The organism is Arthrobacter sp. 10N44_2 (genome assembly GCF_056394385.1).
In genome coordinates this window covers 1-57671 of record NZ_JBFTHT010000023.1, presented here as the reverse complement: position 1 = coordinate 57671, position 57671 = coordinate 1, and the positions used below count along the sequence as shown (strand labels likewise).

Annotated in this window: 50 protein-coding genes (1 of these 50 running past the window's edge); 17 read left to right on the top strand and 33 right to left on the bottom strand. The window is 68.2% G+C overall.

Features of this window, described 5'->3' with window-relative positions; all coding sequences use genetic code 11:
• Positions 1 to 932, bottom strand: partial view of a tRNA pseudouridine(55) synthase TruB gene (gene truB, locus AC1DBX_RS19025; RefSeq protein WP_476932462.1) — the 5' portion only. 67 nt of this gene lie to the left of the window's left edge; 932 of the gene's 999 nt are visible here — the first part of the coding sequence; the start codon lies at positions 930 to 932; the stop codon falls past the left edge of the window.
• 84 nt (positions 933 to 1016) lie between these two features.
• On the opposite strand from truB, the gene AC1DBX_RS19020 reads away from it, so the two are divergent.
• Positions 1017 to 2231 (top strand): pyridoxal phosphate-dependent aminotransferase, encoded by a 1215-nt coding sequence (locus AC1DBX_RS19020; protein ID WP_223914020.1) that lies wholly within the window; start codon positions 1017 to 1019, stop codon positions 2229 to 2231.
• Positions 2232 to 2319: 88 nt separating this feature from the next.
• The gene (locus tag AC1DBX_RS19015) at positions 2320 to 2529 is read left to right on the top strand and encodes a hypothetical protein (protein WP_028278246.1); all 210 of its coding nucleotides are present in this window, start codon (positions 2320 to 2322) and stop codon (positions 2527 to 2529) included.
• On the opposite strand, the gene trxA is transcribed toward AC1DBX_RS19015, so the two are convergent.
• The 6 genes from trxA to AC1DBX_RS18985 form a co-directional block, all read right to left on the bottom strand.
• On the bottom strand, positions 2526 to 2954 hold the full coding sequence (trxA, locus tag AC1DBX_RS19010; RefSeq protein ID WP_476872828.1) for a thioredoxin: 429 nt from the start codon (positions 2952 to 2954) through the stop codon (positions 2526 to 2528). The two genes, AC1DBX_RS19015 and trxA, sit on opposite strands and share 4 nt — an antisense overlap.
• Positions 2955 to 3172: 218 nt before the next feature.
• Positions 3173 to 3682 carry a 30S ribosome-binding factor RbfA gene (gene rbfA / locus AC1DBX_RS19005; RefSeq protein WP_018774499.1) on the bottom strand — a complete coding sequence of 170 codons (510 nt, stop codon included), beginning with the start codon at positions 3680 to 3682 and terminating at the stop codon, positions 3173 to 3175.
• A 291-nt stretch (positions 3683 to 3973) separates the two neighbouring features.
• Positions 3974 to 6886, bottom strand: a complete 2913-nt coding sequence (gene infB, locus AC1DBX_RS19000; RefSeq protein WP_223914021.1) for a translation initiation factor IF-2 — start codon at positions 6884 to 6886, stop codon at positions 3974 to 3976.
• Between the two features lie 152 nt (positions 6887 to 7038).
• Positions 7039 to 7494: a YlxR family protein gene (locus AC1DBX_RS18995; RefSeq protein ID WP_476859050.1), complete on the bottom strand. Its 456-nt coding sequence runs from the start codon at positions 7492 to 7494 to the stop codon at positions 7039 to 7041.
• 157 nt (positions 7495 to 7651) lie between these two features.
• Positions 7652 to 8632, bottom strand: a complete 981-nt coding sequence (nusA, locus tag AC1DBX_RS18990; protein ID WP_018774503.1) for a transcription termination factor NusA — start codon at positions 8630 to 8632, stop codon at positions 7652 to 7654.
• Entirely contained in the window at positions 8632 to 9249 is a 618-nt protein-coding gene (locus AC1DBX_RS18985) for a ribosome maturation factor RimP (RefSeq protein ID WP_028277119.1), read from the bottom strand. Before AC1DBX_RS18985 ends, nusA begins: the two co-directional genes overlap by 1 nt.
• A gap of 105 nt (positions 9250 to 9354) precedes the next feature.
• Between AC1DBX_RS18985 and AC1DBX_RS18980 the strand changes: the two genes are divergently transcribed.
• From AC1DBX_RS18980 to fdhF, 5 genes are all read left to right on the top strand, one after another.
• Positions 9355 to 10599, top strand: coding sequence for a ferritin-like domain-containing protein (locus AC1DBX_RS18980; RefSeq protein ID WP_476932461.1), 1245 nt, complete (start codon positions 9355 to 9357; stop codon positions 10597 to 10599).
• 79 nt (positions 10600 to 10678) lie between these two features.
• Positions 10679 to 11407, top strand: coding sequence for a VIT1/CCC1 transporter family protein (locus tag AC1DBX_RS18975; protein WP_223914023.1), 729 nt, complete (start codon positions 10679 to 10681; stop codon positions 11405 to 11407).
• Positions 11408 to 11483: 76 nt separating this feature from the next.
• The gene (locus AC1DBX_RS18970; RefSeq protein ID WP_476872782.1) at positions 11484 to 12569 is read left to right on the top strand and encodes an aminoglycoside phosphotransferase family protein; all 1086 of its coding nucleotides are present in this window, start codon (positions 11484 to 11486) and stop codon (positions 12567 to 12569) included.
• 84 nt (positions 12570 to 12653) lie between these two features.
• The gene (locus AC1DBX_RS18965) at positions 12654 to 14354 is read left to right on the top strand and encodes an NAD(P)H-dependent oxidoreductase subunit E (RefSeq protein WP_476932460.1); all 1701 of its coding nucleotides are present in this window, start codon (positions 12654 to 12656) and stop codon (positions 14352 to 14354) included.
• Complete coding sequence (gene fdhF, locus AC1DBX_RS18960; protein WP_476932459.1) at positions 14342 to 17017, top strand: formate dehydrogenase subunit alpha; 2676 nt, start codon at positions 14342 to 14344, stop codon at positions 17015 to 17017. The genes AC1DBX_RS18965 and fdhF overlap by 13 nt, the downstream gene beginning before the upstream one ends.
• A 17-nt stretch (positions 17018 to 17034) precedes the next feature.
• Here fdhF and AC1DBX_RS18955 read toward each other — a convergent pair whose 3' ends face one another.
• From AC1DBX_RS18955 to dxr, 11 genes are all read right to left on the bottom strand, one after another.
• The gene (locus AC1DBX_RS18955) at positions 17035 to 18447 is read right to left on the bottom strand and encodes a pyridoxal phosphate-dependent decarboxylase family protein (protein WP_476859055.1); all 1413 of its coding nucleotides are present in this window, start codon (positions 18445 to 18447) and stop codon (positions 17035 to 17037) included.
• A gap of 67 nt (positions 18448 to 18514) precedes the next feature.
• Positions 18515 to 19309, bottom strand: coding sequence for a sulfite exporter TauE/SafE family protein (locus AC1DBX_RS18950; protein WP_028277113.1), 795 nt, complete (start codon positions 19307 to 19309; stop codon positions 18515 to 18517).
• Positions 19310 to 19350: 41 nt separating this feature from the next.
• Positions 19351 to 21162, bottom strand: coding sequence for a proline--tRNA ligase (locus tag AC1DBX_RS18945; RefSeq protein WP_476932458.1), 1812 nt, complete (start codon positions 21160 to 21162; stop codon positions 19351 to 19353).
• Between the two features lie 423 nt (positions 21163 to 21585).
• On the bottom strand, positions 21586 to 22356 hold the full coding sequence (locus tag AC1DBX_RS18940; protein ID WP_476849420.1) for a hypothetical protein: 771 nt from the start codon (positions 22354 to 22356) through the stop codon (positions 21586 to 21588).
• 43 nt (positions 22357 to 22399) lie between these two features.
• A complete protein-coding gene (locus AC1DBX_RS18935) occupies positions 22400 to 23287 on the bottom strand; it encodes a GNAT family N-acetyltransferase (protein WP_223914221.1) in 888 nt (295 codons plus the stop codon).
• Positions 23250 to 24416, bottom strand: coding sequence for a flavodoxin-dependent (E)-4-hydroxy-3-methylbut-2-enyl-diphosphate synthase (ispG, locus tag AC1DBX_RS18930; RefSeq protein WP_476932457.1), 1167 nt, complete (start codon positions 24414 to 24416; stop codon positions 23250 to 23252). Before ispG ends, AC1DBX_RS18935 begins: the two co-directional genes overlap by 38 nt.
• 49 nt (positions 24417 to 24465) lie before the next feature.
• A complete protein-coding gene (locus tag AC1DBX_RS18925) occupies positions 24466 to 24756 on the bottom strand; it encodes a YciI family protein (RefSeq protein ID WP_476856456.1) in 291 nt (96 codons plus the stop codon).
• 58 nt (positions 24757 to 24814) lie between these two features.
• Positions 24815 to 25321, bottom strand: a complete 507-nt coding sequence (locus tag AC1DBX_RS18920; protein WP_476932456.1) for a hypothetical protein — start codon at positions 25319 to 25321, stop codon at positions 24815 to 24817.
• Entirely contained in the window at positions 25318 to 26013 is a 696-nt protein-coding gene (locus AC1DBX_RS18915) for a MarR family transcriptional regulator (RefSeq protein WP_476859060.1), read from the bottom strand. The genes AC1DBX_RS18920 and AC1DBX_RS18915 overlap by 4 nt, the downstream gene beginning before the upstream one ends.
• Positions 26014 to 26132: 119 nt before the next feature.
• Complete coding sequence (locus tag AC1DBX_RS18910) at positions 26133 to 27464, bottom strand: M50 family metallopeptidase (protein ID WP_476932455.1); 1332 nt, start codon at positions 27462 to 27464, stop codon at positions 26133 to 26135.
• Positions 27465 to 27482: 18 nt separating this feature from the next.
• Positions 27483 to 28667: a 1-deoxy-D-xylulose-5-phosphate reductoisomerase gene (gene dxr, locus AC1DBX_RS18905; RefSeq protein ID WP_476932454.1), complete on the bottom strand. Its 1185-nt coding sequence runs from the start codon at positions 28665 to 28667 to the stop codon at positions 27483 to 27485.
• 164 nt (positions 28668 to 28831) lie between these two features.
• On the opposite strand from dxr, the gene AC1DBX_RS18900 reads away from it, so the two are divergent.
• Positions 28832 to 30352 carry a lipase maturation factor family protein gene (locus tag AC1DBX_RS18900; RefSeq protein ID WP_476932453.1) on the top strand — a complete coding sequence of 507 codons (1521 nt, stop codon included), beginning with the start codon at positions 28832 to 28834 and terminating at the stop codon, positions 30350 to 30352.
• A 129-nt stretch (positions 30353 to 30481) separates the two neighbouring features.
• Here AC1DBX_RS18900 and AC1DBX_RS18895 read toward each other — a convergent pair whose 3' ends face one another.
• Genes AC1DBX_RS18895 through AC1DBX_RS18885 form a run of 3 tightly spaced genes read right to left on the bottom strand, consistent with a single transcriptional unit; the run spans position 30482 to position 33607 of the window.
• Positions 30482 to 32014, bottom strand: a complete 1533-nt coding sequence (locus tag AC1DBX_RS18895) for a tripartite tricarboxylate transporter permease (protein WP_476859063.1) — start codon at positions 32012 to 32014, stop codon at positions 30482 to 30484.
• Entirely contained in the window at positions 32007 to 32558 is a 552-nt protein-coding gene (locus tag AC1DBX_RS18890) for a tripartite tricarboxylate transporter TctB family protein (RefSeq protein WP_230009576.1), read from the bottom strand. The genes AC1DBX_RS18895 and AC1DBX_RS18890 overlap by 8 nt, the downstream gene beginning before the upstream one ends.
• 2 nt (positions 32559 to 32560) lie before the next feature.
• Complete coding sequence (locus tag AC1DBX_RS18885) at positions 32561 to 33607, bottom strand: Bug family tripartite tricarboxylate transporter substrate binding protein (RefSeq protein WP_476849412.1); 1047 nt, start codon at positions 33605 to 33607, stop codon at positions 32561 to 32563.
• A gap of 172 nt (positions 33608 to 33779) precedes the next feature.
• Here AC1DBX_RS18885 and AC1DBX_RS18880 point away from each other — a divergent pair, with 172 nt between their 5' ends.
• Both AC1DBX_RS18880 and AC1DBX_RS18875 read left to right on the top strand, forming a co-directional pair.
• Positions 33780 to 35360, top strand: coding sequence for an ATP-binding protein (locus tag AC1DBX_RS18880; protein ID WP_476856463.1), 1581 nt, complete (start codon positions 33780 to 33782; stop codon positions 35358 to 35360).
• Positions 35357 to 36085 (top strand): response regulator, encoded by a 729-nt coding sequence (locus AC1DBX_RS18875; RefSeq protein ID WP_476849410.1) that lies wholly within the window; start codon positions 35357 to 35359, stop codon positions 36083 to 36085. Before AC1DBX_RS18880 ends, AC1DBX_RS18875 begins: the two co-directional genes overlap by 4 nt.
• Before the next feature lie 775 nt (positions 36086 to 36860).
• Here AC1DBX_RS18875 and AC1DBX_RS18870 read toward each other — a convergent pair.
• The 7 genes from AC1DBX_RS18870 to AC1DBX_RS18840 form a co-directional block, all read right to left on the bottom strand.
• The gene (locus AC1DBX_RS18870; protein WP_079551424.1) at positions 36861 to 37703 is read right to left on the bottom strand and encodes an HpcH/HpaI aldolase/citrate lyase family protein; all 843 of its coding nucleotides are present in this window, start codon (positions 37701 to 37703) and stop codon (positions 36861 to 36863) included.
• The gene (locus tag AC1DBX_RS18865; RefSeq protein ID WP_476932452.1) at positions 37700 to 38272 is read right to left on the bottom strand and encodes a MaoC family dehydratase; all 573 of its coding nucleotides are present in this window, start codon (positions 38270 to 38272) and stop codon (positions 37700 to 37702) included. Before AC1DBX_RS18865 ends, AC1DBX_RS18870 begins: the two co-directional genes overlap by 4 nt.
• On the bottom strand, positions 38269 to 39030 hold the full coding sequence (locus AC1DBX_RS18860; protein WP_476859066.1) for a CoA transferase subunit B: 762 nt from the start codon (positions 39028 to 39030) through the stop codon (positions 38269 to 38271). The genes AC1DBX_RS18865 and AC1DBX_RS18860 overlap by 4 nt, the downstream gene beginning before the upstream one ends.
• Before the next feature lie 2 nt (positions 39031 to 39032).
• Entirely contained in the window at positions 39033 to 39833 is an 801-nt protein-coding gene (locus AC1DBX_RS18855) for a CoA transferase subunit A (protein WP_476932451.1), read from the bottom strand.
• A gap of 19 nt (positions 39834 to 39852) precedes the next feature.
• Complete coding sequence (locus tag AC1DBX_RS18850) at positions 39853 to 41016, bottom strand: acyl-CoA dehydrogenase family protein (protein WP_223914042.1); 1164 nt, start codon at positions 41014 to 41016, stop codon at positions 39853 to 39855.
• A gap of 104 nt (positions 41017 to 41120) precedes the next feature.
• The gene (locus AC1DBX_RS18845) at positions 41121 to 43346 is read right to left on the bottom strand and encodes an acetyl/propionyl/methylcrotonyl-CoA carboxylase subunit alpha (protein WP_476932450.1); all 2226 of its coding nucleotides are present in this window, start codon (positions 43344 to 43346) and stop codon (positions 41121 to 41123) included.
• Between the two features lie 7 nt (positions 43347 to 43353).
• Positions 43354 to 44961 (bottom strand): carboxyl transferase domain-containing protein, encoded by a 1608-nt coding sequence (locus AC1DBX_RS18840; protein WP_476887215.1) that lies wholly within the window; start codon positions 44959 to 44961, stop codon positions 43354 to 43356.
• 160 nt (positions 44962 to 45121) lie between these two features.
• On the opposite strand from AC1DBX_RS18840, the gene AC1DBX_RS18835 reads away from it, so the two are divergent.
• Positions 45122 to 45793, top strand: a complete 672-nt coding sequence (locus AC1DBX_RS18835; RefSeq protein WP_476856469.1) for an SACE_7040 family transcriptional regulator — start codon at positions 45122 to 45124, stop codon at positions 45791 to 45793.
• 236 nt (positions 45794 to 46029) lie between these two features.
• On the opposite strand, the gene AC1DBX_RS18830 is transcribed toward AC1DBX_RS18835, so the two are convergent.
• From AC1DBX_RS18830 to pdhA, 3 genes are read right to left on the bottom strand one after another with little or no spacing between them, the layout of a single operon-like run.
• Complete coding sequence (locus AC1DBX_RS18830) at positions 46030 to 47460, bottom strand: dihydrolipoamide acetyltransferase family protein (protein ID WP_476932449.1); 1431 nt, start codon at positions 47458 to 47460, stop codon at positions 46030 to 46032.
• Positions 47457 to 48467: an alpha-ketoacid dehydrogenase subunit beta gene (locus AC1DBX_RS18825; RefSeq protein WP_476849401.1), complete on the bottom strand. Its 1011-nt coding sequence runs from the start codon at positions 48465 to 48467 to the stop codon at positions 47457 to 47459. Before AC1DBX_RS18825 ends, AC1DBX_RS18830 begins: the two co-directional genes overlap by 4 nt.
• Positions 48467 to 49645, bottom strand: coding sequence for a pyruvate dehydrogenase (acetyl-transferring) E1 component subunit alpha (pdhA, locus tag AC1DBX_RS18820; protein ID WP_374706662.1), 1179 nt, complete (start codon positions 49643 to 49645; stop codon positions 48467 to 48469). Before pdhA ends, AC1DBX_RS18825 begins: the two co-directional genes overlap by 1 nt.
• 195 nt (positions 49646 to 49840) lie before the next feature.
• On the opposite strand from pdhA, the gene AC1DBX_RS18815 reads away from it, so the two are divergent.
• Positions 49841 to 50314 carry an Lrp/AsnC family transcriptional regulator gene (locus tag AC1DBX_RS18815; protein WP_026266622.1) on the top strand — a complete coding sequence of 158 codons (474 nt, stop codon included), beginning with the start codon at positions 49841 to 49843 and terminating at the stop codon, positions 50312 to 50314.
• A gap of 135 nt (positions 50315 to 50449) precedes the next feature.
• The gene (locus AC1DBX_RS18810) at positions 50450 to 51163 is read left to right on the top strand and encodes a hypothetical protein (RefSeq protein ID WP_476932448.1); all 714 of its coding nucleotides are present in this window, start codon (positions 50450 to 50452) and stop codon (positions 51161 to 51163) included.
• Between the two features lie 84 nt (positions 51164 to 51247).
• Here AC1DBX_RS18810 and AC1DBX_RS18805 read toward each other — a convergent pair whose 3' ends face one another.
• Both AC1DBX_RS18805 and AC1DBX_RS18800 read right to left on the bottom strand, forming a co-directional pair.
• Positions 51248 to 52864, bottom strand: a complete 1617-nt coding sequence (locus tag AC1DBX_RS18805) for a solute symporter family protein (RefSeq protein WP_476856473.1) — start codon at positions 52862 to 52864, stop codon at positions 51248 to 51250.
• Positions 52861 to 53241: a DUF485 domain-containing protein gene (locus AC1DBX_RS18800; protein WP_476856474.1), complete on the bottom strand. Its 381-nt coding sequence runs from the start codon at positions 53239 to 53241 to the stop codon at positions 52861 to 52863. The genes AC1DBX_RS18805 and AC1DBX_RS18800 overlap by 4 nt, the downstream gene beginning before the upstream one ends.
• Positions 53242 to 53501: 260 nt before the next feature.
• On the opposite strand from AC1DBX_RS18800, the gene AC1DBX_RS18795 reads away from it, so the two are divergent.
• The 4 genes from AC1DBX_RS18795 to AC1DBX_RS18780 all read left to right on the top strand — a co-directional run bounded on the left by AC1DBX_RS18795 (position 53502) and on the right by AC1DBX_RS18780 (position 57491).
• On the top strand, positions 53502 to 54719 hold the full coding sequence (locus AC1DBX_RS18795) for a sensor histidine kinase (protein ID WP_476932447.1): 1218 nt from the start codon (positions 53502 to 53504) through the stop codon (positions 54717 to 54719).
• A 90-nt stretch (positions 54720 to 54809) separates the two neighbouring features.
• A complete protein-coding gene (locus tag AC1DBX_RS18790) occupies positions 54810 to 55529 on the top strand; it encodes a LytR/AlgR family response regulator transcription factor (protein WP_476932446.1) in 720 nt (239 codons plus the stop codon).
• Positions 55526 to 55933, top strand: coding sequence for a DUF485 domain-containing protein (locus AC1DBX_RS18785; protein ID WP_476849397.1), 408 nt, complete (start codon positions 55526 to 55528; stop codon positions 55931 to 55933). The genes AC1DBX_RS18790 and AC1DBX_RS18785 overlap by 4 nt, the downstream gene beginning before the upstream one ends.
• Before the next feature lie 91 nt (positions 55934 to 56024).
• A complete protein-coding gene (locus AC1DBX_RS18780; protein WP_476849396.1) occupies positions 56025 to 57491 on the top strand; it encodes a sodium/solute symporter in 1467 nt (488 codons plus the stop codon).
• The last annotated feature ends 180 nt before the right edge of the window (positions 57492 to 57671 follow it).

Sequence of the window (57671 nt, the reverse complement as noted above, 5' to 3'; positions counted from 1 at the left end):
TTGCCGGGCTTTTCATTGCCGGGCTTTTCGCTATCCGGCGCGAAGACGAGCACTGGTTTGGCGTAGCTTCCCGCATCGGCCAGGAGGGCCACGAGCGAACCGTCCGGCGCGAACGCCGCTGCCGGTTTGTCCGCGGTCGCTGCCTCCGGTGTGCCTGCCGCTGCTCCGGCTCCGATCCTGCGGCCGAAGGAAATCTCAGTGGTTTCCGCCTCGCTGAGTTCACGGTTCGGCATCAGCGCCCGGGCGGCGTCCGAGATTTCCAGTACGTCCAGCGTCTCGGCCAATTGTTCGAGCGTATGTGCCTGATCAAGGGTGTATGGACCCACTTGAGTCCTCCGCAGTGCAGTCAGGTGGCCGCCGACGCCGAGAGCATCGCCGAGGTCGCGGGCCAGGGCACGGATGTAGGTACCGGAGGAGCACTCCACGGTGACGTCCACGTCGAGGGACTCGCCGTCGTGGACGGGACGGGTCTCGTGGATCTCAAAGCGGTGGATCGTCACCGGCCGGGCTGCGAGCTTGACCTCTTCACCGGACCGGACCCGGGCGTAGGCGCGTTCGCCGTTGACCTTGATGGCGCTGACGCTGCTGGGAACCTGCTCGATTTCCCCGATCAGTGCCGCGACGCCGGCGCGGACGGCGTCTACGGTGACCCCGGCGGCGCTGCGGGTGGCGGTGACCTCGCCTTCGGCGTCGTCCGTCACGGTGGATTCACCGAGCCTGATGGTGGCGGTGTAGGTCTTGGACGTGCCCACGATGTAGGTCAGCAGCCGGGTGGCCTTGTTGATGCCCACCACCAGAACGCCGGTGGCCATCGGATCCAGTGTCCCGGCGTGGCCGACCTTTCGGGTACCGGCAATCCGCCGCATCCGTCCAACCACATCGTGGCTGGTCCAACCTTGCGGCTTGTCTACTATCACCAGTCCAGAAAGCACGCCTCCCAGTATATGCGGGCCAGCCCCGCCCCGACGCCCACAGTCCCGCCGCCACCGCGAACGCCGGGCGTTAGGATGGCAGACATGCCCGAGCTTGCCGCACATGTCCGCGACGTCCCGATTAACCAGATCCGCGAGATCACCGAAGCCGCCTGGGGAACGCCCGGTGCGATCGTGCTGAGTATCGGGGAGCCGGGCTTCGCAGTCCCCCGCCATGTCCTCGAGGCCGGCATGGCGTGCTTGGACCGGGACGAGACCAACTACACACCTAACGCCGGGATCCCCGCGCTGCGGGAGGCCTTCGCCGCCCGCTTCCGTGAACACAATGCGACGCCGGTCGGCGCGGAGCGCGTGTACGTGGTCGACGGCGCCCAGCAGGGCCTGCATTTCGCCATGAGCCTGTTGCTCTCCCCCGGGGATGAGATCCTCATCCCCAATCCCGGCTACCCCACCTTCGCGATGACGAGCAGCCTGCTGCACGCCGTTCCGGTCCGCTACCCGCTGTACCCGGAGCACGATTTCCAGCCACGGATCGAGGACATCGAGGCGCTCATCACGCCCCGAACCAAGGTGCTGATCCTGAATTCCCCGTCCAACCCGCTCGGCGCTGTCCTGGGCGAGGACCTGACCCGCCGGCTCGTGGAGCTGGCGAGGCGGCACGATCTGTGGGTCATCTCCGACGAATGCTACGAGGCGTTCACCTACGATGTCCCGCACGTCAGCCCGGCCCGCTTCGACAGTGACGTCCCGGGCGAAGCACGCGTTTTCACCTCGCTCACGCTCTCCAAAACCTACGGGCTGACGGGACTGCGGATCGGTGCGCTGATCTGCCCGCCGGGGCTGGAACAGAAGATGAACAACGTGATGGAGTCGATCGTGTCGTGCGTGGCCTCGCCGTCGCAGTACGCCGCGCTGGCAGCGCTGACCGGTCCGCAGGACTACGTCAGCCACGCCCATGCCCACTACCGGGCCAACCGCGACGCGGCCTCGGCGGTGCTGCGCGCCCACGGCATCCCCTACCTCGCGGCCCAAGGCGCGTTCTATTTGTGGGCGGACGTCTCGCATGCCAGTGGCGGGGATGTCCGGTCATGGACGCGCCGCTTCCTGGCGGACTCCGGGGTGGCCTTCGCCCCCGGCACGGCGTTCGGCTCGATCGGCGAGGGCTGGATCCGGATCGCGCTCTGCGGCAGCCAGGCCGATTTGGTGGAGGGCCTCGGGCGCATCCCTGCACGCGAGCCGGCTGCGGGCACCGACAGGTCCACCGGCCCTATCGCCGGGCCGGCCGGCGCCCTAGCCTGAGCTCACGGCGCTTCCAGGCTGGCCCACTGTCCTGGCGTCGGACCTGGCCCGACAGGGCGCCGTGGATTTCCAGCCGAGGGAGTACATCGTGTGGTGGCAAGACCTGCTGTGGGGTTTCTGGAATGGGCTGACGGCATGGATCGTCCTGATCGCCCATGTATTCGGGTTCTGGAGTGAATTCCCGTTCTATAACTCCGCCCGCGCGGGGAACTGGTACGACTTCGGCTACCTCCTGGGCATGGGATCTCCCGTGCTGGGCGGCGGGCTGGGAGCCCGAGGACGCTCAAGACGCCGCTAGGCGGACAGTGCGGCGTCGAGCCAGCTGCGAAGGGCGGCCGACGGCGGCGCACCGGCCTGGCGCGTTGCCACCGCGCCGTTCTTGATGACGAGCAGCGTCGGGATGGCCTGGATATCGAATCTCCGGGACAATCCCGGGGAGCTGTCGACGTCGACCTTCACCAGCTTGAACTTTCCAGCCCGCTCCACGGCCAGCTTGTCCAGCACCGGGCTGACCATCCGGCACGGCCCACACCACGCCGCCCAGAAATCGACGAGAACCGGAACGGTGGATTGCTCCGCGACAACCGGGAAGTCGGCGTCGGACGCCGCCACGATCCAGGCAAGGTCCCGGCCGCAGTTGCCGCAGCGCGGGTGCCCGGCAGCGGCCGCGGGAATCCGGTTGGTCTTCCCGCAGTGCGGGCATTTGGTCAGGCTGGACTCCACGGCACTCCGCCACCTTTGCGCATAACTGCGGTCCTTGATGCTTCTATATTCGTCAACCGTGGCCCGGCCGTCCACCTCCACGCCGCTCCCGGACAGACTCGAGGCGGTTTTCACCCGGATCCCGGGTCACCGGCAACGGCAGCTGGATCTTTGCGAACGGATACGACAACAGGGGCCGGATCCGTTACCGGTTCCGGCCCCTGCTGTTGAAGGCATTCCTACTTGTTGCGGTCCTCATCGATTGCGTCGTTGTCGATGAGGTCCAGGTCCTCTTCGTCAAAGTCGTCCTCGTCGAGCTCCACGTCCTGCGGAGTGTCACTCTTGTAAGGATCGGCGTCGCCGGCGTGCTTGGCACTTTCGGCAAGCGCGGCCACCTCGGCGTCGCGCTTCTTCGCCGCCCGGAGCAGCTCCTCAAGGTTCGAGGCGTTGACGGGGATCTGGTCAGCCACGAACTCGAGCGTCGGAGTCAGCCGCACGGTGATGTTCCGCCCGACTTCCTGCCGCAGCACTCCCTTGGCCTTCTCCAGCCCCTTGGCGGCATCGGCCTGGGCCACTTCGTCACCGAACACGGTGTAGTAAACAGTTGCGTGCTGCAGGTCGTTGGTCACCCGCGAGTCGGTCACGGTGACGCCTTCCAGGCGGGGATCCTTCACCCTCCGGCCCAGCGCCTCAGCAACGACAACCTTAATCCGCTGCGCCAACTTGGCAGCCCGTGCGGGATCAGCCATTTCCACTCCTAAAATTTGGATGTACGACGGCGCTGTAACGGCTGCCGTACACCAGTTGGGTTTTCATGCCACGCGCCTAAGGCGAGTCTACGACGGACTCCCGTTGGATTCTTCCGGCGGCCCTTTTGAGCCGTGGAGGGGGCCCGGGAGTGGCATCGGGCCTGCCGGAGCTGGGTGGCCGACGTCGTAAGACGTCGGCCACCCAGCGTAGGGGCGGGGCCCCCTCTACGGCGGAAAAGTGCAGGGCCGCCGGAAAATCCAACGGCCCCGCACCTGTACTGCTAAACCAACTTAGACGCGCGGCTTCTCGCGCATCTCGAAGGTCTCGATGATGTCACCTTCGGTGATGTCGTTGAACGAGCCAAGACCGATACCACACTCGAAGTCCGTGCGGACCTCGGTTGCGTCGTCCTTGAAGCGCTTGAGCGTCTCAACGGTGAGGTTGTCACCGATGATCTTGCCGTCGCGGCTGATGCGGGCCTTGGCGTTGCGCCGGATAACACCGGAGCGGACGATCGAGCCTGCAATGTTGCCGAACTTGGAGGAACGGAACACTTCGCGGACCTCGGCGGTGCCAAGCTGGACCTCTTCGTACTCCGGCTTGAGCATGCCCTTGAGGGCTGCCTCGATGTCATCGATTGCTGCGTAGATGACGGAGTAGAAGCGCATGTCCACGCCTTCGCGGTCTGCCAGTTCGGCAACACGCTCGGCGGGCTTGACGTTGAAGCCGATGATGACGGCGCTGTCGACCGTTGCCAGGTTGACGTCGTTCTGCGTGATCGCACCGACACCGCGGTGGATGACGCGGAGCTGGACACCCTCGCCGACGTCGATCTTGAGCAGCGCGTCTTCGAGGGCTTCCACGGCACCGGACACGTCACCCTTGAGGATGAGGTTGAGGGTGTCGATCTTGCCATCGGCGACAGCCTGGTCGAAGTCTTCCAGGCTGATGCGCTTGCGGCGCTTGGCCAGGGCGGCGTTGCGGTCGGCGGCTTCACGCTTCTCGGCGATCTGGCGGGCGGTACGCTCGTCAGCGGTCACGAAGAAGGTGTCACCGGCGCGCGGGACGTTGGACAGACCCAGCACCTGCACGGGGCGGGACGGGCCAGCCTCGGTCAGGGCGCTGCCGTCGTCGTCGAACATCGCACGGACGCGGCCGTGGGCCGTGCCTGCCACGATGGTGTCGCCGACGTGCAGGGTACCGGACTGAACCAGGACGGTGGCCACGGAACCGCGGCCCTTGTCCAGGTTGGCTTCAATCGCGATACCGCGGGCGTCCTTGTTCGGGTTGGCGCGCATGTCCAGGGCAGCGTCTGCGGTGAGCAGAACGGCGCCGAGGAGCTCGTCGATGTTCAGGTTCTGGCGGGCAGAGACCTCCACGAACATGGTGTCGCCACCGTATTCTTCCGGAACCAGGCCGTACTCGGTCAGCTGGCCGCGGACCTTGTCCGGGTTGGCGCCTTCCTTGTCGATCTTGTTCACGGCCACGACGATCGGCACGTTGGCCGCCTGGGCGTGGTTGAGGGCTTCAACGGTCTGCGGCATGACGCCGTCGTCCGCTGCGACCACCAGGATGGCGATGTCGGTGACCTTCGCACCACGGGCACGCATGGCGGTGAACGCCTCGTGGCCCGGAGTATCGATGAAGGTGATTTTGCGATCGATGCCTTCGTGGGCGTGGGTGACCTGGTAGGCACCGATGTGCTGCGTGATACCGCCGTGCTCGCCCGCCATAACGTCGGACTTGCGGATGGCATCGAGCAGTCGGGTCTTACCGTGGTCAACGTGACCCATGACGGTGACAACCGGAGGACGTGCCTCGAGGTCTTCATCGCCTTCGGCTTCCAGTTCGGCGTCGAAGTCGATGTCGAAGGTGGAGAGCAGCTCGCGCTCCTCGTCCTCCGGGGACACAACCTGGAGCTTGTAGCCAAGCTCCTCGCCGAGCAGGGCGAAGGTCTCTTCATCCAGCGACTGCGTGGCCGTGGCCATTTCGCCGAGGTGGAAGAGGACCGTCACCAGTGCTGCCGGGTTTGCCTCGATCTTGTCGGCAAAGTCCGTGATGGACGAGCCACGGCGAAGCCGGACTACGGTGTTGCCGTCGCCGCGGGGTACGCTCACGCCACCCAGCGACGGAGCGCTCATCTGCTCCAGTTCCTGACGCTTGGCACGCTTCGACTTGCGCTGCTTGCCACGGCCTGCGCCGCCCTTACCGAAGGCGCCCTGGGTGCCGCCGCGACCGCGACCGCCCTTACCAAAGCCACCACCGGCCGGAGCGCCGCCACCGGCACCGGGAGCACCGGTACCCGGAGCGCCACCCGGACGGCCCGGACCACGGCCTCCGCCGCCGGGACGGCCGGCACCAGCGGGTGCGGGACGTTCGGTGCGGTTAGGCATCATGCCGGGAGTCGGGCGGTTGCCGCCGGCTCCTGCCGGACGACCGGCGCCGGGAGCGCCGGCCGGACGCGGGGCGCCGGGGCGGGGGCCGCCTGCGCCTGCTGCCGGACGGGGACCACCCGGACGGGGGCCGCCAGCGCCTGCTGCGGGGCGCGGACCACCGGGGCGTTCACCCTCGGTGCGGCTTCCGCCCGGACGGGGCATTCCCTGGGAAGGAGCGAACGGGTTGTTGCCCGGACGCGAGGGACGTTCGTTGTCGCCGCCGCGGCCGCGGGGCATGCCCTGGGACGTGGCGAACGGGTTGTTGCCGGGACGGGGACCGCCCGGACGCGGTGCAGAACCACCCTGGCGTGCCGGAGCAGCCGGGGTTTCGGCCTTAGGGGCCGGACGCGCGCCGGGCTTGACGCCCGTCGACGGAGCGGCCGGGGCCTGGGCAGCGGGGGCTGCCGGAGCCTGGGCGGCGGGGGCTGCCGGAGCGGCGGGCGCGGCGGCAGGTGCCGCAGCGGCCGGAGCCGGAGCTTCAGCCTTGGGTGCTGCAGCCGCCGGCGCTGCGGGCGCAGCGGGGCCGGGTGCAGGCGCCGGACGGGTCGCTGCCGGGCTGGCAGATGCCTGGGGGGCGGACGCCGGAGCTTCGGACTTCGAAGCTGCGGGGGCGTCGGGGTAAGCGTTGCGCAGTTTCCGCACAACGGGAGCCTCGATTGTTGACGAGGCGGAGCGAACGAATTCGCCCAGTTCCTGCAGTTTGGTTACTGCATCTTTGGAAGTAATACCGAGCTCTTTAGCAAGCTCATGTACGCGGACCTTGGCCACATTTCTCCTGTCTCGGTCCGCACCGAGCCAGGCACGAACCGTCTACTTCTTACTGCGGGCCTCCGCCGCGAATGCAGCTGAAAGGCCCATTGCAGAGCGCAACAAAGTTGTCATCGTTGCGCACTCATCGCTGGGAACTCATCGGGTTTCCATCAGTTTTCTGACCCGCTTTCAGGTTGGACGGTTGTTGCTGCGGCCACCGGGGTGCCCACGGCTTCCGTGCCGGCAGTGATCCGGCGTTCAACATCGGCCGTACCGGCTGCGCCGTTGAGGGCGCGGCCGAACGCTCGACGTTTGACCGCCAGTGCCAGGCACTTTTCGCTGGGGTGCAGCCATGCTCCCCGGCCAGCCATCCGGCGTCGTTCATCCACTACGACGGCGGACGAACCACCGGCGCCGGCGACGAGCCGGAGTAACTCCGACCGCGACCCTTTTTGTCGGCATCCGATACAGGTGCGCTGCGGCTGATTCCCGAGGTGTTGCACATGTGCCACGTTCGAGTATCTTCCTGCCAGTACAGCTGCTTGGTGAATCACCGCGTCCCGGGAATCCGGGAAAAACCCAGACGCGCCAAAGACACACGGATACCGGCCGTTAGGCGCGGTCATGTCTATTCTAGCCCCTCCGGCGCCCGGGTCCCGAACCCAGGCATGCCGGTCAGCTTGGAAATCACGGCTAACCCGTGAGAGCGCACACAGGCCGCGGGCCGCGATGGCGGCCCGCAGCCCGTGTTCGTGCGCGTGTTCGTGCGCTTGCGCGTTTGCGCTATTTGCCGGTGTTGACGGCGGCGTCGGAGACGATGTCGATTCGCCATCCCGTGAGCTTGGCGGCGAGACGGGCGTTCTGGCCCTCTTTGCCGATGGCGAGGGAGAGCTGGTAGTCGGGAACGACCACCCGGGCCGAACGCGTCGCCTCGTCGGTGATTGTGACCGAATTCACGCGCGACGGCGAGAGGGCGCTGGCGATGAAGGTCGCAGGATCGTCGTTGTAGTCAACGATGTCGATCTTCTCGTCGTTCAGTTCAGTCATGACCGCCCGGACACGCGAACCCATTTCACCGATGCAGGCGCCCTTGGCGTTCACGCCGGGGGTGTTTGCCTTCACGGCGATCTTGGTGCGGTGGCCGGCTTCGCGGGCAAGCGCCACGATCTCGACCGAACGGTCCGCGATCTCGGGAACTTCGAGTTCGAAGAGCTTCCGGACGAGCCCGGGGTGGGAGCGCGACAGCGTGATGGACGGGCCCTTGGTGCCGCGGTGGACGTCGATCACGAAAGCGCGCAGCCGGTTGCCGTGGATGTACTTCTCGCCGGGAACCTGCTCGGGCGGCGGCAGCAGTGCCTCCACCGTGCCCAGGTTCACCTGGATCATGTGCGGGTTGTTGCCCTGCTGGATGGTGCCGGCGACAAGCTCACCTTCACGGCCCTTGAACTGGCCCAGCACGTTGTCGTCCTCAGCGTCCCGGAGGCGCTGCAGGATGATCTGCCGTGCGGTGCTCGCCGCGATGCGTCCGAAGCCCGCGGGGGTGTCCTCGAACTCGCCGATCGGGGCGCCGTCGTCGTCGATCTCGGTGGCCCAGATGGTCACGTGGCCGCTCTTGCGGTCGAGCTCGGCCCGGGCCTTTTCGAAGGCGCCGGGGGTCTTGTGATAGGCCACGAGCAGTGCCTGCTCGATTGTTGGAATCAGGAGATCCAGCGGGATTTCACGCTCACGCTCCAGGAGTCTCAGTGCGCTCATGTCAATATCCATCAGGCCTCCTCAGAAGGTCCATTGTTTGCTTTTTCCAAGCCGGCCTCTTCGAGGTGGCTGAACTCTATCTCGACTTTTCCGCTGCGGATCCTGTCGAAAGGAAGCTTGACGGGTTCACCCTGTTTGGGCTTCATGCCCTTCTTGACGGCAATTTCCGGAACGAGGGTGACTCCCCCATCGTCCACGGACTGGACCCTGCCGGTGACGTTGTCGCCTTGGATCACGTTCACGTTGACCATCCGCCCGCGGGCGCGGTGCCAGTGCCGCTCCTCGGTCAGTGGACGGCCGACGCCGGGTGAAGAGACTTCGAGCTCATAGGGGCGCGCGTCCATGCTGGGGTCGTTGTCCAGGGTGTCCGAGAGGGTCTTGGAGATCTCGGCGATGACGTCGAGCCCGACGCCCCCGGTCTCCTCCTGCGGCAGGTCCACCACTACGTGGACCACCCGGTTGGCACCGGCGACATGGATGGATACGTCCTCCAGGTACAGCCGGTTCGCCAGCACTGCGGGTTCCAGGAGTGCGTGAAGGCGCTCGGCCTCGACATTTTGAACGGTTGCGGCTTCAGCCTTTCCCGTCCCGGTCCGGTCTGTTGAAGTCGTGGCTTCTGCGTTGGTCATGATGCCGGCCGCCTCCCGCTAGATGATGTTGTGTGTACTAGCCTAGCGATTTTCCGGGCGGCGTGGTGCACGCAGTTCCGGGCCGGCATGACAACATGGTCTGTTGTGAAAGACGACACCAGGGAAAAGCGATGGCAGGATCACTTTCCCCGGTCGCTCCCCCGCTATGTGCTTTTGGTGTGCCTCGCCCTGGTGGTGGTGAGCCTGGGCGTGGTCCTGACGCCGGCCAGGCCGCCGGAGCCTGCGGCGCCGCCCTTTTCTGAGCAGGCGCGCGCCGCCGCACTGGCCGAAACCCGGCAACTGCTGGACGCCGGCAGCCAGCTTGGCACCGCGGCCCGGGCCGGTTCAAAAGACAGCCCGGCCGAGGGCGCGGATGGCCGTCCGGCCACTGCCGGGAATCCCGCCATCGAGCGGACTGTGACCTTGCTGACACTCCAGGCGCAAGCGCTGCTGGCGCCCGGAGAAAGTCCTGCGGACCCGGCCGGCGCGGCTGCCGCCTCCGGCCGGGCAACGCCCCCGGCAGCGTCCTCCGCCGCATCRACTCAGTCCGCTTCCGGAGCGCCCGGCTCCGGGGCGTCCGCCGCACCTCTTCCGGCGACCGCAGCCGGGCTGGTGGCGGCCTTGGCAGACAGCGGCCGCCAGCGCCTCGCGGACGCTGCCAAGGCCGACGGCGGCATGGCACGGCTGTTGGCCGCCGTCGGCACCGCTCAGCTGCTGCAGGCGTCCGCCCTCGCCGCCGGCACCGGAACGGCGGCGCCGGCAGCCGACGTAACCTCGCCGCAGGTGTCCGGCACCTGCCCGTCGCCGTCCGCGACGGCGCCCTCCACAGAGGGTCCGGCCGCAGCAGAACCGTCCACAGCAGCGCAGCCCGAAGGAGAGCCATCCGCGGCCGCGTCCAGCCTCGGCGGCGCCCTGGCGTCGGCTGCGCGGACCGAGGCGCAGACCATCTACGGCTACCAGGTGGCGCTGACCCGGCTCGGTGGCGACGCGGCGAAATCCGCGGCCGAGGAACTGGCCCATCATGACGCGCTCCTTGGCGCCGTGGAATCCCTGAGCCGGCTGCATTGTTCCGCGGTGCCACCACGCGAGGCGGGCTACGCGCTGGAGCCGTCCTTCCTGGCCTCCCCCGCCGCCGGCCTCGGCGACCTGGAAGCCGCCGCCCTGCCGGTCTATGGCGACCTCGTGGCGCTGAGTGAGGGCGGGACCCGGCAGTGGGCCATCGCTGCCCTGTTCGGGTCTGCGAAGCGGGCGGTGCAGTGGGGTGCGGATTCCGGCGCCCTGCCGGGCCTGGACAGGGCCTCGATGCCGACGCGGCCGGCGGGCGAAACGCCGTCGCAGCCCGCAGGCTGAACGCCGGAGCAAGCCTCGGCTTATTTTGGTAAGCCTTGGAATACTGGCATGCCCCGGCGCCGGGTGATTTGCTGTAGGCATGGAAACGACCGGCGCCGCAACCCAGCACGAGAACGAGCCGCACCACAATGACATCGCACACCGCCTCAATTGGCTCCGCGCGGGCGTTCTGGGGGCCAATGACGGCATCGTCTCCGTCGCAGCGATCGTCGTCGGCGTCGCCGGCGCCACCACCGACACCGGAGCAATCCTGCTCGCGGGCGCCGCGGGCGTGGTGGGCGGCGCTATCTCGATGGCGCTCGGGGAATATGTCTCCGTCAGCAGCCAGAAGGACAGCCAGCACGCCTTGATCGAAAAGGAGCGCCGGGAACTGGAGGAACAGCCGGAGGAAGAGCTCGAGGAGCTCGCGGCGATCTACCAGGGCAAGGGCCTCAGCCCCGCGACCGCACGGACGGTGGCCAAGGAACTGACGGCGCACGACGCGCTCGGCGCGCACCTCTCAGCCGAACTCCATATTGACGAGACCGACATCGTGAGCCCCTGGCACGCGGCGTTCGCTTCTGCCATCGCGTTCCTCGCCGGTGCAATCCTGCCCATGCTGGCCATCCTGCTGCCGCCGGAAAGCATCAGGATTCCGCTGACCTTCGTGGCCGTGCTCGTGGCGTTGGCCGCCACCGGCGCCGTGGGCGCGTGGATTGGCGGCGGCTCAAAGCTCAAAGCAGCGATCCGCGTGGTGATTGGCGGCGCCGTTGCGCTGGTGGCAACGTTCGCGATCGGCAACGCGCTCGGCGCGAGCGGCATCGTCTAAAGGCCCCCCGGTCCCAGAGGAACCATCCGAGGCCCGCCAACGCGGCGGCGACCCCTCCGGCCCTACGATAGGTCCCGTGAACGCGATCCCAGACGTCCCCATCCCGCCTGATCTTTCCCGCCGGTACGCCCGTACCCCTGCGGGACGCACCTGGCTGGCGACACTTCCTGACCTGATCGGGCGATTCCTCGACCAGTGGGACCTGGAGCCGGATCTGGAACCGGGTGCCCTTCCCTGGAACGGGCACGGCGGCGTCGTCATTCCCGTGCGGCGCCGGGACGGGCAGGGGTCCCCGGGCAAGGGCGAGGCAGCCGTGCTGAAGCTGGCTTTTCCGCATGAGGAGGCCACCCGCGAACACCACGCCCTCGCCCTGTGGGGAGGTCACGGCGCCGTCAGGCTGCTGGCCGCCGACGCCGGTTCCTGCGCCCTGCTCCTCGAGCGCCTGGACGCCTGCCGCTCCCTCCTGGATGTCCCGCTGGACACGGCGGTGACCGCGTGGGGCGGCGTGGTCCGCCAGCTCAGCGTGGTCCCGGACAGCCGGCCGGAGTGGCGGGAAATCGACCACGTGGCGGCACGGGCCGAGCGGTGGAGCGATGAATTCCCGGAGGCGTGGGAACACCTCGGGCGGCCGTTCCCACGCTGGCTGCTCGAAGCGGCGCTGGAGGTCTGCCAGACCCGCGGCGCCGTGGGCCGGCGGTCCGGCAAAGACGTCCTGGTCCACGCGGACCTGCACTATTTGAACGTGCTGGCCCGGCCGGGCGTCCCGGACCCTGGAACCCGGAAGGAAACACCGCCGCTGGAGTACGCTGCGATTGATCCCCAGCCCATGATCGGGGAGGCGGAGTTCGCGGTGGCCCCGGTGCTGTGGAACAGGCTCCGGGAACTGCCGCAGCAGGATCCCGGGCGGGCCCTGTTCGCGCGGTGCGGGGATTTCAGTGCCGCAGCCGGGCTCGACGCCGAGGCCGCCCGGCAGTGGAGCCTGGCGCGCGAGGTTGAGAACGCCCTCTGGTATGCCTCGCAGCGCCACTATGACGGCGATCTGGCCCGATCGCTGTGGGTGGCGAGCACGCTGGCGGGCCGGACGCTTCCCGGCCTGCCCGCCCCGCAGGAACTGCCCGATCCGGGCCAGGACATGGCCCACTGGGCGGCGGACCAGCACTAGCCGCAGCCGGCTCCTTCAGCACTTGGCGATCCGGGGACTTTTGGCTCTTCCCCGACCGGGGGTGCCGGGGAGAAGGCTGGACACATGCACGAACCCCGTGGCGGGCGCTCAGCCGCCGAACCTGCCGGGCAGGAGGGTCGGGACAATGACGATCCTTTCCTCCGGTATGCCGCCCGCTTCGAGCGGCCCATCGTGGAGATCAAGAGTATGCTCCGCGGCTCCGTTACCTCCCCGGCCGAGATCGCCCGTGCGCTCGGCTTGCCCGCCGCAGCGGCCGAGGGACCGGCATCGTTTTTCGCCGACTTCTCCGCGCCGCACGGAACCCGGCACATCCGGGCATGCGGTGCAGCCGCCTGCTTCGCGGCGTCCGGCGGCAGGCACATGGCGGAAGTGGAAGCGGCGCTGGGAGTGGAGGCGGGGAGCCGAAGCGCGGACGGCGCCGTATCGCTCCAGGAAGTGCGCTGCCTGGGCTACTGCTTCGGCGGACCGGCAGCCCTCGACGGCGAGGACGCGTGTGCAGGGCCCGACCTGGCGGCCCAATTGCAGGGGTCGTCACCGCGGAAGGCGCCGCCCATCCCGGTGTCCTGTGACAGTGCGTACGCTGTGGTGACCGCCGGGCTGCTGGGAGCCTCGACGCCATGGTCGGCCTGGCCCGGCGTCGTCGCCGCAGGAACACCTGAAGATGTCCTCAGCCAGGTCGAATCCGCCCGACTGAAGGGACGGGGCGGAGCCGGCTTCCGCGTCGCCGCCAAATGGCGGGCCGCACTGGAACACCCTGCACCGCGGGTGGTTGTGGCCAACGGTGATGAGGGCGACCCCGGTTCCTTTGCGGACCGCTTGCTCATGGAACAGGACCCGCACCGGGTGCTCGAAGGCCTCGCCCTGGCCTGCTTCGCTGTCCGCGCGGAAACCGGCGTCGTGTTTGTCCGCTCAGAGTATCCCCACGCCGTCGCCCGCCTGCAGGAAGCGCTGCTCGAGGCACGCGCTGCCGGGCACCTCGGCCCGGACGCGGGAGGCAGCGGATTCAGCCTGGAGATCCACGTAGCTGTTGGCGCGGGGTCGTATGTCTCCGGCGAGGAAACGGCCCTGTTGAACGGGCTCGAAGGCCTGCGCGGCGTCGTGCGGCCCCGCCCGCCGTTTCCCACGGCACGGGGGCTCCACGGACGGCCCACCGTAGTCAACAACGTGGAAACACTCAGTGCGGTGCCGTGGATAGTGCAGCACGGCGGAGCCGCATACGCGGCGATGGGGACCGCGGACGAGGCCGGCACGGTGGTCGCCTGCCTGTCCGAACGGTTTCTCCGGCCCGGCGCCTACGAGGTGGAGATCGGCACGCCGGTCCGGCGGATCGTGGAAGATCTCGGCGGCGGGCTTCGGGACGGGGCAGCGATGCGTGCACTGCAAATCGGCGGCCCCCTGGGCGGCTTCCTCGGCCCCGCCGACCTGGACGTGCCCCTGAGCGATGCCGCCCTCACCAGCCGGGGAGCGGCCCTCGGCCACGCAGGGATCGTCGCCTTCGATGACAGGCTTTCGGGCGAGCAGGTGCTGCGGAACCTGTGGGACTTTGCGGCGGCGGAGAGCTGCGGGCAGTGCTCGCCCTGCCGGGTGGGGACATGGCGCGGCCGGGCCCTGTCGGAGCGGCCTGACGGGCCGGGTATCCGCCGGGAACGCGGCGAGGTGCTGCGCACAATGGCGGCGGGCAGCCTGTGCGCTTTCGGCCGCCGGGTGCCGTCCGCGGTGTTAAGCCTCGCCCGCGTCTACGGTCTGGACGGATGGCCGTCGTGAAACTCGTTGTCGACGGCCGACTGGTCGAGGTCGCGGCCGGAGCCACGCTGCTCGACGCTGTGCGGGCGGCCGGCCTGGCCCTCCCGACGTTGTGCCACGATGACCGGCTCACCACCGTGGCCTCGTGCCGTACGTGCCTGGTCGACATCACCGGCCGGGGCCCGGCCGCCGCCTGCAGCACCCCGGCGGAGGACGGATTGCGCGTCGCCGTCGAGGCGTCCCGGGCGTTGCGGCGGGATGCCCTGCGGGCCATCGTCGCGGGGCTGCCGACGCGGGCGCTGGACGTCCCGGCCGACCGCAGCGAACTGGCCCGGCAATGCGCCGACTACGGGGTGACTGCCCCGCCTGGTGCCGTCACGCCGCCGGAACGCGGACTTGACCACTCCCACCCGTACGTCAAGCTTGACCGCGATCTCTGTATTGCCTGCGGGCGGTGTGTCCGCGCCTGCGCGGAGATCCAGGGCACGTTCGCCCTGACCCTCACGGGCCGCGGAGCCGGCACGGTGGTGGCGCCGGGCACCGGTGGTCCCTGGGCGGAGTCCGACTGTGTCTCGTGCGGGGCGTGCGTGGATACCTGTCCCACCGGCGCCCTGTCCGAGCCCGGGCTGCTCAACATGCTGCCGATCGAACGGCAGACCCGGACCACCTGCGGGTATTGTGGCGTCGGCTGCAGCCTGGAGGTCTCCACCCGTGACAACGTGATCATGACCGTCCGGCCCGCCGGTGAGGGCTCAGTGAATCGCGGCCACGCGTGTGTCAAGGGACGGTTCGCCCACGGGTTCCTGGGTTCAACAGACCGTCTGACAACCCCGCTGATCCGCAGGAACGGAACCCTGGCGCCCGCGTCGTGGGAGGCCGCAACGGGTTACGTGGCCGCCAGGCTTGCCGGGATCCGGGACGCGGACCCGGGCGGATTCGCCGTCATCTCCTCGGCCCGGGCCACCAACGAGGAGAACTATCTGGCCCAGAAATTCGCCCGGGCCGTCATGGGGACAAACAACGTGGACAACTGCGCCCGGCTCTGTCACGCCCCCTCGGCGGCCGGCCTGGCCGCGACGTTTGGCCTGGGCGGCGGCACGAATGCATTTGATGACCTCGACCGGTGCGACGTGATCCTCCTGGTTGGCGCGAATCCGACGGCGGCGCACCCCGTTGTCGGTTCACGGATCTTCCAGCGGGTCATGGACGGCGCCCGCCTGGTGGTGGTGGATCCCCGGCGCACGTACCTGGCCCGGCACGCCGACGTCCACCTGCGGCCCCGGCCGGGAACCAACGTGGCCGTGTTCAACGGCCTGGCCCACGTCCTGGTCCGCGAGGGGCTCGTGGACTCCGCCTTCCTTGATACCCACACCAACGGCTATGACGAGCTGCTCGGGTTGCTCGAGGACTACCCGCCGGAACGCGTAGCCGAAATCTCCGGTGTCCCGGCGCACGACCTCGTGCGCGCCGCCGTGATGTACGGTCAGGCGCTGGTCCCGGCAATCTTCTACGGACTCGGCGTGACCGAACACCGGCACGGCACGGACGGTGTCCGGACCCTGTCCAACCTGGCACTCCTGCGCGGTGCCGTCGGGCCGGGCGCCGGCGGCGGGGTGAACCCGCTGCGCGGGCAAAACAACGTCCAGGGTGCGTCTGACATGGGGGCTCTGCCTGACCTGCTGCCCGGCTACCAGAAGGTCTTGGACCCGGCAGCGCGGACCCGCTGCGCCGAGGCCTGGCGGGCCGATGTGCCGTCGCGGCCAGGGCTTCGGATCCCGCAGATGTTCGCGGCCGCCCGGGACGGGGCGTTGCAGGCGCTGTGGGTGATCGGGGAGGACGTGCTCGCCACCGATCCTGACAGCGCTTCGGTGCGGGCGGCCCTGGCTGCCTGCCCGCTGGTGATCTGCAACGATCTGTTCCTCTCCCCCACGGCCGCCGCAGCGGACGTCGTCTTTCCCGTGGCCGCCTGGCTCGAGAAGGACGGCACATTCGTCAACTTCGACCGGCGCTTCCAGCGGGTCAGGGCCGCCGTGGCGCCCCCGGCCGGCGTCCGCACAGACTTCGCGGTGCTGCACGCCGTCGCGGCCCGCATGGGGGCGGACCTTGGATGCCCCACACCGGAGGAGGCCATGGCGGAGTGCGCCAGCCTGGCGCCGCTGTTCCGCGGAATATCCCACGCACGCCTGGACCGGGACGGCCCGCTGCATTGGCCGTGCGGGTCCGCCGCTTCACCCGGAACACCACGGCTCTATCAGGACCGGTTCGCCACTCCGGACGGTCTGGCACACCTGGCCGCGCGGCCGTACCTGCCGCCGGGCGAGCAGTGCGACGCGGCCTATCCGTACCTGCTCGTCACCGGGCGCAGGGCGGAGCATTACAACTCCGGCAGCATGACCCGCCGGACCGACAACCTGGTCCTGCTCCCCGACGAAACGATCGACGTCGAGCCCGGGGACGCGGCGGCGCTGGGACTGAATGATGGCGATACTGTCCGGCTGGACAGCCGGCATGGAATGGCGGTCCTGCGGCTCAGGATCACGGACGATGTGGAACCCGGTCAGGTGTTCGCGGGCTTCCATTTCCCCGGCGCAACAGTCAACAGCCTCACCTCTGCCGTGGAGGACGAGGTAACGGGGTGCCCTGAATACAAGGTGACCGCGGTCCGCATCTCCGCGCACGCGTAACTCGCTAACCCCCGCAGTCAGCCCCGCACCGCCGCCAGCGCGTCGCGGACGGCGTCGACGGCGACTCTGACGTCGGCGTCGTCCGTGCTCCAGTTGCTCACCGAAATCCGCAGGATATCGCGGTCCTGCCAGCGTGACCCGGACATCCAGACCCGGCCATCAGCCATGACCCTCTCCGTCACGGCCCGGGTCACGGCGTCGTCGCCAAACGCCAGAGACACCTGGGTGTAGTCGACGTCGTTGAGCACCTCCACGCCGTCCAGCGCCCCGAGCTGCTCGGCCAACTGCGCGGCCCGCTGCACGAGCGTGCGGACCTGGCTGGCGACGCCGTCGCGGCCCAGGGATTTCAGCGCCGCCCACACCGGGACGCCCCGCGCGCGGCGGGAGAGCTCAGGCACGGACTCGAACGGGTCCCCGGCACCGTCCGCGGCCTGGATCAGGTAGCTGGTGTGCAGCCCCATCGCCGACCGCAGGGCCTGGGCGTCGCGCACGATCACGATCCCGCAGTCGTACGGGACGTTGAGGGTCTTGTGCGCATCCGTCCCCCACGAATCGGCCAGCCCGAGTCCCGCGGTCAGGGCGGACAACTCGGGCACGGCGGCCGCCCAGAGTCCGAAAGCCCCGTCCACGTGCACCCAGGCGCCGTGCGCCTTCGCGACGGCGATGGCCTCGGCGAAGGGGTCGAAGGCGCCCGAATGCAGGTTGCCGGCCTGCAGGCACACCAGGGCCGGGACCGGGCGGCTGTCCTCCCCCGCACGGAGCGCAAGGTCCAGGGCGCAATCCAGCTCGGCCGGGATGATGCGCCCCTGGCGGTCGGACGGCACCACGGTGGGACGTCCCAGGCCCAGGTAGCGCAGGCCGAGGTCGATGGTGTCGTGCCGTTCCTGCCCCGCAAAGCAGCGGATCCGGGGCGCACCGGCGAGGCCGTCGCCGTCGAGGTCCCAGCCGGCGTCGGCCATGAGCCGCCAGCGGGCGGCGGCGAGGCCGGTGAAGTTGGCCATGGTGGCGCCGGTGGCGAAGCCGACGTCGGACTCCCCGGGCAGACCCAGCAGCTCAAGGATCCATTTGCCGGCGGCTTCCTCGATCGCGGCGGTGGCGGGCGTGGCGAAGCGCAGCCCCGCGTTTTGGTCCCAGGCGCTGAGCAGCCAGTCGGCCGCCAGCGCCGCCGGCAGCGTGCCGCCGATGACCCAGCCGAAGAACCGCCCGGACGGCATGGCCATCAGCCCGGGTTCGGCCTTGGCCGCAAGATAGTCCACCACTTCCGCCGCCGGCATGCCCTCTTTGGGCAGCGGTCCGCCGAAGTCGGCCGCCAGCTCGGCCGCCGTGACCTGCGGCCCGATTCGGCGTGTTCCCTGGCTCTCAAGCCACCGGCGTGCGTGTCCGGCCGCGGCCTCGAGGGCATCCCGGTAGCGTTCCTCACCTGCTGACATAGCTGCATGCTACGCCCGGGGCCAGCGGACCGGGAGTCCCATGCGGGTTGCCGCGGAACCAGGCGGCTTAGGACAGGTTGTCCTGCCAGACGTCGGAACCGAGCTTGATGATCAGCGCGCCCACCACCACCAGGAACACGATCCGGATGAACTTGCTCCCCTGCCGGACCGCAGTCCGGGCACCGAGGTAGCCGCCGGCCATGTTCGCCATGCCCAGCAGCAGCCCGAGCCCCCACAGCACGGCGCCGTGCGGAACAAAGAACAGCAGGGCGCCGGCGTTGGTGGCCACGTTCACGATCTTGGCCTTGGCGCTGGCCTCCAGGAAGGCGTAGCCCATGGCCGAGACGAGGGCGATGATCAGGAACGAACCGGTGCCGGGACCGATCAGGCCGTCGTAGAAGCCGATCACGCCGCCGATCAGGCAGGCCACCACGTAGTGCCGGTGCCCCTCGTGGCGCAGCTTGGTCAGCTCACCGATGCCGGGCTGGAAGGCGGTGAAGAGCGCGACGGCGATCAGCGCCAGCACGATGATCGGCTTGAACACGCTGGCCGGCAGGTTGGCGGCCAGCGCCGCACCGCCGTAGCTGCCCGCCAGCGCGATCGCTGCCATGGGCAGGGCGGTGCGCAGATCGGGCCGGACGCGGCGGTAGTACGTGGCCGCGCTGGTGCTGGTGCCGAAGATGGACCCCATCTTGTTGGTCGCCAGTGCCTGGACCGGGCTGATGCCCGGCACCAGGAGCATCGCCGGGAGCTGGATGAGCCCGCCGCCGCCGACGACGGCGTCGACCCATCCGGCCGCCAGGCCGGCCACGACGATCAGGATGACAGTTCCGAGCTGGATCGATTCGAGTCCGGAGACCATTGCCTAGTACGGCTTAGTACGGCGCCCGGGGCGGCGCGGCATCAGCTGTTGCGCACGGCGTTGACCACGTAGTCAACAGCCTTGTCAACGGCTACATTCTCGGCACTGCCGCTGCGGCGGTCCTTGATCTCCACGACGCCGTCCACGAGTCCGCGCCCGACGGCGAGGATGGTGGGGACGCCGACGAGTTCGGCGTCGCCGAACTTCACGCCGGGGGAAACCTTGGGGCGGTCGTCATAGATGACGTCCAGGCCGGCAGTCTCGAGCTCCAGGGACAGTTTTTCGGCGGCGGCGAAGATCTCCTCGCCGCGGCCCACGGCCACAACGTGGACGTCGGCGGGAGCGACGGCGCGCGGCCAGACCAGGCCCCGGTCGTCGTGGTTGGACTCTGCCAGGGCCGCCACGGCGCGGGTGACGCCGACGCCGTAGGAGCCCATGGTCACCACCACCTGCTTGCCGTTCTGGTCCAGGACTTTCAGGTCCAGGGCGGCGGCGTACTTCCGGCCCAGCTGGAAGATGTGGCCCATTTCGATGCCGCGGGCGGTTTCGAGGGGACCGGAACCGTCGGGAGCCTCGTCGCCGGCGCGCACCTCGGTGCACTCGATGACTCCGTCCCAGCCGAAGTCGCGTCCGGCGACGAGGCCGAAGACGTGCTTGCCGGCCTCGTTGGCGCCGGTGACCCAGGCAGAGCCGCTGACGACGCGGGGATCCACGAGGTAGAGCAGCTTTGCGGCGCCCTCGCTGCCCAGCAGCGGCGCGTCCAGGGACATGCCGGGGCCGAGGTAGCCCTTGACGATCAGGGGCTGCTTCTTGAGGTCGTCCTCATTGGCGGCTTCGAGCGTGATCTCGCCGGCAATCGGCAGGAAGGACCCGATGTTCGCCTCGACGCGCTTGAGGTCCACACCGCGGTCTCCGGGGAGGCCGATGACGACGATCTGGCGTTCGCCGGTGGGCAGCGTCACGGCGAGGACGACGTTCTTGAGCGTGTCGGCGGCGGTCCAGGGGCCGCCGTCGGCCTCTGTGCGCGGAACCAGCACGTTGGCGGCGTCGACGAGGGTTTCGATGGTGGGGGTGTCCGGGGTGTCCCGGACTTCGGCGGCCGGGGCGTTGCTGAAGTCGATGTCCGCGGGGACCACGGTGGTGACGGCCTCGACGTTGGCCGCGTAGCCGCCGGCCGAGCGCACGAAGGTGTCCTCACCGATCTCGGTGGGGTGCAGGAATTCCTCGCTCTTGGACCCGCCCATGGCCCCGGCGGTGGCAGCAACCGGAATCACTTCGAGGCCGAGGCGCTCGAAGATCTTCAGGTACGCGCCGCGGTGGGCGGCGTAGCTGTCGTCCAGGCCGGCGTCGTCGACGTCGAAGGAGTAGGAATCCTTCATGATGAATTCGCGGCCGCGCAGCAGGCCTGCGCGGGGACGCGCCTCGTCGCGGTACTTGTTCTGGATCTGGTAAATGCTCAGCGGCAGGTCCTTGTACGAGGAGTACAGGTCCTTGACCAGCAGGGTGAACATTTCCTCGTGCGTGGGGGCCAGAAGGTAGTCGTTGCCCTTGCGGTCCTTGAGCCGGAAGATGCCCTCGCCGTATTCGGTCCAGCGGTTCGTGGCCTCGTAGGGTTCCTTGGGCAGCAGCGCCGGGAAGTGGACTTCCTGGGCTCCGATGGCGGTCATTTCCTCGCGGATGACCTGCTCCACTTTGCGCAGCACACTGAGCCCCAGCGGCAGCCAGGTGTAGATGCCGGGCGCGGCCCGCCGGATGTAGCCGGCGCGGACCAGGAGCCGGTGGCTGGCCACCTCGGCGTCGGCGGGATCTTCGCGCAGGGTGCGCAGGAACAGCTTGGAGAGTCGAAGGACCACAGGTGGGGTATCCGTTTCTGGGGAAGTGCGGGCAAAGCCTTAGAAAAGCATCTAGGTACTAATCTACCGTCCGGAGCGCACCGCTTTGCCGCGCCGGCCCCGCTGCGGCCCCGCTTCTCCTCCGCTTCTGCGGAGCGCGGCGCATGGAAGAGCCACGCCATAACTGATGGAAGCCCCTGGCCGTTTTCCGGCTGGTCATCCCGTCATGGCGTGGCTCCGTGGCCCCAGCACCCCCAGATCTCAGGCTGCGAGCTACTTGGTGTCGTCTCCAGGCGTTGTCTTCCCCGGAAAATGCGTTGGGGAGTGTGCGCGCCTATGCGACACGGCTAGGTAGAACCTATGTGACATGCGGCCGGGAAGCAATAGTCTGCAACCGGATATTTTCGGCATGTCGTTGCGGATCCATGCGCGGCGGCAATCGGGCTACTTCCCGACGAGCGCGGCGGCCTGATCCAGTAATTTTCCGGCCCGGGAGATGGCGTCGGCCTCGCTGCCGCCACCTGCCGCGCTGACGGTGATGAGAACGCCGTCCTGGATCACCTGTCCGGTGATCGCAGATTGCTTCCGGCCACCCGGCAGTGCGGTGTCTGTCCGGTACGCGACGGTGCCCGGGGTTGAGCCGACTCCGGCCAGCTTGGTCAGTTTGAGGTCCACTTTGGTGCCATTGGTCGTGAATGAAAGGGCTGAGCACTTATTGAAGTCCTCGCCCTGGGCGAGTCCCTTCTTGAGGAGCTTGGCGTCAGCCCGGAACGCCAGGGAGACACCCGTGGAAGCGCCCGTCCCGGCATCTTGGGCCACCCCCGCCGCGACCGCCGTGCCCTCGGTCGAGGCTGCCTGGCCACCAAGGGCCAGAGCCGCGCACTCCGCGGGTTCCACCGAGATCGATGCCAGCAAGGACTTTGCCTGTTCGACCGACTTCTTGAGATCGGCAAGCGGCATCACGGTGAGCGGCTTGCCGTGCGCATCCTTCAACTGTGCCACGAGGGCCGTCAGTTCATCGCTCGTGTAAGCCTTGGCTTGCGTCTGGGTGGGAGTAGGCGTCGTGGCCGCGCTGGGAACCGTGGTTGCGGCCTGGGCTTGCGCACTCTTGGCTGTATCCGGCGAGCCGGTGGGCGTGCCACATGCGGCCAATCCCATGGCGCCCCAGGCGAGGAGCGCCGAGGCCCCGAAAATGCGCAGCACTGATGTCTTCATGTTTCCCCCAAAAAAACTAGACCGGCCAGCCGGCATTTGCCCGCTAGAAGAGCACTGTAGCGAACGTGCCCACCTGGCGAAAGCCCACCCGATCGTAGGTGGCGCGTGCCTTGGCGTTGAACCCGTTGACGTACAGGCTGGTCACCGGCGCGAGGGTCTGGGCGAGGACGACGACGGCGGCCATGTAGCCCGCGCTCAGTCCCAGTCCGCGGAAGTCGGGATTCATCCAGACGCCCTGGACCTGGGTCACTTCCGGCGTGACGGCGCCGAGTTCGGCCTTGAAGACGACATCGCCGGCGGCGTTCACGTGCACGAGGGAATGGCCCTGGCGGATGAGGCTCTTGACGCGCCGGCTGTAATACTCCCTGCCGCCGAGGTAGGGCGAATAGCCCACTTCTTCCTCAAACATTGCGGCGCATGCGGGCAGGATCTTGTCGAAGTCAGCCAGCTGGCCAAAGCCGAGTGCGGGCTCGGGCCGGACGGCGGGCGGCCCCGCAATCGTCAGCAGGGGCTGGTGGTCCCGGACTTCGTGGGCCGTCTGGCCGAGCTGCTCCAGCGCCGCGTAGAGAGCCAGCACAGTTTCGGCGGGGCCAAAGATCGAGGCGTAGCGGCGCCCGGAGCGGTGCGCGGCCATCGCAATGAGGCCGGCGAGCTCGGGCGCCAGCTCGATCGGCACCAGGTTGGCGCCGGCCCAGCAGGCACCGAGGAGGGTGCCGCCGTCGAACACGCCAAGAATGCTGGCGCCCCCGGCCGTGGGAGACGCCGTACCGGCGGTCTCCAGGTGCGAGAGGATGAAGACATTGGCGACGGCGTCCCGGTGCGCCAGCGCCAGCAGTTGTCCGGTGTCCGCGCCGCCAAGGACCCGGACGACGACGCCGGGAGCGGCGTCGTCCTTACGAGACGCTAACCACGGGGCTACCCTTGACAGCATCTTCGCCATCGGCGTCCCCCATCTCTTCTGCGATACGCATGGCTTCTTCGATCAGTGTCTCAACAATCTGATCCTCCGGGACAGTCTTGATGACCTCGCCCCTGACAAAGATCTGGCCCTTGCCGTTGCCGGAGGCGACGCCGAGATCGGCCTCGCGGGCCTCGCCGGGACCATTGACCACGCAGCCCATGACTGCCACGCGCAGCGGGACTTCCATGCCTTCCAGGCCAGCGGTGACCTGCTCGGCGAGCGTGTAGACGTCCACCTGGGCGCGGCCGCAGGACGGGCAGGAGACGATTTCCAGCTTGCGGGGGCGCAGGTTGAGCGACTGCAGGATCTGGTTGCCCACCTTGATTTCCTCGACCGGCGGGGCCGAGAGGGAGACGCGGATGGTGTCGCCGATCCCGCGGGAGAGCAGGGCGCCAAACGCCGTGGCGGACTTGATGGTGCCCTGGAAGGCCGGTCCGGCCTCGGTGACGCCGAGGTGCAGGGGCCAGTCGCCCTTTTCGGCCAGCATCTCGTAGGCGGCAACCATGATGACCGGGTCGTTGTGCTTGACGGAGATCTTGAAGTCGTGGAAACCGTGCTCCTCGAAGAGGGACGCCTCCCAGACGGCGGATTCCACGAGGGCTTCCGGGGTGGCCTTGCCGTATTTCTTCATGATGCCAGGTTCCAGGGATCCGGCGTTGACGCCGATCCGGATGGAGGTGCCGTGGTCCTTGGCGGCGCGGGCGATCTCCTTGATCTGGTCATCGAACTTGCGAATGTTGCCCGGGTTCACGCGCACGGCGGCACAGCCGGCCTCGATCGCGGCGAAGACGTACTTCGGCTGGAAGTGGATGTCCGCGATCACCGGGATCTGGGACTTCTTGGCGATGATCGGCAGCGCCGCGGCGTCATCGGCCGACGGGCAGGCGACGCGCACGATGTCGCAGCCGGAGGCCGTGAGTTCCGCGATCTGCTGCAAGGTGGCGTTGATGTCGGTCGTCGGCGTCGTGGTCATGGACTGAACGCTGATGGGCGAATCGGAGCCGACGCCGACTGATCCCACCTTGATCTGGCGCGTCTTGCGGCGGGGGGCAAGAACGGGGGGCGGTGCTGACGGCATTCCCAGGCTGACCGAGGTCACATGGACTCCCTTTTAGAATTCGAAGTTGCGAAGGTGCGGGCGGGACGGGCTAGGCGTGCTCGGCCAGAAGACCGGTCAGCGGCGCCCACACGGTGGTGCGGGTGCCCGAGATGGCACCGGCGGCTGCGAAGGGGTCCTGCCGCAGAAGGTCATTCAAGGCCGCCTCATCGGCGGCCTTGAAGATGAGCAGCGCGCCTGCACCGTCGCCGTAAGGGCCGCTGGCCAGCAGGGCGCCGTCACGGGCAAGATCCGCGGTCCATTCGCGGTGCGCCGGGCGGCTGGCATCGCGGACCTCGGATGATTCGGCGTCGTACACGTACTCCACAGCAAAAACAGTCATATGGATACACTATCGCCCTGTTTGCCCGGTTCCCATCCGGAGGCTCCGGGGCACGCGGTCAGCCGAGGAAGAGGACCTTGGCCAGGGCGGCGACACCGGCTGCCCAGAGCATGGAGGTGAGGGTTCCGATGATGAACCGCTCGGCCGCCACCGGGGTGGCTTTCAACTCGGCAAACCGGCCGAGGCCCTTGATGGCCACGACGTAGGCGATGGCGACGGGCTGGCCGGCCAGGATCGCCAGGCACACGGCGAACCGTTCCAGGATGCCGATAATGGCACCGCCGCGCAGGATGCGCACGCTGCTGACGGTCTCGGCGGGCGGCGCGGCGGCCGCCACTGCCGGGGTAGGCGCTGCTCCGTCCTGCCCGGCCGGCTCCGGGGCCGCCTGAAGGTCGGGGTCTGTGGTGGAGTCGGCGGCGGGGTCCTCGGCCGCGTCCCCGACGGCGCCGCTTCCGGCGTCGGCCCGGTCATCAATGGTGCGGGCGAGGCGGAACACCCAGGCAGTGACCGGCCAGCCGACGAATCCTGCGGTGAGCAGGGCCAGCGTGATCCACAGGGCGTTCACTTCTCTCCTTCGGTGCTGTCGTGGGCGAGGGTCAGCAGCAGTTCTGCGGCCGGCCTCGCGGCCCATTCTTCCTGCCAGCCCGAGCGCAGGACTGCGCGGCTCACCGACTGCTCCGTGATTCCGAGTTTCTGTGCCGCTATTTTTTGGCTGCCGTGGGTTCCGTGGGTGTCTTGCCGCACCGAGCGCAGCACGTCCACCACCTTCCATTGCGCCGCGGTCCGGTCCTGGACCAGGCGGCCAATCAGTCGGAGCACCGCCTCCGCATTGGCGCAGGCCCTGGCCCCCTGGGATCCGCTGGCGCCGTCCGCGGCCGTGGTTGCCGCATTTGCATTTGCCCGCCGGCGGTCGCGGCCGGCAACCACGGCGAGGGGAACATGGGCGGCCGCCCCCTTGGCCCGGTCGACGGCGGACCGGGCCGCCACGAAGGCGGGACCCGAGCCTTCGCGCGGGCTGGCGGGCAGCGGCAGGTCCACCTCCCCCACCCCGATCCCGACATACCAGCGGCCGCTGCGCAGGGCGTGCAAGGCGATCTCCACCACCTCGTCGGCCCGTTCCAAGACGCCCTGGACCTCGTCGCCCACCGAACGCTCAAAGCGCCCGGCGGTGGAGAGTGCGCTGAGCCCCTTCAGGAGGCCGGGGACCCGGTCGATGTCGCCCGTGCTGCCGCGCTGGTCGATTGTCATGACGTACATGACCCCAGCCTAGGAAGGTGATCGGAAATAATCAACCATTTTCAACTGATTACTTAAAATCAGCCTAAATAGGCTTATGAATGATAGTCAGCGGAATTTGGCTGAAATGCCAGTCGGGCCTATCCGAAGAGGTTGACCGGCTTGACGATGTCGGCGTAGATCAGCAGCGCGCCCATGCCCATCAGCAGCACCGCCACCACATACGTCACCGGGAGCAGCTTGGCGATATCGAAGGCGCCGGGATCCGGGCGGCCGAACAGCTTGGCGATCTGGCGCCGGGCCCCCTCGTACAGCGCGCCCGCAATGTGGCCGCCGTCGAGCGGCAGCAGCGGAATGAGGTTGAAGACGGCCAATGCGAAGTTGAGTCCGGCCAGCAAACCCACCAAGGCGGCGAAGCGGGACTGCAGCGGGACCTCCTCCATCGCGGCGACCTCGCCGGCCACGCGGCCCACGCCCACCACGCTGATGGGGCCGTTGGGGTCCCGGGGTTCCTCGCTGAAGGCTGCCTTGGCCACACCGGCCACGCGCTCCGGCAGGTTCACCACCACACCGGCGACCTGCTTGATGTTCTCCCCCGCCATGGGCAGCACGGCCGACGCCGGCTGCTGCACGAGTGCCGTCTGGGCGCCGATGCCCAGGAAGCCGACGTCCTGGTATTGGAGGCTTCCGTCAGCGGCCTTGGCCTGGCGGCCGTCGGAACCGAGAACCGGGCGGGCGGAGAGCACGGGCGTGACGGTTGTCGAGACGGTGGCGCCGCCGCGCTCCACGGTGATGCTCACCTGCCGGCCCGCCGAGGCGCGGATCCAGCCGGTGAGTTCGTCCCACCCGGTGACGGCCTTGCCGTCGAAAGAGGTGATGGTGTCATTCGGCAACAGGCCCGCGGCCGCGGCCGGGGTGGGCTTGCAGTCGGCGGAGTCCGGGTCCACGGTCTCGCCGGCCTTGACCTGGCATTTGGAGACGTCCGCGATCGTGGTGGTCTGGCTGGCGGTGCCGAATCCCATCAGCAGCACCGCGGTCAGCACGACGCCGATCAGCAGGTTCATCGCGGGCCCGCCGAGCATGATGATGATCTTTTTCCAGACCGGCAGCCGGTAGAAGACCCGGGTTTCGTCGCCCGGGCCGATTTCCTCGTGGGCCAGGGAGCGGGCATCGGATGCCAGTGACTGGAACATTCCGGTGCTGGAGGTGCGGACGGTGCCGTCTTCCTTGTTCGGCGGGTACATCCCGATCATGGACACGTAGCCGCCCAGCGGGATGGCTTTGAGGCCGTACTCGGTTTCGCCCCTTTTCTTCGACCAGACGGTGGGTCCGAAACCGATCATGTATTTGGTCACGCGGACCTTGAAGAGCTTGGCCGGGAGCAGGTGCCCGACTTCATGCAGGGCAATGGACACGGCGATGCCGATCGCCACGAAGACGACACCGAGGACAAAGAGGAGGACGGGGCTCATACTGTGATCTGCTGCTTCCTAGACGCTTCTTACGGCTAAACGTTCGTGGGTGCGGGCGCGTGCCCATCTTTCAGCATCCAGTACGGACTCCACCGTCAGCCCGGAGGAGCCTGAGTGTTCGCTGAGGACGGCATCGATGGTGTCCACAATGTCGGTGAACCGGATCTGCCCGGCGTGGAAGGCCATCACCGCTTCCTCGTTCGCGGCATTGAACACGGCCGGGAAGGTGCTGCCCTGCGTGGCGGCCGCCTTCGCGAGGTCGACGGCGGGGAACGCCACGGTGTCCAGCGGCTCGAACGTCCAGCTGGTGGCCTTGCCCCAGTCGCAGGCCCTGGCGGATCCGGGGACCCGGTCCGGCCAGCCGAGGCCGAGGGCAATGGGCAGGCGCATGTCCGGCGGCGAGGCCTGGGCGATCGTGGAGCCGTCGACGAACTGGACCATGGAATGCACCACGGACTGCGGGTGGACCACGACGTCGATCTTCTCCAGGGGGATGTCGAAGAGCAGGTGCGCCTCGATCACCTCCAGGCCCTTGTTGACGAGGCTGGCGGAGTTGGTGGTGACCATGAGGCCCATGTCCCACGTGGGGTGGGCCAGGGCGTCCTGCGGTGAGACGTCGTGCAGTTCGTCCCGGCTCTTGCCGCGGAACGGCCCGCCCGATGCCGTCAGGATCAGCCGGTCCACTTCCGCGGCGGAGCCGGAGCGCAGGCACTGGGCAATGGCCGAGTGCTCCGAATCCACGGGGACGATCTGCCCTTCGCGGGCCGCGGCCTTGACCAGGGCGCCGCCGACGATCAGGGACTCCTTGTTGGCCAGTGCCAGCGTTGCCCCGGAGGCGAGGGCGGCCAGGGTGGGGGCAAGTCCGATCGAGCCGGTGATGCCGTTGAGGACGACGTCGGCGCTGATTTCCGCGACCCGGGTGGAGGCGTCGGGGCCGGTGATGAGTTCGGGGCTGTACCCGATGAGTCCTGCCGCGCGGGCGGCGTCGTCGATCATGCGCCGGAGGGCGGAGGCATCACCGGAGGCGACACCGACAGCCTGGGCGCGGGTGTGGACGGCCTGCCGGGCCAGGAGTTCGAGGTTGCCGCCGCCGGCGCTGAGCGCGACGACCTCAAAAAGGTGCGGGGCGCCGTCGACGACGTCAATCGCCTGTGTGCCGATGGAACCGGTGGACCCGAGGAGGACGATTTTGCGCGGCTGCATGATTCAAGTATCCCGCACCGCGCCGGTGCGCCGCGTCCGCCTCGAGGTGGCACTTCACGGCAGCCGCGGCGTGCAGCAGTGCCGTGAAGTGCCAGCTCGACGCCGTCGGGTTGAGTCTTCCGCCGCTCGTTGACGCAGCAGGGCGGAGGCGTAACGTGGAAAACGTGGAGTGGACCGCGTGGTTCGACGCGCCGGAGTACGAGTTCGCCCGGCAGGTGCTGCAGCGCAGCACCGCCACCCTGTATTTCGTGGCCTTCCTCTCCTCGCTGAACCAGTTCCCGGCCCTCCTCGGCGAGCGCGGCCTGTTGCCGGTGCCGGCGTATCTCGAGGGCTTCAACCGTTTGGGCCGGCCCAGCCTGTTCCGGTGGCGCTACTCGGACCGGCTGCTGCGGACGGTGTGCTGGAGCGGCATGGCCATTGCCGCCACGCTCATCGCCGGGCTGCCGCAGCTCGGGCCGCCGTGGGTTCCGCTCATCGCGTTCCTGGCCCTGTGGCTGTTGTACATGTCGATCGTGAACGTGGGGCAGACGTTCTACGGCTTCGGCTGGGAGATGCTGCTGCTGGAGGCCGGGTTCACGGTGGCCTTCCTTGGCTCCGACCAGACTCCCCCGCCCCGGACCATCCTGATCCTGCTGGTCTGGCTGGTGTTCCGGCTGGAGTTCGGCGCCGGCCTGATCAAGATCCGGGGCGGCCAGGAATGGCGGGACCTGACGGCGCTGTACTACCACCACGAGACCCAGCCGATGCCGGGGCCGCTGAGCCGGCAGGCCCACCTGCTCCCCAAGGCCTGGCACCGGCTGGAGGTCCTGGGCAACCACTTCGCCCAACTGGTGGTGCCCTTCTTCCTCTTTGCCCCGCAGCCGCTGGCCAGCGCCGCCGCCGGAATCATCATCTTCACCCAGCTGTGGCTGGTGGCGAGCGGAAATTTCGCCTGGCTGAACTGGATGGCGATCATCCTGGCCTTCGCGGCGGTCAGCGATCCCGTGGCGCACGCCGTGATTCCGGCGATCCCGCTGGACTGGCATGCCGCGGCTGTGTCCCCGTCCGCAGGAACCGGAGCAGGAGTGGCGGTGGGCGCAGCCGGGGTGGGCAGCCAGGCGCCGGTTCCTTGGCTGGTGGTGGTCCTGGTGGCCACCGTGCTGCTGGTGGTGCTCAGCTACCGGCCCATCGAGAACCTCTTCTCCCACCACCAGTTAATGAACGCATCCTTCAACCGCTGGCAGCTGGTCAACACCTACGGCGCGTTCGGCACCGTCACGAAGCGGCGGATCGAGATCGTGGTGGAGGGAACCCTCGACGAGGACCCCGGGGACGACGCGGACTGGCGGGAGTATAGGTTCAAGGGCAAGCCCGGCGACGTCCGGCGCATCCCGCGCCAGTACGCCCCGTACCATCTGCGGCTGGACTGGCTGATGTGGTTCCTGCCGCTGCGTACCGTGCACGAGGAGTGGTTCTACGCGTTCCTGGCCAAACTGCTGGCGGCGGACCGGCCCACGCTGCGGCTGCTGCGCGACGACCCGTTCGCCGGCGGACGGCCGCACTGGATACGTGCCACCAGCTACCTCTACCATTTCTCCACCCGGGCCGAGTTCCGTGCGACGGGCCAGCGCTGGATCCGGACCCCGCTGTATGTCGTCATCCCGCCGTCGCGGCTCCCGGCGCCGCGCCCGACGTCGGAGGCGTGAGGCCCGGCGCGGTGCGGCCCGGGGCGGTGCGCCCCGGGCGGTGCGTTCCCGTGGGCCCGTTTACCGCAAATGGCCGGAATGAGTGTCGTCATTCCGGCCATTTGCGGCAATTCAGTTCAACGCCCGCGCTTAGACGGACACCTCTTCCTTCGCCGGCGCAGCCTCCAACGTTGCCTGGCGGCGGCGCAGCCACCACGAGGCGGCGAAGATCAGTGCCATGGAGACGTACACCACCAGGGCGAACGGCGAGGCGAACAAGGCCGTGGGATCGTTTTGCGAGAGCTGCAGCGAGCGCCGCAACTGCACCTCGAACATCGGTCCCAGGATCATCGCCACCACCATGGGCGCCACGGGATAGCCGTAGCGGCGCATGAAGTAGCCCAGGATGCCCACCACCAGCAGGATGCCGACGTCGCTCGGGGAGAAGTTCACCGAGAAGGCGCCGAGGGCGGCGAAGACCAGGATGCCGGCGTAGAGGTAGGGCCGCGGGATCTGCAGGATCTTCACCCACAGGCCCACCAGGGGCAGGTTCAGCACCAGGAGCATGAGGTTGCCGACGTACAGCGATGCGATCAGGGTCCAGACAAGCGCGCCCTGGTTTTCGAACAGGAGCGGGCCGGGCTGGATCTGGTAGCGCTGGAACGCCGTGAGCATCATGGCCGCCGTCGCCGTCGTCGGGATTCCGAGGGTCAGCAACGGCACCAGGACACCGGCGGCCGCGGCGTTGTTGGCCGCTTCCGGTCCGGCGACGCCTTCGATCGCGCCTTTGCCGAACTGGGCCTTGTTGGCGCCCTTGGCCAGCTTCCGCTCGGCGGCGTAGGACAGGAACGTGGAGACGTCCGCGCCGCCGGCCGGGACGGTGCCGATCGGGAACCCGATGAAGGTTCCACGCAGCCACGGCTTCCAGGACCGCTTCCAGTCCTCCTTGGACAGCCAGGCGTTCTTGCCCTTGCTGACCGGGATCAGCTCCACCGGGCCGTGCCGCAGCTTCGATGCGACATAAAGCGCCTCGCCGAGGGCAAAGAGGCCCACGGCCACGAGGACCATGTCGACGCCGTCAACCAGGGTGGGGTTGTCGAACGTGAAGCGCTGCTGGGCCGTGCTGTCATCGATACCGATCAGGCCGATGAACAGCCCGAGCGCCAGGGATGCCAGGCCGCGCAGGACGGAGGCGCCCAGCAGCGCACCGACGGTCAGGAAGGCCACCACCATGAGGGCCACGTAGTCCACGGGGCCGAGGCCGACGGCGAAGTCGGCCACGACGGGCGCCAGGAAGGTCAGCAGGACCGTCGCGATGGTGCCCGCGATGAAGGATCCGATCGCCGCCGTCGCCAGGGCTGCCGCTCCCCTGCCGGCCTTGGCCATCTTGTTTCCTTCGAGCGCCGTGACGATCGAGGAGGACTCGCCCGGCGTGTTCAGCAGGATGGAGGTGGTGGAACCGCCGTACATGCCGCCGTAGTAGATCCCGGCGAACACGATCAACGCAGCCGCGGGATCCAGGGCATAGGTGATGGGCATGAGCAGGGCCACGGTCATGGCGGGGCCAATGCCGGGCAGCACGCCGACGGCGGTGCCGACGAAGACCCCGCCCAGGGCGTAGAGCAGGTAGACGGGCTGCAGCGCGGTGCTGAATCCTTCGAGCAGGAGCATGAAGCTATCCATGGAAGAACGGCACCCCCTCGAACAGCGGCCCTGGCGGCAGGGACACGCCGAGCAGGCCGCCGAAGACGTACTGCAGCACCAGCGCCAGGATCACGGACACGGCGATCGCCTTCCAGAGGGGTTTGGCGTCCAGGGACCAGGCGGCACCGCTGAAGAGCACGGCGGCGGCCACCGGCCAGCCGGCCGGCTCGATCAGGAAGATGTGCAGCACCACGAAACCCACCAGTTTGGCCAGGGCAACCCAGTCGGTCTTTGCGGTCACGTCCAGGTCTTCGCTGTCCTCGGCCTGCCCGACTTTGCCGCGGAGGACCTGCAGGACCACCCCGGCGCCGCACAGCACCAGCAAGCCGCACACGATGTAGGGGAAGGCACGCGGGCCGATGCCGGTCTCCGACGGCGGGATCGGAATGGATCCCGCCGTCGCCAGGCCCGCGACGCCCACGCTGACGAACACGAGGGCGAACAGGATCTCCCCGGTCGGCCGCTTGGCGGGCGCCGCAGGGGGCGCCGCGGCGGGTGCAGACGTTGATGCGAGGTCAGACACTGTTACTTGACCAGGCCGATCTGGGTCAGGGTGGTCTTGACCTTGGCGATGTCCTCGGTCAGGAAGGTCTTGAAGCCGTCACCGGCCAGGAACGCGTCGTCCCAGTTGTTCTTGGTCAGTGTGGACTTCCAGGCCTCTGACGCGTGCAGCTTGGTGACGACGTCGGTCAGCTTCGCGCGCTGGGCGTCGTCGATGGACCCGGGGGCCACCACGCCGCGCCAGTTGGTCAGCACGACGTCGATCCCCTGGTCCTTGAGCGGCTTGATCCCGGGAAGCGCCGGGGCCTCGGCCTTTCCGGAGACGGCGAGCGCCCGGACCTTGCCGGCCTTGACCTGTTCGGCATACTCGCCCACGCCGGAGATGCCGGCCTGGACCTTGTTGCCGAGCAGCGCCGCGATGGACTCGCCGCCACCGGAGTAGCCGATGTAGTTCAGCTTGTCCGCCTCCACGCCCTGGGATTTCAGGATCTGCCCGGCCAGGATGTGGTCCGCGCCCCCGGCCGAGCCACCCGTGATGGCCACGCCCTTGCCGTTGGCCTTGATGTCCGCGACGAGGTCGGCGACCGACTGGTATTTCGACGACGCCGGCACCACGAGAACCAGCGGCTCTTCGGTGAGCCGCGCGATCGGGGTGGTGTCTTCGAGCCGGGTCTTGGCGCCATTGGTCTCGACCGCACCCACCATGACGTAGCCCATCACCATGAGGGTGTTGACGTCCTTCTCGGTGGCGAGCTTGGCGAGGCCGTTGGTCCCGCCGCCGCCGCCAATGTTGGTGACCTGGGCGGAGGAGACGAGCTTGTTGGTCTGCAGGTCCTGCTGCATGGCACGTCCGGTCTGGTCCCAGCCACCGCCGGGGTTGGCCGGGACGATGATGCTGAGCTTCTTGATCGGATCGGCGCCCGCGGACCCGCCGGCAGCGGTGCCGGTTCCGCTTCCCGCGCAGGCGGACATGGCCAGGACGACTCCGGCGGCGCCGGCAATGAGGGCGGCGCGACGTGTGTGGGTGGGACGCGTGAAAGCGGGCCGCGTGAAAAAGTTCTGGGAAGTCATGGTTTCTCCTAGGGCGAATGTGATGCACATCATTGGAATCACGTCACTGACCCTAGGAGCGCCCGCCGAACGGCAACAGCATTTGGCCGTAGAGGTAGTAGTGGTCATATTGGTCACGGCCCCGGCCGTCTTTTTGGCGGGCGGGCTGCGCCCCCAATGGGAAACTTGTGACATGTTTCACAAGATTCCCCTTCGGTTCCAGCTGGTCGCATTGCAGCTGGGCATCGTGCTGGCTGTCCTCACGGTGGTGGGGGCCGTGACCATCCGGATGCAGGAACAACAGCTCCGTGACGCCTACAAGGGCCGGCTGATCGGCGTCGCCGAAAGTGTTGCCCAGCTGCCCTCGGTCATCAACGCGTTCGGCACATCGTCGCCGGCCCAGACAATCCAGCCGATCGCGGAAGTCATCCGGCAGGCATCCAACGTCACCTATGTGGTGGTGACGGACCGGCACGGGGTCCGTCAGTCGCACCCCAATCCGGCGGAAATCGGCCGGCCGGTCTCCACCGATCCGTCCGTGCCGCTGTCCGGGGAGATCTACGTGGGTACCCAGACGGGCACGCTCGGTGAGTCCTGGCGGGTGAAGGTTCCCATCTTCGATGCGGCCGGCGCCGTGATCGGCTCCGCATCCGTGGGGGTGCTGGAGAGCACCTTGGCCGCCGACCTCCATGAGGACATGCCGCAGCTGTTCGGCTGGCTGCTCGGCGCGGCACTGCTAAGTTCGCTGGGCGCGATGTATGTCTCGAAACTGGTGTGGCGGCGGATCTACAAACTCGAGCCCGAGGACATCGCTGCCCTGCTGGAAACGCGCGACGCCATGCTCCACGGCCTGGGTGAAGGACTGGTGGCCGTGGACGCCGACGGCAGGGTCGCGCTGGTCAACGATGAGGCACGCCGCCTGCTCGCCCTGGCAGGGGACATCACCGGGACCCCTGCAGCGGCAAGCCTGGAACCGGCGGTCCTCCGCTTGCTCTCGGCCGGATCCGCCACGGAGGAACTGGTGCTCTCGGGTGAACGGATCCTGCTGGGCAAGGTCAATGCGGCCACCGTCGACGGCCGCGAAGTCGGCAAGGTGCTGATCCTGCGCGACCGCACGGAGCTCCACACCGTCCTGCGCGACCGCGACGGCGCCGTGGACGTGACGCAGGCACTCCGCGCCCAGGCGCACGAATTTGCCAACAAACTGCACGTCATCTCCGGGCTGCTGGAGCTTGGAAAACAGGACAAAGCCATCGAATACCTGGGCCGCAGCCACAACGACGCCGTCTTCGCGAACCGGCCGCTGGCGGCCGGAATCACCGACCACGGGGTCCAGGCGCTGCTGATCGCCAAGTCCACGGTCTGCGCCGAGCGCGGCATCGAGATCATCGTCAGCCCGGATTCGCTGTGCTCGGTTGATGACTCGGGCGACGTCATCACGGTGCTGGGCAACCTGATCGACAACGCTGTGGACGCTGCGGGTTACGACAGCACTGTTGCCATCCGGCTGGGCGAGAGCGCCGACGGCGGGCGGACCATCGTGGTGGAGGACGACGGACCCGGCGTCCCGGTTCCTGAACGCGCTAAAGTGTTCGAGCCCGGCGTGACCAGCAAGGAGTCCGAGGGAATCAACAGCCGCGGGTTTGGGCTGGCCCTGGTCCAGCGGGTTGCCCTCCGGCGCGGAGGCCGGGCGGCAGTATCCTCATCGGCGTTGGGCGGAGCCTGCTTCTCGGTAGTGCTCAGAACAAAAGAGGCGGAACTACAAAACCAATGAACGCCATACGCACCCTCATCATTGACGATGACGTAGCAGTGGCCGGGATCCATCACGGGTTCCTACTGGCACGCGGCGGATTCGACGTCGTGGCCATGGCCCACACCGGGCAGCAGGGCATCGATCTGGCCGCGGAGCTGGGCCCGGAGCTGGTGTTGCTGGACATCCATCTGCCGGACATGTCCGGCCTGGACGTCCTGCAGCGGCTGCGCGCGCGCCGGCGGCCGGTGGATGTCCTCGTGATCACCGCGTCCCGGGAGCTGGACACGGTCCGCGGCGCGATGGCCGGCGGGGTGCTGCACTACTTGGTCAAGCCCTTCTCCTCGCAGGCATTGAATGAACGGCTCGACGAGTACGTCATGCTGCGGGACGATCTGGCCTCCGGCGCTTCCGGGCCGCTTGACCAGGCGAGCATCGACCGCCTTGTGGCGCCCTCCCGCCGGTCCGCGGTGGCGGAAACCCCGGCGGGTCAGCCCGCCCAGCCAGACCAGGCCGCCGTACGGCTGCCCAAGGGACTGTCGCGCCCCACCCTGGACGCGGTCATCGAGGCACTGAAGGCCAGTCCGGAGGACGTCTCCGCGGCCGGCCTGGCGCTGCAACTGGGCCTGTCCCGGGTCAGCGCCCGCCGCTACCTCGAGTACCTCGTGGTTCACGGCCATGCCCGGCTGACGCCCCGCTACGGAGCCGCGGGCCGGCCGGAGAACCGCTATCTCTGGCGCCGCTGAACATGTCCGGTTCTTGGAGGCAGCACTGAGCATGTCCAATTCATGACGGCCACACCGAGCATGTCCAGTTCATGACGGCCACACTGAGCATGTCCAGTTCATGACGGCCACACTGAGCAGGTCCAGTTCATGACGGCCACACTGAGCAGGTCCAGTTCATGACGGCCACACGGGACACGTGGCACAAATGCGGGGCACGGGCCTGGGGTTGCGCGGCACAGGGACCCATTTGACGCAGATGGCCGCAATAGGATCAGCCAATCCGGCCATCTGTGGCGAATCGACGAAGTCCAGCCCGGCAGAGTCCCACCTCGGCAGCCACGAAGTTGCCCGGCGCCAGCCCCGGGACGCCGGCAGCCACCCAGGGACCCCTCGGCACAGGACCTCGGAGAATGGTCGAGGATTCAGAGCCACGGGGCACCCATTTGACGCAGATGGCCGCAATACGATCAGCCAATCCGGCCATCTGTGACGAATCGCGAAGTCCAGCCCGGCAGAGTCCCACCTCGGCAGCCACGAAGTTGCCCGGCGCCAGCCCCGGGACGCCGGCAGCCGCCCAGGGACCCCTCGGCACAAGGCCCCGGAGAATGGGCGAGGATTCAGAGCCAGAGGCCACCCATTTGACGCAGATGGCCGCAATACGATCAGCCAATCCGGCCATCTGTGGCGAATCGACGAGTTTCACACGGCAGAGCTTCACCCGGGCACACGTTGGTTGGCACACGCTGGTGGGCACACGTTGGTTTGCACGTGTCGATGGGCAGCCGGCCCGCGGTCAGGACCCGACGCGGCCCGCGCGGCGCAGTGTGGACGCGGCGTGCTTGAGGATGGGCCCGTCGACCATCTTGCCCTTGAACTGGAAGACGCCCGAGCCTGCCGCGGAGGCGGCATCGAGCAACTCCGCGGCTGCCGAGACGTCGGCCTCCGAGGGTGCGTAGGCTTCGCGGACCACGGCCACCTGGTCCGGATGGATGCAGGCCTTGGACGAGAATCCGGACGCCACCGCGTCACGTGATTCAAGTGCCAGCCCGGCCAGATCCGGGATGTTGACGTAGACGGCGTCGATCGCGTCCTTGCCGAAGGCGCCGGCGGCCAGCAGCACGCTGGAACGGGCGTGCAGCGCGACGGCCCGGTAGCTGCCGTCCTCCGCCCGGCTGGAGGTTCCGCCGAGCGATGCCAGCAGGTCCTCCGCACCCCACATCAGGGCCACCACGTTGGGCTCGGCGGCGATGGCGGCGGCGTTGAGGACGCCGGCGGCCGTCTCGCAGAGGGCAATCACGCTGTAGCCCTCGAGTTCCCTCAGCTGGGCAGCGCTCTCCGCCTTGGCCAGCATGATGTGCCGGTACGGCGTGTGCTTGAGGCAGTGCAGGTCCTTCTCGAACTCGTCCGTGCCGGCCGGGTTGACCCGGACGATCGTGCGGGACGGATCCAGTTCCGGGACGTCGCCGGTGGCGCCAAGCTGGGCAAGGATGGCGCCGCGGGCCCGCTGCTTGTCGGCAGGGGCGACGGCGTCCTCAAGGTCCACGATCACGGTATCGGCGCGTTCCGCGGCTTTTTGGTACCGCTCGGGGCGGTCGGCGGGGCAGAACAGCAGGGCAGGGCCCATCAGGAAACTCATGTCTCTATTCTCCCCTTTTGCGCCGCTTCCAGCTCGGCAGCGGCGTGGGCCTCGCGTGTCCACATCAGGCAGCTGCGGGCGGCGAGCGCCACCACGTCCCCGTGCTGGTTCCGTCCGGTGTGCTGCATGGTCACGATGCCCTGCCCCGGGCGGGACGCGGACAGCCTCTTCCCGGTCACCACCGTCTCCGTGTACAGGGTGTCCCCGTGGTACAGCGGGTGCGGAAAAGACACATCCGTCAGGCCGAGCTGGGCGATGATGGTGCCCTGGGTCAGCTGCGGCACGGACTGGCCCACCACGGTGGCCAGGGTGAACATCGAATTCATCAGCCGCTGGCCGAACGGCTGCCCGGCGCTCCAGGCCGCGTCGAGGTGCAGGGCCTGGGTGTTCATGGTCATGGTGGTGAACAGGACGTTATCCGTCTCCGTGAGCGTCCGGCCCGGCCGGTGGGCGTAGACCACGCCCTCCTCCAGCTCATCGAAATAGAGGCCGCGCTGCTCGATCACCCGGGGGGTGCCGGTACCCGGGTGTGCGCCTGCGCCCGGTGAAGTCGTGCCTGCATCACTCATACGGTCAGTTCCTGGTCTTCCTCAAAGAGTTCGGCTCCGGTGGCCGCCACGACGTCCTCCACGGACACGTTCGGCGCCAGTTCGCGCAGCACCAGGCGGGACTTCCCGCCCTCGGTCACGACGTCGATCACGGCGAGGTCGGTGATGATCCGGTCCACGCAGCCCTTGCCGGTCAACGGCAGCGTGCAGGTTTCCACGATTTTCGGCTTACCGTTGCGGTCCACGTGATCCATCATCACGATCACCTTCTTGGCCCCGAACACCAGGTCCATCGCGCCGCCCATGCCCTTGACCATCTTGCCCGGGATCATCCAGTTGGCGAGGTCGCCGTTGACGGCGACCTCCATCGCGCCGAGCACGGCCACGTCGACGTGGCCGCCCCGGATCATGCCGAAGGAGGCGGCGGAATCGAAGAACGCCGCGCCCTTGTTGACCGTGACGGTTTCCTTGCCGGCATTGATCAGGTCCGGGTCGACTTCATCCTCGGCCGGGTACGGCCCGACACCCAGGATGCCGTTTTCCGAATGCAGCACCACCTCGACGCCGGCGGGAATGTAGTTGGGTATCAGCGTCGGCATGCCGATGCCGAGGTTGACGTACTGGCCGTTGTGCAGTTCCTGCGCCACGCGGGCCGCGAGTTCATTGCGGGTCCAGCCCTTGCCCTCAGTACCGGCGGCGTGTTCGACGGCGGAGCGCCGGTATTCGTGGCGCACGGCCTCGGGACGGGGCGGGGCCTCTGCGGCTTTGTTCGTTTCCACGGCTAGGCTCCTGCCTGCTCTGGCGACAGTTTTGGTGCGCCGGAGGCACCGGTGGCCACCGCAACCGTCCGCTTCTCAATGCGTTTCTCACCCTGTGGGGCGAGAACCACGCGCTGGACGAAGATCCCTGGGACATGGACGTGCTCCGGGTCCAGCTCCCCCGGCTGCACGAGTTCCTCGACCTCGGCGATGGTGATCTTCCCTGCCATGGCGCACAGCGGGTTGAAGTTCATGGCCGTGGCGTGGAAGACGAGGTTGCCGTGGCGGTCACCCTTCCAGGCGTGCACGAGGCCGAAGTCGGGCGTCAGCGATTCCTCCAGCACGTAGTCGGCGCCGTGGAAGCTGCGGACTTCCTTCGGGGCGGAGGCAATCGCGACGTTGCCCTCGGCGTCGTACTTCTGCGGCAGGCCGCCGTCGGACACCTGGGTGCCGACGCCGGCCGGGGTGTAGAACGCGGGGATGCCCGCGCCGCCGGCGCGCAGCTTTTCGGCCAGCGTGCCCTGCGGGGTGAGGACCACCTCCAGCTCGCCGGAAAGGTATTGCCGGGCGAACTCTTTGTTCTCCCCCACGTAGGAGCTGATGGTGCGCCGGATCCGGCCGTCCTTGAGCAGGATCCCGAGGCCCCAGTCGTCGACGCCGCAGTTGTTGCTGACGGTTTCCAGGTCCGTGGCACCGCGCTCATGCAGGGCCTCGATCAGCGTCACGGGAATGCCGCACAGCCCGAACCCGCCGACGGCGAGGGAGGCGCCGTCGTGAATGTCCGCGACAGCCTCGGCGGCGCTGGCAACAACTTTGTTGATCATCGGTGATCCTTCCGGCCGGCTACAGTCCCAGTTCGCGGGCGATCAGCATCAGCTGGACCTCCGTGGTGCCCTCGCCGACTTCAAGGATCTTGGAGTCGCGGTAGTGGCGCGCCACGGTGAATTCGTTGATGAAGCCATAGCCGCCGAACACCTGGGTGGCGTCCCGCGCGTTGTCCATGGCTGCCTCGCCTGCGACCATCTTAGCGATGGCCGCCTGCGTCTTGAACGGCTTGCCGGCAAGCATCCGGGCGGCCGCGTCGTAGTAGGCCAGGCGGGCCGTGTGGGCGCGGGCTTCCATCCGGGCGATCTTAAATGCGATGGCCTGGTATTTGCCGATGTTCTGCCCGAACGCGCTGCGTTCCTTGGCGTATTTCACCGACTGGTCCACGCAGCCCTGGGCCGCGCCGACGGCCAGGGCCGCGATCGCGATCCGGCCTTCGTCCAGGATGGAGAGGAAGTTGGCGTAGCCGCGGCCCTGGGTGCCGAGCAGGTTCTCCTCGGGGACGTGGACGTTGTTGAACGTCAGCGGGTGGGTGTCCGAGGCGTTCCAGCCGACCTTGTTGTAGGCCTTTTCCGCTGTGAAGCCCGGAGTGTTGGTGGGCACCAGGATGGTGGAGATTTCCTTCTTGATGCTGCCGTCCGCGCGTTCCTCCTGGCCGGTCACCGCGGTGACGGTGACGAGCCTGGTGATGTCTGTGCCGGAGTTGGTGATGAACTCCTTGTTGCCGTTGATGACCCACTCACCACCGCCCAGCTTGGCGGTGGTCTTGGTGCCGCCGGCGTCCGAGCCGGCTTCCGGCTCGGTCAGGCCGAAGCCGGCGAGCGCCTTGCCGGAGGCCAGCAGCGGCAGCCATTCCTGCTTCTGCGCCTCATTCCCGAAGCGGTGGATCGGCATCGCACCGAGCGAGACGCCGGCCTCGAGGGTGATCGCGACAGACTGGTCCACCCGGCCGAGCTGTTCCAGGGCCAGGGCCAGGGCGAAGTAGTCCCCGCCCATGCCGCCGAACTCTTCCGGGAAGGGCAGGCCGAACAGGCCCATGTCCGCCATCTGGGAGACGACCTCGTAGGGGAAGCTGTGCTCTTCGTCGTGCTTGGCGGAGACCGGGGCCACCACTTCGTCGGCGAATTCGCGGACGGTGTCGCTAAGGATCTGGTAGTCCTCGCTGAGTTCAAAATCTGCCATGGGGTGACTCCTGTTTCTGAGGTACATCTGTGGTCTGTTGAAAGGTGTTGGGTGGGCCGGGGTTGGTGAGCCGGGGTGGAGGCGGTGGGATCAGTGCGGTTCCGTCATTCGGCCGCGCCCATCGCGATGACGGCTTCCTCGATCGTGTCCTCCGCTTTCGAGGGTTCAGTCGGAACAGCGGGGTGGATCGTTGCCACCACCTGATCGGCCTTGACGAGGTCGCCGGAGCCGACGCTGATGTGGACGGTTCCGTCCAGGGGCGCCACGAGCTGGTGCTCCATCTTCATGGCTTCCACCGAGAGCAGGACCTGGCCGGCCTCCACGGCGTCGCCGTTGCCGACGGACACCGACACCACGGTGCCGGGCATCGGCGAGCGCACCGCCGGGTCGGCGGCGCCTTCCTCGCGTTCGATCGCGGCCAGCACCCGGGCGAGCCGGGTCTCCCGCGTGAGCACCTCGAGCCGGCAGGACCAGCCCTCGTTGCCGAGGAACACTTCCGTTGGCATCGGGTTGCCGGGGCCAGGGGGGACGGGCCCGCGGTGGACAGGCGCCAGCGCGTAGCTGCGGGATTCGTCGCCCAGAGTCAACTCCGCGGTGCCTCGCTTGGTGGACCGAAATGATGCCGGGCGTCGCGGGCCGCCGTTGACTGCCACGGTCGCCGTCCCCCGCGCCAAGGAGCCGGATACCTGCACGGTGGCGATACCGCCGTCGGGGGTCCCCAGGCTGATCCGGCGCGGGGCAGCTGCACCGAGCCGCCACCCGCTACCGAGATGCCAGGGGCCTGTCCCGGCGTCCTGCGTTTCATGCTCGTGCATCGCAGCGGCGAAGACGGCAGCAGCGGCCACCTCGAAGTCGCCCGGGTGCCGGAAGGAGAACTCCGGCATTTTCCGTTCGATCAGGCCGGTGTCGAGCCGTCCGGCGCGGACGTCGGCGTCGTTGATCAGCAGCCGCAGGTATTCGACGTTGGTGTCGATGCCCAGCGCGGTATACCCGGCGAGTGCCTCATCGAGGGTGTCCAAAGCCTCAGCCCGGTCCTCGCCCCACGCGATGACCTTGGAAATCATCGGGTCGTAGCTGCTGGAGATTTGGAGGCCCTCCAGCAGGGCCGAGTCGACACGGACCTTGCCACTCGCGGTGTCCGGCAGTTCGTCCAGCAGCACGACCTGTCCGATGGACGGCAGGAAGTTCTTCTCCGGCACCTCCGCGTAGACGCGTGCCTCCACGGAGTGGCCGGTCAGCACGACGTCGGCCTGGGTCACCGTGAGTTCCTCGCCGGCGGCGATGCGCACCTGCCATTCGACGAGGTCAATGCCGGTGACCATCTCGGTGACGGGGTGTTCGACCTGCAGGCGGGTGTTCATCTCCATGAAGAAGAACTCGTCCGGGGCGGCGTCCGAGACCAGGAATTCCACGGTCCCGGCGCCGGAGTAGTGGACGCTGCGCGCGGCCTGGCAGGCGGCTTCGCCGATCCGGGCGCGGATCTCCGCCCCGTCGGGCAGGGATTCCAGCAGCGGGGACGGTGCTTCCTCGATGACCTTCTGGTGGCGGCGCTGCAGCGAGCACTCGCGCTCCCCGAGGTGGATGACGTTGCCGTGATTGTCCGCCAGGATCTGGACCTCGATGTGCCGCGGGGTGAGCACGAGCCGTTCCAGGAACAAGGTGTCGTCGCCGAAAGCACTCGCGGCGACCCGGCGTGCGGTGGCCAGGGTGGCTTCCAGGTCCTCGGCGCGTTCGACGATGTGCATGCCCTTGCCGCCGCCGCCGGCGGAGGGCTTGATCAGCAATGGGAAGCCGACGCCGGCCGCGGCCTCGATCAGCTGCGCGTCGGTCATGCCGGGTTCAGCGATGCCCGGGACCACGGGGACGCCGTAGCCGGTGACGTGGTTCTTGGAGCGGATCTTGTCGCCCATGACGTTCAGGGATTCGACGCCGGGGCCGATGAACGTGATGCCGGCGGCTTCGAGGGCGCGGGCAAAGTCGACGTTCTCGCTCAGGAAGCCGTAGCCGGGGTGCACGGCCTCGGCGCCGGTGTCGCGGCAGGCCTGGATGATGGCCTCGATCTTGAGGTAGCTCTCGGTGGCCGCGGCGGGCCCGATCCGGACCGCCAAGTCGGCTTCCCGCACGTGCCGCGCGTCGGCGTCGGCGTCGGAATAGACGGCGACCGAACGGATGCCGAGGGCGCGCAGGGTCCGGATGACGCGGCAGGCGATTTCGCCGCGGTTGGCGACGAGCACGGTGCCGAACAGCGGGGTGCCGGTTGTGGGGGTGGCTGGAGGGGTGGCCACGGAAGGCGTGGTGGGCGAAGAGATGGTCGGCGAAGAAAGATTCATGGCTGGCTCACATCCGGAAGAGGCCGAAGGAGGTCTCCGGCAGCGGGGTGCGGGAGACGACGTCGAGCGCCAGTCCCAGGACGGTGCGGGTGTCCGCGGGGTCGATCACGCCGTCGTCCCAGAGGCGGGCGGTGGAGTAGTAGGGGCTGCCCTGGTCCTCGTACTGGGCCTTGATCGGGGCCTTGAAGGCTTCCTCGTCCGCGGCGGACCATTCCTCGCCGCGGGCCTCGTACTGGTCCCGCTTCACGGTGGCGAGCACGCTGGAGGCCTGGTTGCCGCCCATGACGGAGATCCGCGACGCCGGCCACATCCAGAGGAAGCGCGGGGAGTAGGCGCGTCCGCACATTGAGTAGTTGCCGGCGCCGAAGGACCCGCCGATCACGACGGTCAACTTGGGGACCCTGGCGGTGGCGACGGCGGTGACCATCTTGGCGCCGTTCTTGGCGATGCCGCCCTGCTCGTAGTCCTTGCCGACCATGAAGCCGGAGAGGTTCTGCAGGAAGATCAGCGGGATCCCGCGCTGGTCGCACAGTTCGATGAAGTGCGCGCCCTTGAGCGAGGACTCGCTGAACAGCACGCCGTTGTTCGCCACGATGCCCACCGGGTGGCCGTGCAGCTTGGCGAAGCCCGTGACCAGGGTGGTGCCGTAGTTCTTCTTGAACTCGTGGAACCGGCTGCCGTCGACCAGCCGGGCGATGACCTCACGCACGTCGTACTGGGCGTTGACGTCCGTGGGCACGGCACCGTAGAGCTCATCCGGGTCGGCAACGGGCTCGACGACGGTGTCCACGTCCCAGACTGGCGCGGAGGGCTTCGGCAGGGTGGAGACGATGTCCCGGACGATCTGGAGGGCATGCTCATCGTTCTCGGCCAGGTGGTCCGTGACCCCGGAGATCTTCGAGTGCACGTCGCCTCCGCCGAGTTCCTCCGCCGTGACGATCTCGCCGATCGCGGCCTTCACCAGCGGCGGGCCGCCCAGGAAGATGGTGCCCTGGTTGCGGACAATCACGGTCTCGTCGCTCATCGCGGGGACGTAGGCGCCGCCGGCGGTGCAGGAGCCCATGACCGAGGCGATCTGCGGGATCTTCGCCGCGGACATCCTCGCCTGGTTGAAGAAGATCCGGCCGAAGTGTTCCTTGTCCGGGAAGACCTCGTCCTGCTTGGGCAGGAACGCCCCGCCGGAGTCCACGAGGTAGATGCAGGGCAGCCGGTTCTCCAGGGCGATTTCCTGCGCGCGGAGGTGCTTCTTCACCGTCATCGGATAATAGGTGCCGCCTTTGACCGTGGCGTCGTTGGAAATGACCAGCACCTGGCGGCCGTGCACCAGCCCGATGCCGGCAATGACGCCGGCACCGGGCGAGTCGCCGTCGTACATTCCGTCCGCGGCCAGCGGGGCGATCTCCAGGAAGGGGCTGCCATCGTCGAGCAGCTGGTCAATGCGCTCGCGCGGCAGGAGCTTGCCGCGCGCCACGTGGCGTTCCCGGGACTTCGCGGGCCCGCCCAGCGCGGCGGTGGCGAGCCGTTCCCTCAGCTCGCCGGCCAGCCCCAGTTGGGCCTCCCGGTTCGCGGCGTAGGCGGTGCTCGTCGCATCCACCCGGCTGGCGATTGTCTCCATTGACTGTTTCCGTTCCCTGACCTGCGCGGACTTGCGCGCCGGAGCGGCAACTCAGGCCGCCCGACTATTTCGGTTAGTACCGCATAACTGAGATTTAGGTTAGTCTCTATTAACTGTGATGTCCAACACAGGGATCATTTTGTAAAGAGGGGATGCGCCGGTGACCGAGCCCAGCCAGACTGCCCAGCTTCCGTCAGCGCAGGCAGCCCCGCCCCAGGCAGCCTCAACCCAGCGCAGCCAGGCCAAGGCGAACAGACGGCAGGCCCTCCTGTCCGCCGCCGCTGCGCTCTTTGCCCTGGAGGGCTTCAACCGCGTTTCCCTGGAGGATCTCGGGGCCGCGGCCGGCGTCAGCGGACCGGCGGTCTACCGTCACTTCGCCGGCAAGCAGGCCGTCCTCGGCGCCCTGCTGCTCAGCGTCAGCCAGGACCTGCTCGACGGCGGCCGCAGGGTGGTGGCCGATTCCGACGGCGATCTGGCGGCGTTGGGCGGGCTGGTGGCCTTCCACGTCGACTTTGCGCTGAGCAACCCGGACGTCATCCGGGTCCAGGACCAGGACTTCAGCAACCTGGCCGGCGAGGACCAGGCCGAGGTCCGCACGCTTCAGCGCAACTATGTCGAACTCTGGGTGGACGTGCTGGCCGGACTGCACGAGGGCACGGAGGCCGCCGAACTGCGGATGCGCGCGCATGCCACGTTCGGGCTGATCAACTCGACCCCGCACTCGGTGCGCAGCCACGGGCGCCGGATCGGGGTCCGCCGCGCGAGGCCGCTGCTGGAAAGCATGGCGCTGGCCGCGCTCCTGGCACCGGCCCCCACCGAGCCGCTCGGCTAAGCAACTCCCCCGCCCCGGGCGCCCTCCCGGGTCCACGGGCCCACGTGTCCACCGCCCACGTGTCCACCCCATGGCGACTTAGGCACGGACACGCCGTCAACGGGGCCGCCGCCGTCGAAATTGTCCTCCATGCGCCCCGGGACGGCGACAACCCCGCCCAAAGTAGCCCGCACACCACGAAGCTGCCGGCTGCCCCTTCCTTTCGGACGGGGCAGCCGGCAGCTGCGTAGAGGGACCTAGACCATCGCGAGGACCATGCCCGGATCGGCCAGCATGGCGCCGAGGTCCTGGAGGAACCGCGAGCCCTGCTCGCCGTCGACCAGACGGTGGTCGAAAGACAGGCTGAGCGTCATGACCTGGCGCAGCGCGACCTCGTCCTGGTACTCCCACGGCATCTTCCGGACCGCGCCGAGGGCCAGGATGGCTGCCTCGCCCGGATTCAGGATGGGTGTGCCGGCGTCAATGCCGAAGACGCCGATGTTCGTGATGGAGATCGTGCCGCCGGAGAGCGCCTCAGGGCTTGTCTTCCCGGCCCGGGCCGTGTCCGTCAGTTCCGTCAGGGCCGAGGAGAGATCCATGAGGGACATCCGGTCCGCGTCCTTGATGTTCGGAACCGTCAGCCCCCGCGGGGTCGCGGCCGCGATGCCCAGGTTCACGTAGTTGAACTGGACGATCTCCTGGTTGGCCTCGTCCCAGCGGGCGTTGAGGGTCGGGTGGTTGCGCAACGCAATCAGCACGGCCTTGGACACGAGCGTCAGCGGGGTGAGCTTGTACCCGGCGAACGCGCGACTGGCCTTGAGCCGTGCCAGCAGCTCCATCGTGGGCGTGACGTCGACGGTCAGGAACTCGGTGACGTGCGGCGCGGTGAAGGCACTGGCCACCATGGCGGCGGCCGTGAACTTCCGCACGCCCTTGATCGGCGTGCGGGTCTCGCGCTCGCCCGGGGCCTGGACAAGCCCTGCGGCCTGCGCCGTCGCACCGGCGGGCTCCTGGGCGGCCGCGGGCAGGTCCCCGCCGCCGACGAAGTTCAGCACATCGTCGCGGGTGATGAGCCCGCGCTCCCCGGTACCGGGCACGGCCTCAAGGTCGACGCCGAGATCCTTGGCCAGCTTGCGCACCGGAGGCGTGGACCGCGGGCGCTCCCCCGGCGCGGATGCCGCCGAGGTTTCGACCGGCTTGGATTCGGCCGGCCCAGCAGCACGGACTGGTGCCACCGGCTCGGCCGCGCGGACTGGTGCCACCGGCTCGGCCGCGACGGCCGGAGGGGCCGCCGGGGCCGCGAAGGTGCGGGCGCGGCGGGCCGGACGGCCGGACGCTTCGAGGACCGCGCCATAGCCCACGAGGTTCGGCTCACGCTTGCCGCCTGCGGCCCCGTCCGCACCAGCACCGCCGCCGGAACCGGCGGCGCCGTCGTCGCCCTCGATCTCGAAGGAGACGATCGGCTTCCCGACCTCAACAACGGTGCCGGGCTGTTCGTGCAGGGCCGCGACGACGCCGGCAAACGGCGAGGGCAGCTCGACGACGGCCTTGGCCGTCTCTACCTCGGCGATGATCTGGTTGAGGGTGACGGTGTCCCCTACCGCGACCTTCCAGGCGACGATTTCCGATTCCGTCAGTCCCTCGCCGAGGTCCGGGAGCCTGAATTCCTTGATCATGGTGGCGCTCATCCTTCCAGCCCGCTGAGGGAGTTGGGGCGGCCGAGGGCACGGTCGACGCCGTCGAGAATCCTGTCAAGGCCCGGCAGGTGATGCATTTCCAGCTTGGAGTAAGGGTAGGGAACATCGAAGCCGGTCACGCGGACGGGAGCGGCCTCGAGGTGGTAGAAGCAGCGCTCGGTGATGCTCGCGGCGACTTCGGCGCCGAGGCCGCCGGACTGGCTGGCCTCGTGGGTGATGACCAGACGGCCGGTCTTGCGGACCGAGGCCTCAAGGGTGGCGAAGTCCAGCGGTGCCAGCGAGCGCAGGTCAATGACCTCAACCGAGATGCCTTCGTCGGCGGCCGCCATGGCGGCGTCGCGGGCGGTCTTGACCAGCGGGCCGTAGGCCACGAGGGTGACGTCCGTGCCCTCGGTGACAACACGGGCCTTTTCCATGGACAGGGCAGAGCTCAGGTCGACGCTCTCGTCCACCTCGCCCTTGTCGTGGTAGCGCCGCTTGGGCTCGAAGTACAGGACGGGATCGTCGGAGGCGATGGCCTGCTGGATCATGGTGTAGGCGTCCTGGGGGTTGGACACGCTGATCACGCGCAGCCCCGAGGTGTGGGTGAAGTAGGCCTCGGGCGATTCCGAGTGGTGCTCCGGCGAGCCGATGCCGCCGCCGAACGGGACGCGGATGGTGATGGGCATCTTGACCGCGCCCTGGGTGCGGTAGTGCATCTTGGCGACCTGGCTGACGATCTGGTCGAACGCCGGGTAGATGAAACCGTCGAACTGGATCTCCACCACCGGACGGTACCCGCGGTATGCCAGGCCGACGGCGGTGCCCATGATGCCCGATTCGGCGAGCGGGGTGTCCACGACGCGGTGCTTGCCGAAGTCTTTCTGCAGCCCGTCGGTGACACGGAAGACACCGCCAAGGGCGCCGATGTCCTCGCCCATCAGGACCACCTTGGGATCGTTTTCGAGGGACTTGCGCAGGCCCGAATTGATGGCTCGGGCAAAGGTCATCTGCGTCATCAGCGTGCACCTTCTTCAGAAGCGGCTTCTGCGGGATCGCCGAAGGAAGCCAGGTAACGGGAGTAGTGCTCCTGCTGGCGGTCCAGCCAGGAGTTGGGCGTGCTGTACACGTGCTTGAAGATATCCAGCGGCTGCGGCTCGGGCATGTTGATGGTGCCGGCCCGGAGTTCCTTGGCCACTGCGTCAGCTTGCGCGGCGACGGCGGCCTCGAGGTCCGCGGTCAGCAGTCCCTTGCGCTCGAGCAGCGACTTCATCCGGCTGATCGGGTCCTTGGCGGCCCAGTCTTCGAGTTCGTTGGCATCCCGGTAGCGGGTGGGGTCGTCCGCCGTCGTGTGCGGGCCCATCCGGTAGGTCACGGCCTCGATGAAGGTGGGGCCGCCGCCGCGCCGGGCACGGTCCAGGGCAATGCGGGTGGCTGCCATGACGGCGAGGACATCGTTGCCGTCGACCCGCATGCTGGGGATGCCGAAGCCTGAGGCGCGGTCCGCGAGCTGGATGTGCGACTGCAGCCGGACGGGTTCGGAAATGGCCCAGTGGTTGTTCTGGCAGATGAAGACGACGGGCGCTTGGAAGCTCGCGGCGAAGACCATGGCTTCGTTGACGTCGCCTTCGCTCGTGGCGCCGTCGCCGAAGTAGGCCACGGCGACACAGTCGGCGCCGTCGTTCTGGATGCCCATGGCGTAGCCCGTAGCGTGCAGGCTCTGCGCGCCGATGATGATCTGCTGGGTGGCAACGTTGACGGTGAACGGGTCCCAGCCGGCGGAGGCGTTGCCACGCCAGGCACGGACGAGGTCCTCCGGCTTCACTCCCCGGCAGTAGGCGACACCGTTGTCGCGGTAGCTGGGGAAGACAAAGTCGTCCTCGCGGAGGGCACGGGCCGAGCCGATCTGGGATGCTTCCTGGCCCAGCAGTGGCGGCCACAGTGCCAGTTCGCCCTGCCGCTGGAGGGCCGTGGCTTCAGCATCGATCCGGCGAATGACCACCATGTCCTCATAGAGCGCGCAGAGCTGCTCATCGCTGACGTCCTGGAGCCAGGGATCGAACTCGGGATGGCTGATGCGCTCGCCCGCCGGGGTGATGAGCTGGACGAGGTCGCCGCCCGTCCGCCTCATAGAATTTTCACTGTTTCCGGGGCCCCCGGCGGCAATGCCGCCCTTGCCCGCGTCGTCGGTAAACACTGTTGTCCGCACCTTCTGACGTCGTCTGACCGGAACTCGCAGGACTCGTGATCCCGCGGCGCGCCAGCCGCCCGGGCGCCGTTGCCCCGGATAATTGTGACCCTACTCACAATGCTCATCGGGTACAACCACCCGCAAAAATATTGAGCATTATGCCCTGTTTGGTGTCCGCCAACCGTGCTAATCTTGCGCATTATGCAAACCTTGGATGGCACTGACACCCGCCTGCTTTCGGCCATGGCGCGGGACCCCCGCCGGACCGTGGTTGCCCTCGCCCAGAAGCTCGGACTCTCGCGCAATACGGTGCAGGCCAGGATGGCCCAGCTGGAGAAGAAGCACGTGTTCCTCTCCTTCGAGCGGCGGATCAACCCGGTGTCCCTGGGGTACCCGCTGATGGCTTTCATCTCCGTCCACGTCCAGCAACAGAAACTCGGACCCCTCGCCGTCGAGCTCGCCGGGATTCCGGAAATCCTGGAGGGCTACGGCCTGACGGGCTCGGCCGATCTGCTCCTGCGGGTGGTGGCGCTCGACGCCGAGGACCTGTTCCGGATCAACGGCAAGATACTGGCGTGCGACGGCGTGGACCGGACCGATACCGCACTGGCGATGGGCGAGCTGATCCCGTTCCGGATCCAGCCCCTGCTGGAGCGCGGATCCGCCGATAACTGATCCGCTTTTCATCTGTGCCGTGGGCGGCCGCGGCGCTAGGCTGTGTCCGTTGGGTCCCCCTGAGTCCTTGGGTCCGCGCACGCGGCCCAGTGCAACAGGCAGTGGCTTGTCTGGACTGCCGGAAAGGCTTGAACCGTGAGCAGTCCCGAGGAACCACACCGCCCGGTACCGCCGCAGCCCGGGCATGAGCCTGCAGCCGGCCACCCGGCGCCCGGCCAGCCGCCCATTCCGTACTACGCCCCGCCGCCCGGGCCACCCGCCGACGCCGCGGTGCCCAACTACGCGGCACCCAGCTACCCGCCACCCGCGACCGGCGCGGCACCCAGCTACCCGCCACCCGCCGACGGCGCACCTCCGTACTACGGCGGTCCGGGGCAGCCGCCGCCCTACTACGGCGGCGCCGCCCTGCCGCCCCCGAAAAAGAGCCGCAAGGCCCTGTGGATTGTCCTCGGGATCGTCGGCGGTGTGCTCCTGCTGGTAAGTGCCGGCGCCGTCGTCCTGCTCAACGTGGTGGGCGGAGCCACCAACCAGGCACGGGGCATCGCTGACGATTTCACGAAGATGCCCATCGCCGGTGAGGTCAGCACCGCCTACGAGAAGTACCTGGATCCGGCCCTCATGCGGAAGATTTCGCCGGAGGAGTTCGCCGCGGGGGTGCAGAGCCTGGAGCTTGACGGCAGCTGTAAACCGAACTTTTCAAGCCTCAACGTCAGCTCCAACAACGGCTCCAACGCCGCCGACGTGGCCGGAACGATCGACTGCGACACGAAAAGTGTGGAGCTGGCCTACCGTTTCGAGGGCCACGACGAGCTGAAGATGGTGAACATTCGGCTGAGGCCTCAGCGCTGACCTCGAAAAACCCTGTCGAAGCGCCCATCCACAAGAGAAGCTCCCGTGCTGCTGCACGGGAGCTTCTCTGCTGGTGCAGCCTTCCTAGTGGTTGGTAGCCTTTTCGGCGCCCACCCCGGTCAGGGAACGGACCTCCATTTCGGCCTGCTTTGTGGCGTCTTCCTTCCGCTTGTCCAGGACGGTGCCCAGCCAGCCCAGGAAGAACGCGAGCGGGATGGAGACGATGCCCGGGTTGCTCAGCGGGAAGATGGCGAAGTTGGCGCCGGGGATCATCGACGTCTTGGCCCCGGAGACCACCGGGGAGAGCGCAATTAGGATGATGGCCGCGGACAATCCGCCGTACATGCTCCACAGGGCTCCCTGGGTGGTGAACCGGCGCCAGAACAGCGAGTAGAGGATGGTCGGAAGGTTGGCGGAGGCAGCCACGGCGAAGGCGAGCGCGACGAGGAACGCGACATTTTGTCCGTTGGCGAAGATGCCGCCGGCGATGGCCAGCAGCCCGATCACCACCACGGTGCGGCGGGCAACCTTGACCTCGGTGGCGGCGTCGGCCTTCCCCTTGGCGATGACGCTGGCGTAGATGTCGTGGGCGAAGGATGCCGCCGCGGTGATCGTCAGGCCGGCGACGACGGCCAGGATGGTCGCGAAGGCCACCGCCGAGATGAAGCCCAGGAGCAGCGGACCGCCGAGGTGGAAGGCGAGCAGCGGCGCGGCCGAGTTGACGCCGCCCGGGGCTGCCTTGATGGTGTCGGCACCCACCAGCGCAGCTGCGCCGTAGCCCAGGACCAGGGTGAACAGGTAGAAGATGCCGATGAGCCAGATGGACCACACCACCGACTTGCGGGCTTCCTTTGCGGTCGGAACCGTGTAGAAGCGCATCAGCACGTGCGGCAGGGCTGCGGTGCCGAGCACCAGGGCCAGGCCGAGGGACAGGAAGTCGACCTTGGAGGTCTCCGTCTTGCCGTACTGCAGTCCCGGGTTGAGCAGGTTCGGGTTGCCCGAGGTTTCCACCGCGCCGCCCAGCAGGTCGGAGAGGTTGAAGCCGTAGATCGCGAGGACCCAGAAGGTCATGACTGCCGCGCCGGCGATCAGGAGCATGGCCTTGATGATCTGAACCCAGGTGGTGCCCTTCATGCCGCCGATCAGGACGTACATGATCATCAGGGCGCCGACGACGATGATCACCAGGGCTTGTCCGCCCCAGTCGCTGATGCCCAGGAGCAGTGAGATGAGGCTGCCGGCACCGGCCATCTGGGCCAGCAGGTAGAAGAAGCAGACGGCCAGCGTGGAGATGGCTGCCGCGATGCGCACGGGGCGCTGCTTGAGCCGGAAGGAGAGGACATCGGCCATGGTGAACTTGCCGGTGTTGCGGAGCAGCTCGGCGACGAGCAGCAGGGCGACGAGCCAGGCGACGAGGAACCCGATGGAATACATGAAGCCGTCGTAGCCGTTGATGGCGATGGCTCCGGTGATGCCCAGGAAGGACGCTGCGGAGAGGTAGTCGCCGGCGATGGCGGTGCCGTTCTGCGGGCCTGTGAAGGAACGTCCGGCCGCGTAGTAGTCGGCCGCCGTCTTGTTGTTGCGGCTGGCCCTGATCACAATGACCATGGTGATCGCGACGAAGAGGGCGAAGATGCCCATGTTCAGCAGGGTGGTGTCCTTGAGATCCGCAACGTTTACTGAGGGAACCATGAATGTCATTTTGCTGTCCCCCCAACCGGGTTGCCGTGCTTGTCGAATTCGTGCCCCTCGATTTCCTGGCGGATCGCGGAGGCAATGGGGTCCAGCTTGCGGTTCGAATAGCTGACGTACCAGCCGGTGATCGCGAACGTGGAGACAAACTGCAGCAGGCCCAGGATCAGGCCCACGTTGATGTTGCCCCAAAGCTTGATCGACATGAATCCGACCGCGTAGTCGGCCAGCAGGACATAGGCGAAGTACCAGAGCAGAAAGGCAATGGATAGCGGGAAGACAAAGCTGCGGTGACGGGTGCGCAGTTCCTGGAACTGCTCCGTCGACTGGACTTCCTTGAAGTCCACGGCCGCCGCAGCGTCCGTTTCTTGGGCGTCGTGACCCATCGGTTCCTCCTCATTGAGACTGGTGAGTCCACACCGGTTGCCGTGGTCTGCGCGGGACGCACCCTGCAACCCATCCTGCCGATGTGACTGCAATCACTGTGCACCGTGACGTGGGCTACCTACCACAGCCGGGGCAGCCTGCGTCGCTCAGCGGTCCCGGCGCTGCGCCAAACGGCGCCCGATACACCTGTTTCGCGGCCATCGGTGTCCGGGCACGTGCCAGAGCCGTCAGCCCCGGCACCGGCGGTAGGCTGGGCATCATGCCGGACTCTCCCCTGTTCACCGCCGCCGCCGTCGCGGTGATCGCCATGGCGATCACGGTGGTCGTCGCCGTCGGGCTCCAGGTCCTCCGCTCCTTCCGCGACCTCGGCACCGATGCCGAGCGCGCCACCTACACGACGCTCCACGCCGCGTCCCGGGCCGGCCAGTACCTGCGGACCGGCCTGAACCCTGCCGGTGCGGCCAAGGCCAGCCGGCAACTGCGCAGCATCCTGGGCTGCGATGCCCTCGCCATCACCGATACAACCGGCGTGCTCGCGTGGGACGGCGCCGCCGAGGAGCTCAAGCCTGCCCTGATGGGGCTCGCGTCAAAAGTGTTCGACGGCGGCCACCTCGCCGTCATTCCGGCGGGCGAACTCCAGCTCCTGGCCGCTGGCGTCGGCGGCATGACGCTGGCGCCGGAGGTGGAGCGCGCCGTCGTGATCGCCCCGATCAAAACCGGCACGCGTGTGGTGGGTGTGGTGGCCGCCTTCGCGCCGGCCGCCGGGGCGGGACTGGTCCGCGCCACCGGGGAGGTGGCTGACTGGGTGGCCACGCAGGTGGAACTGGCCGAGCTCGACGCCTCCCGCACGCTCCTGATGGAAGCCGAGGTCCGCGCCCTCCGCGCCCAGATCAGTCCGCACTTCATCTACAACTCGCTCAACGCGATCGCATCCTTCATCAACACGGATCCGGTCCGGGCGCGCGAGCTCGTGGTGGAGTTCGCCGATTTCACCCGCTACTCCTTCCGCCGCCACGGCGACTTCACCACCCTGGCCGAGGAACTGCGCTGCATCGACCGCTACCTGCTCCTGGAGCGGGCCCGGTTCGGGGACCGCGTCCAGGTCAGCCTGCGGATCGCTCCCGAGGTGCTCAGCACCGTGATCCCCTTCCTGAGCCTGCAGCCGCTCGTGGAAAACGCGGTCCGGCACGGGCTGGAGGCCAAGGAGGGCCCGGGCCACATCTCCATCACTGCGAATGACTCCGGTGCCTTCGCGGAGGTGACGATCGAGGACGACGGCGTGGGCATGGACCCCGACCAGCTGCGCTCCGTCCTTGCCGGGCACAGCGACGGCGACCACGTCGGGCTGCGCAACGTCGACGCCCGCCTGCGCCAGGTGTACGGCGACGACAACGGCCTCGTGATCGAGACCGCGCCCGGCGAAGGCACCCTGATCACGATGCGCGTCCCCAAGTCCCAGCCCCGGCACGACGCCTGATTTCCGGTCGGTTCCCGGCGGTGTCGTGCCCGGCGGCAGGTGGCTGACGGGCTGAGCCGGCCACAATGGCAGCGGCAGTAGGCTAGTGGCATGATTAACGTCCTCGTCGCCGACGACGAGCTCCCCGCCGTTGAGGAACTGGCCTTCCTGCTCGGCCGGGATGACCGGATCGGCGCCATCCACCGGGCTTCCTCGGGCGCCGAGGCCCTGCGTGCCCTCGAGGCCGAAAACGTCGACGCCGTGTTCCTCGACATCCACATGCCGGCGCTGTCCGGGCTGGACATTGCGCGGGCCATCTCCCGCAGCGCCCGCCCGCCCGCCGTCGTTTTCGTCACTGCCGACGAGGACTGCGCGCTGGAGGCCTTCGAGCTCGCGGCCGTGGACTACCTCCTCAAGCCCGTGCGGGCCGAAAGGCTGGCAAAGTCGATCGGACGCATCAGCGAACTGCTCAAGGATGGTGCCCCTGCACCCGAAATGATCACCGTGGACCTGGGCGGGACCACCAAAATGATCCGTCGCGAGGACGTGACCTACGTCCAGGCGCAGGGTGATTACGCCCGGCTGCACACCGCCGATGCCAGCTACCTCATCAGGGTTCCGCTGGCGGACCTCGAACAGCAGTGGGCCGACGCCGGATTCGTCCGCATCCACCGCTCCTACCTGATCGCGCTGAGCCACGTCAGCCACTTGAAGCTCGCCGCAGCGCGGCCCAGCGTCACCGTGGCTGGAGCTGAACTGCCTATCAGCCGCCGGCACCTGCCTGCTGTCCGGGAAAAGCTCGGCGCAACCCGTATCCGGCCGCAGGCATGACAAGGGTCCGGGTCACGGCGCCGCGCAGCGTCACACCAAACAGCGCCACACCAAACGGCACCGCAGCAAACAGCGCCGCCCTGAACGGCGGGCGCTCCGCGGCAGCCTCCCGCGAAGCGGAGGAGGAGACCGACGCCGGGCAGTTGTTCGTCCGTTCGCTCATCCGGTCCCAGCTCCGGCTGGGCCTCGTGGTGGCCCTGGGATTCCTGCTGATCATGCTCGCCTTCCCGCTGATGCTGGGGCTGGTCCCCGGCCTGGCGGACTCCACGATTGCCGGCCTTCCCTTCGACTGGGTCCTGCTGGGGGCCGGGATCTATCCCGTGATCGGCCTCAGTGCCTGGCTGTACGTGCGGACCGCGGCCAGGAACGAGGCCCGCTACCGGGACCTCGCCGGCGACAAATGACCGAACAGGTGAGGACCCACGTGAACGGCCCGGCGGGCGGCCACGTACGGGGCCCGGTGGGCGGCCACCCACGCGGCCGGGTGAACGGCCGGTGAACCCCGTCGTCGGCGTCGCGGCGTTCGCCGCCGTCTCCCTCGCCACGGCTGTGATTGGTTTCTACGGGTTACGGATCTCGCGCACCACCGGGGACTTCTACGTGGCGTCCCGGACGGTCAAGCCGTGGTGGAACGCCTCAGCAATCGGCGGGGAGTACCTCTCGGCTGCGAGCTTCCTGGGGGTCGCCGGGCTCATCCTGCTCTCCGGTACCGACGCCCTGTGGTATCCGGTGGGGTACACGGCCGGATACCTGATGCTGCTCTTGTTCGTCGCCGCTCCCCTGCGCCGCTCGGGCGCCTACACGATCCCTGACTTCACCGAGGCGCGCCTCGATTCGCGTGCCGTCCGCCGCGTCACAAGCCTGGTGGTGGTCCTGGTCGGCTGGCTCTACATCGTCCCGCAACTCCACGGCGCCGCCCTGGCCATCCGGATCACCACCGGGCTGCCGGCGTGGGTAGGCCCGGTGGCGGTGGTCGCCGTCGTCTGCATCACCGTGGTGGCGGGCGGGATGCGCTCCATCACGTTTGTCCAGGCGTTCCAGTATTGGCTGAAACTGACGGCGGTGGCGGTGCCCATCGTGTTCATGCTGCTGGTGCTGGGCGGCAACAGCTCCCCGGCGGAGGCAGCCCCCGCGGTGAATCCGACGGCGCTGGCACCCTCGGGCCCCTATCAGGTCATTTCGCTGCTCGTGGCCCTGCTCTTCGGAACCCTCGGCCTGCCGCACGTGCTGGTCCGGTTCTACACAAATCCGGACGGACAGTCGGCCCGCCGCACCACCCTGATTGTCCTGGGCCTGCTCTCGGTCTTCTATCTGTTCCCCACGGCCTACGGCATGATCGGCCGGGCCTACGCCCCCGACCTCGCCCAAAGCGGGCCGGCCGATGCCCTGGTGCTGCTGCTGCCTGGCCGCCTGGTGGGCGGGGCGGCCGGCGACCTGCTCTCTGCGCTGGTGGTGGCGGGGGCGTTTGGGGCGTTCCTGTCGACGACGTCGGGCCTGGTGGTCTCTCTGGCCGGCGTTATCAGCCAGGACGTGTTCGGCGGCAGCGTGCGGGGCTTCCGGCTGGCAGCGCTGATCTCGGCGCTGGTGCCTCTGGGAATCGCGTCGATGACCGAGTCGCTGGCACTGGCCGGCAGCGTGGGGCTCGTGTTTGCCTTTACCGCGTCCACGATCTGCCCTGTCCTGCTGCTGGGCATTTGGTGGCGGGGACTGACGGACGCCGGGGCTATCGCGGGCATGGTGACCGGCGGCGTGCTCTGCGGCAGTGCGATGGTGGCCGGCTCGGTGCTGGGTGCTGCGCAGACGCCGTCGTGGCTGGCGCAGCCCGCCGCATGGACGGTGCCGGCCGCGTTCGCCGTCACGATCCTGGTGTCGCGGGCCACGCGGGGCCGGGTGCCGCGGACAATGACACGGCTGATGACCCGGCTGCACACCCCGGAACGGCCGCTCGCGACGGAACGGTGACCCTGGCGGGGCTCCGGGCGGGGCGTGACTAGACGATATGAGGTAGCCGGGTTTTTCGGGCTGGAACCTCCTTTTCAAAGCGGGACGTGGGTTGCCTGCCAGACTTGGCGGACAGGTAGAGCCACATTTGAAATTGGAGGTTCCAGCTATGTTCGAGCGTACAAGCGTCGGCCTGGAGGA

Coding starts and splice junctions, on each gene's coding strand:
- AC1DBX_RS18850 (WP_223914042.1), bottom strand. CDS start 41,016: ATGGCAGATTTTGAACTCAGCGAGGACTACCAGATCCTTAGCGACACC.
- AC1DBX_RS18950 (WP_028277113.1), bottom strand. CDS start 19,309: ATGGTCTCCGGACTCGAATCGATCCAGCTCGGAACTGTCATCCTGATC.
- AC1DBX_RS18965 (WP_476932460.1), top strand. CDS start 12,654: ATGCACGAACCCCGTGGCGGGCGCTCAGCCGCCGAACCTGCCGGGCAG.
- AC1DBX_RS18955 (WP_476859055.1), bottom strand. CDS start 18,447: ATGTCAGCAGGTGAGGAACGCTACCGGGATGCCCTCGAGGCCGCGGCC.
- AC1DBX_RS18940 (WP_476849420.1), bottom strand. CDS start 22,356: ATGAAGACATCAGTGCTGCGCATTTTCGGGGCCTCGGCGCTCCTCGCC.
- AC1DBX_RS18865 (WP_476932452.1), bottom strand. CDS start 38,272: ATGAGTGATGCAGGCACGACTTCACCGGGCGCAGGCGCACACCCGGGT.
- AC1DBX_RS18845 (WP_476932450.1), bottom strand. CDS start 43,346: ATGAATCTTTCTTCGCCGACCATCTCTTCGCCCACCACGCCTTCCGTG.
- AC1DBX_RS18875 (WP_476849410.1), top strand. CDS start 35,357: ATGAACGCCATACGCACCCTCATCATTGACGATGACGTAGCAGTGGCC.
- AC1DBX_RS18825 (WP_476849401.1), bottom strand. CDS start 48,467: ATGACGCAGATGACCTTTGCCCGAGCCATCAATTCGGGCCTGCGCAAG.
- AC1DBX_RS18975 (WP_223914023.1), top strand. CDS start 10,679: ATGGAAACGACCGGCGCCGCAACCCAGCACGAGAACGAGCCGCACCAC.
- AC1DBX_RS19020 (WP_223914020.1), top strand. CDS start 1,017: ATGCCCGAGCTTGCCGCACATGTCCGCGACGTCCCGATTAACCAGATC.
- AC1DBX_RS18895 (WP_476859063.1), bottom strand. CDS start 32,014: ATGGATAGCTTCATGCTCCTGCTCGAAGGATTCAGCACCGCGCTGCAG.
- AC1DBX_RS18790 (WP_476932446.1), top strand. CDS start 54,810: ATGATTAACGTCCTCGTCGCCGACGACGAGCTCCCCGCCGTTGAGGAA.
- AC1DBX_RS18915 (WP_476859060.1), bottom strand. CDS start 26,013: ATGTACGTCATGACAATCGACCAGCGCGGCAGCACGGGCGACATCGAC.
- AC1DBX_RS18880 (WP_476856463.1), top strand. CDS start 33,780: ATGTTTCACAAGATTCCCCTTCGGTTCCAGCTGGTCGCATTGCAGCTG.
- AC1DBX_RS18815 (WP_026266622.1), top strand. CDS start 49,841: ATGCAAACCTTGGATGGCACTGACACCCGCCTGCTTTCGGCCATGGCG.
- AC1DBX_RS18840 (WP_476887215.1), bottom strand. CDS start 44,961: ATGGAGACAATCGCCAGCCGGGTGGATGCGACGAGCACCGCCTACGCC.
- AC1DBX_RS18925 (WP_476856456.1), bottom strand. CDS start 24,756: ATGACTGTTTTTGCTGTGGAGTACGTGTACGACGCCGAATCATCCGAG.
- AC1DBX_RS18885 (WP_476849412.1), bottom strand. CDS start 33,607: ATGACTTCCCAGAACTTTTTCACGCGGCCCGCTTTCACGCGTCCCACC.
- dxr (WP_476932454.1), bottom strand. CDS start 28,667: ATGCAGCCGCGCAAAATCGTCCTCCTCGGGTCCACCGGTTCCATCGGC.
- AC1DBX_RS18870 (WP_079551424.1), bottom strand. CDS start 37,703: ATGAGTTTCCTGATGGGCCCTGCCCTGCTGTTCTGCCCCGCCGACCGC.
- nusA (WP_018774503.1), bottom strand. CDS start 8,632: ATGGATATTGACATGAGCGCACTGAGACTCCTGGAGCGTGAGCGTGAA.
- AC1DBX_RS18910 (WP_476932455.1), bottom strand. CDS start 27,464: ATGAGCCCCGTCCTCCTCTTTGTCCTCGGTGTCGTCTTCGTGGCGATC.
- AC1DBX_RS18795 (WP_476932447.1), top strand. CDS start 53,502: ATGCCGGACTCTCCCCTGTTCACCGCCGCCGCCGTCGCGGTGATCGCC.
- AC1DBX_RS18800 (WP_476856474.1), bottom strand. CDS start 53,241: ATGGGTCACGACGCCCAAGAAACGGACGCTGCGGCGGCCGTGGACTTC.
- AC1DBX_RS18805 (WP_476856473.1), bottom strand. CDS start 52,864: ATGACATTCATGGTTCCCTCAGTAAACGTTGCGGATCTCAAGGACACC.
- AC1DBX_RS18995 (WP_476859050.1), bottom strand. CDS start 7,494: ATGACCGCGCCTAACGGCCGGTATCCGTGTGTCTTTGGCGCGTCTGGG.
- AC1DBX_RS18855 (WP_476932451.1), bottom strand. CDS start 39,833: ATGATCAACAAAGTTGTTGCCAGCGCCGCCGAGGCTGTCGCGGACATT.
- rbfA (WP_018774499.1), bottom strand. CDS start 3,682: ATGGCTGATCCCGCACGGGCTGCCAAGTTGGCGCAGCGGATTAAGGTT.
- AC1DBX_RS18785 (WP_476849397.1), top strand. CDS start 55,526: ATGACAAGGGTCCGGGTCACGGCGCCGCGCAGCGTCACACCAAACAGC.
- fdhF (WP_476932459.1), top strand. CDS start 14,342: ATGGCCGTCGTGAAACTCGTTGTCGACGGCCGACTGGTCGAGGTCGCG.
- AC1DBX_RS18935 (WP_223914221.1), bottom strand. CDS start 23,287: ATGCTGTCAAGGGTAGCCCCGTGGTTAGCGTCTCGTAAGGACGACGCC.
- AC1DBX_RS18830 (WP_476932449.1), bottom strand. CDS start 47,460: ATGAGCGCCACCATGATCAAGGAATTCAGGCTCCCGGACCTCGGCGAG.
- AC1DBX_RS18985 (WP_028277119.1), bottom strand. CDS start 9,249: ATGACCAACGCAGAAGCCACGACTTCAACAGACCGGACCGGGACGGGA.